This is a genomic window from Haloarcula mannanilytica (assembly GCF_005406125.1).
Taxonomy (GTDB): Archaea; Halobacteriota; Halobacteria; order Halobacteriales; family Haloarculaceae; genus Haloarcula; species Haloarcula mannanilytica.
Genome location: NZ_BIXZ01000001.1, coordinates 1 through 57,671, shown reverse-complemented (window position 1 = coordinate 57,671; position 57,671 = coordinate 1). Strand labels below are relative to the sequence as shown.

Below are 57,671 nucleotides of genomic sequence, written 5' to 3'. Positions count from 1 at the left end.
TTCCCGTTCTCCCGTGCCGCCTGATACGCGGCGTACTGCTGTCGGTACCGCTGTACCTCGTTCGTGAAGTTCTGCTGGTTTCCGCGCGCGGCCTCGAACTCTCGTGCGGCAGTGTCGTCCGTCTCCGAGGATGTGTCACCGGCAACCTCGACGTATTGCTCTAAACGCTCGTCGTAGTCGTCACCGAGGACCGACCGCGCCCGGTCGTACTGTTGGTTCGATAACGCGATACTGCTGTTTTCAAGCTGGGAACCCATCGTCCGAGCCAACCAGGCAGCCGTTTCGTCGCTGTATTCGCCGTCAGACACTGAATCCGGGTTTTCCTGCTGGGTCTCGTTGTCATCCGTTGGCGTCTCTACCTGGAGGTTCATATCCGAACCGCCGTCGTCGGCTTGCATCGCTGTCACCCCGCCCGCACCGGCTGTAAGTCCCACTACTGCCAGGGTGACAAGTACGGCCCACGACTGGCTCTGGAACACACTGGGTTATTCTCCCCGTTTGATAAAATGCGTTCGGTTGGTCCACCTCGTCATCGTTCCAATCATGCAGGGAAACGGCAGGCGGAGCAATCAGCTATTTTTTTACCGTGCCGACATGAGACACCGCTAATGGCAGAAACTCCGGCGTGGAAACTGCTCCTGCCGCGCCAACTCCGCTACCTCCCGGCCGATCTGGCCGGCGTTATCGGCGTGGTGCTGCTGACGAACCTGGCTGCCCTGCTGCCGATCCTCTCCGAGACACCGGTCCGCATCGTCGTCGGACTGGTGTTTGTCCTCTTTATTCCCGGCTATGCGTTCATTGCCGCGCTGTTTCCGGAAGACGGGAGCGGTCCCACTGCCGACGGTGAAGCTGACACGAACTCCGAGGCCGACGGCATCGATGGCATCGAACGGGTGGCGCTCTCGTTCGGCCTCAGCATCGCGCTCGTTCCCCTCGTCGGTCTGGTGTTAAACTTCACGCCGTGGGGCATCCGTCTGCTTCCGATTCTCGTGTCACTCAGCGGACTGACGCTCGTGCTAACTGCCGTCGCCGCCGTTCGACGCTGGGCGTTGCCCCCCGAGGAGCAATTTCACGTCCCGTATCGCACGTGGCTCAGCGCCGGCCGGGAAGAACTGTTCTCGCCGGCTTCACGGACGGACGCCGCCCTGAACGTGCTGTTAGTACTGAGCATCTTGCTTGCAGCCGCCAGCGTTGGGTACGCCGTCACGGTTCCGAAAGACGGCGAGCGGTTCAGCGAGTTCTACCTGCTGACCGAAACCGACGACGGCGAACTCGTCGCGGACAACTATCGGACGGAGTTTCAGCAAGGCGAAAGCGGGTCGCTGATCGTCGGTATCGGGAATCAGGAACACGAGCGGACGGAGTACACGGTCATCGCCGAGTTACAGCGGGTCGAGCGCGTCGGCAACGAAACGCGGGTCCAGGAGCGGACGGAACTGCGGCGCTTCCAGCCGACGCTGGGACATAACGAGACATGGCATGGGCAGCACGAGGTGACGCCCGGAATGACGGGTGAAGGCCTCCGACTCCAGTACCTCCTGTATCGCGGCGCACCGCCCGAGACCGTCAACCAATCGACCGCATACCGGGAAGTCCACCTCTGGGTGAACGTGACCGGCTGACCCGTTTTCCCACAGAGATCCGAGCCGGCCCTCGAAATCGGCCTTGTGACACTCCGTTCGCTGGTGATCGAGTCCGGCGAACAGCTTTTGTTTTCTCGGACCGTTGCCTCCACAGTGTACCCCGAAGGCCACTTCCTCCTCGCAGCCGTGCCGTTGACGGCTTATACGGTGGCGCGGTGGCGTCGGTTTCCCTCCGGTCCGATGGTGCTCCTCCTGCTTGTCGCGACACAGCTCCCGGACGTGATCGACAAGCCACTGGCGTGGACGTTCTCTGTCCTTCCCAGCGGCCGGATGCTCGCTCATTCGCTGGTCGTCTGTCTGCCTGTTCTTTCCGTACTCGTATTGCTGGCCACTCGCCGGGGATACGGGCGCTACGCAGTGGTGTTCTCAGCCGCCTACCTCTCACACATCGCCGGCGACTTCTATCCGATACTGCGTCTCGGGACGGACTACTACTTCTTCCCGAACCTGTTCTGGCCGCTGTTGCCGGCAAACCCTGACCGAGTGGCGTCATTTGCGGCCCACGCACCGGACAGCCTGTCCTCGCTTCTCGTCCCACTCGTCGTCTTTGGACTGGCCGCCAGCTACAGCGTCATAGCGATGTACCGGAGACGCGACCGACACCTGTCGGAAGTGCCACACCAGTAAGCTGGCGGGTCGTCCGGCCGTTGTCACTGGCCAGAATATAGAATCCCGAGGGACTACAGCTCCCCACAGTCAGTGGGTCGAAAATATCGTTCATCGTGCCAGGTCCACAAGCTGGACACCCACCGGCTGCGTCAGGCCGGGGTCACGGATTTGATCGGCGTTTCGCCGCAGTTGACACAGATGTACTCTTCGTCAACCGTGAGTACGACCGGTGAATTACACTCGATACATTTGATCTTCGCCGCGCGAGATGGTTTTGCGTAGTCCCCCATGGATGTACCTTACGTAAGAATGTTGTTCGCAAACTGATGTAAAATTATCCCTTTCAGCAACATCTCACTGTACATACTGTTACTGTACACAGTCCGGGACTACACAAGAGTGGGATACACAATCGCGGGAAAAACAAGCCAACTACTCCAGAAACGATGCGTGTGTCTCAGTCGCGGCGTGCTAGGAATCCAGCACCTAGCAGCGCTAGGACCGTCACGAGTACCGTGAAGCCGGGTCCACTCGAACTCGTGGATTCGACTGAATCCTGCGTTTCGGTCGCGGCTTCATCGGGTTGCTGTGCCCCACCACCTGCGGTCGTAGCGGCTTCCGTCGGCGTGTTTCCGTCTTCAGTTTCGGCAGTGTCAGTGCCGTCGTCCGTGACAGTCTCGTCGTCCGTTCCAGTCGTCGTTTCGCCCTCAGTGTCGTCCTCCGTTGCGTTGTCGTCGCTATCGCCGTTGTCACTGCTTCCGTCACCGCTGTCTCCGTTGTTACTGTCGCCGCTGTTGTTGCTGTCGCCGTTATTACTACTCCCATCATCGTCGTCACCGTTGTCGCCATCATCGCTACCGCCGGTGTTGCTATCGCCGTTATCACCACTCTCATCGTCGCTGTCACTGCTACCATCGGAATCGTCGCCTGAATCGGTCTCGTTTGACTGAGTCAGCCAAATCGTTCCGGTGTCGGAGTTGATCTCGTTGGAGTCTTCGCCGACAGCGATGTGAACGTACGTGTACGTCCCGTTTGGCCAGGAATCGACCGTTTCGACGGACATAGTGGTGTCGGGGCTATCAGACACCGTCGTCGCCGATGCATGCATCACGTTGTCGCCGGTCGTGCCGGGTGATGCCTCGGAGAGGACGAACCCGAACAGGCCGAGCAGTCCCGCTGAAGGCATCGCGCCTATCACTGAAGACTCCCCACCGAAGAAGGAAGCGTCGTTACCGGTCGTCGACACACCGTTGACGCCGTCGAAGGAGTTCTCGACGGTGATCTGGTCCTCGGAGAGATCCTCGTTAACGGGACCAGTCACCCGGACAGTACTCGTCTGCTGTTGCAGTTCGTCACCGTTGAACACCAGCACCGCGTGCGTAGCGGCGTCGTCGTCTAGTTCGGTTTCGACATCGAGCGTCACATTGTCGCCGGCGGTAACGTTGTCAGCGGTTGCTTCGACAGTTGATGGGCTTTCCTGAACGAGCGTCTGTTCGACACCGACGACAGTCACGTTCCCGTCAGCGGAGACGTTGGTATCGGAAACAGACAGGCCCTCTCCATCATCGACAGTGACCAGGATGAAACCGTACGCTCCACCCGAGTCAGGCGTATAGGTGGTTTCGAGCGCACCATTGTCATCAATCGAACCGACGCCTTCCGCATCGTCTAGCAGTTCAACTGAGTTGGCACTGGAGTCGTTCGTGAAGATACTAGACAGTTCGGTTCTGACGCTTCCCTCACTGAATCCAGCGGCCTCTGGTCCCTCAGAGAGCTTCACTGCGAGTAGTTGTGCCTCGTCACCAGCGACCGCCGAAGTCCCAGCGCCGGTGGTCGATTCGAACGCGAGATCGACCGATTCGCCCGCCTCGTGAATCGTGTACTGGTCTCTGTTGAGAGGAACGTCACCGGTCTGGGCGGACTCGATGTTGATGTACGTCTGTGGCGCTGCTATCGTCGTTGGCCCTTCGGAGGTTGTCCGCAGCGGGAGCAGTGACCGCTCCCAAACATCCACGTTGTCCGTTATCGACGCCGTTTGTCCGTCATCGATTGGCGTCGCCGCCACCGATGTTATCGACAGGGGGGCGGCTAACACCAGCATCGCTGTAATCGCACAAATTACAGCGTGTTTTCTTATTGTTGTTTTACACATTACTGAATTTTTTCGGAGGGGTCCGGTTTAATTCTTATGCAGTGACATTGGGCGGTACGCAGTAGCACACGGAACCGATAAAACACGGCTACTCTGTCCGGGGATTTCACGGTTCGAATTTCGACATGTGCTTCAGTTCCAGTCCCAACTAACACTGTTGAGAATTGTAGGAAATAATATACATGTGGGAGTAGACGAACCCCGGCGTAGTCACTTTTAGTGTCATTTATATATAAAGTAAGGCGGCGGCACCAATCCGAATCTGCAGGATGTGGTGCCGCAGTGGAGCAGTTGTTTAATACACCGAAACCGCTGAACGGGCGCTCTCGGCTAGTTACTCGTCCTCGTCGTCGTCAGTATCCGGTCCGCCAGCGTTGTCCGGGGGACCGCCGCCGTTGCCCGGACTGTTGCCAGGCCCGCCACCGTTGTCAGGTCCGCCACCCGGACTCAGTGCCACCGTTCCGGTATCCGAGTTGATGGTCCCGGACTCGGTGCCGACTGCGACGTGGACGTACTGGTACGCACCGTTTGGCCAGGAGTCCAGCGTTTGAACCGTCACGCTAGCATCGGGATCGTCTTCTACAACCGTCGCGGAGGCATGGATAACGTCGCCATCAGTGTCCGATTCGGCGTCGGTAATCACCATGCCGAACAGTCCCTGCACCCCGAGCGGGGGTATCGACTGGTTCTCCGAGAGGTTGATACCTGCGACTCCCGTGTCGTTCCCGACCGTCGCAACGCCACTGACGCCATCGAAGGAGTTCTCGACGGATATCTGGTCCGACGAGAAGTTCTCGTTCAGGTCGCCCGACACGGTCACCGTACTCGACTGCCGCTGGAGTTCGCCCTGTCGGACCAGCATGACTGCATGGACGACAGACTCGTTTTCCATTTCGGTGTCGATATCCAGCGTGACGTTATCGCCGGGGTTGACCGGGTTCTGCGTCCGCGCAGCGGTCGAGGCGTTATCCTGCACCACAGCCTGTTCGACGCCGACGACAGTCACGTCCCCGTCGACGGAGACGTTGCCATCCGAAACCGACAGTCCCGCACCGTCGTCGACAGTCACCAGGACGAAGCCGTACACGCCACCCGACTCGGGGGTGTAGGACGCGTGCAGTTCACCGTCCTCGTTTATTGTTCCGACGCCCTCGGCGTCATCGAGTAGCTCCTCCGACGTGATATCCGAATTGTTTGCGAGGATGTCACCGGGGGAAACGTTGCTGACGTTTGCCCCACCGGTAGTCGGTGCCCGGTCTAGCTTGACGGCAAGCAGTTGTGCCTCATCGCCGGCGAGTGACCGTGTTCCGGCACCGACTCTCGGTTCGAAGGACATGTTGATCGGTTCGTTGCGCTCGTGGATCGTCACGGTGCGTTTATTGAGCGGAAGGTCGCCGGTTGCGGCCGACTCGACGTTGATGAACGTCTGCGGTGCCACTATCGTCGTCGGTCCCTCGGAGGTGGTTCGAAGCGTGAGCGGCGACCGCTCCCACACGCTGATGTTGTCCGACACCGAAATCGATTGGCTCTCAGCAACTGGGGTTGCACCAGCAGTGGACGACACTGCTAACGGACTAGCCAGTACTAACGCAACTGCCATCACGAAGATGACAGCCGGTTTTAGTATTGGAGTTTTTACCATTACTGAAACATTACAGAAGCCTGTGGTATATTTCTTGTGCAGGGATAATATCTAAAGTAGTGTCAGACGGACTCAAACCCGCCATTATATACAAACGGGGTTGGAAATGACGGATACTTTTTAATTGAGGTATTAGTATAAGTATCTGTAGATAAGACGTAACCAACTATTATAATAACAGTTTAGATGGTATGTTATTAGCTGTAGGCAACAGCTAGAACTGTTGTTACTGAAGCTACCTGGTACAAAGCACAGACTGCACAACTTCGTGAGTGGATATAACTCGTGCAAAACGTTAACAACCAACTGGATAGTCGCCACTTGAACTCCAACCGCCCCTATGAAATACTCGGCAGCGTGACACCGGCCCGGTTTTCAGGCCGTTCGTGACAAGGACCGCGCTCATCGGAATCCAGTATCTGTGGGACCAAATACGCTGTAGTTCATTGCGGAGACAGATCTCTAGTTCAGTAGGTCGGAAAATTGCGAGGGAAGACCGCTCCGTGCGAGTCTTCCAGCACCGGTCGGCTATCGTCGGCTCAGCGAGATTCCACCGAGGTCGATGGAGTGCTCGCGACCGTGACGATGGCCGCTCGCTGTTTGCGAGGGACCGTGTCGGTCCAACAGTGCGAGGGAAGGGATTTGAACCCTTGGACCCCTACGGGAGCGGATCTTGAGTCCGCCGCCGTTTCCTGGCTTGGCTACCCTCGCACGCGTAGTGCATTACGGTACACATGGCAGTGCAGTATAAATGTCGTACGGAAGCGACTCGGAGCCAGTGGGTCGATAGCCGACAGAACCGGTGGTTTGACCCCCTGCGAGACAGTAGCGTTGGCATGGACGACCACACGCGAGACCCCACCGTCGAGCCCCCCGACGGGAACCCGTCGGGCTGGCGAGCCGACGGGCAGTGGGAACACGAGACGCTCAGGCGGGCCGTCGTCCACGGTGTCCGCCTCTACAACTCCGGTGAGTTCCACGAGTCACACGACTGCTTCGAGGACGAGTGGTACAACTACGGCCGTGGGAACACGGAGAGCAAATTCCTCCACGGGATGGTACAGGTCGCCGCCGGCGCGTACAAGCACTTCGACTTCGAGGACGACGACGGAATGCGGTCGCTGTTCCGAACGTCGCTGCAGTACTTCCGTGGCGTCCCCAACGACTACTACGGCGTCGACTTGCTTGATGTGCGGACAACGGTCACGAACGCGCTATCGGATCCGACAGCACTGCACGGCTGGCAGATTCGCCTTGACGGCGAGTACCCCACATGTCGCCCGGAGGACATCGAGTTCGCAGAGTCGCTCGAACACTGACCGAATCCGGGCAATTCTAAAGGCTGGGGGCGTTAGGACGCATAGATGCGAATCGAGCAACTGGGAGACCGGGTTCCTGAGGTGGCTGTCGTGGGGAGCATCCACGGCGACGAACCGTGCGGACGGGACGGTATCGAAGCCGTTCTCGCCGATCCGCCCGAAGTCAACACCCCGGTCAAATTCATCATCGCGAACGAAGCCGCGCTCGAAGCGAACCAGCGGTATCTCGATACTGACCTCAACCGGTCGTTCCCCGGCGACGCCGACAGCGAGTCCCACGAGACGCGTCTAGCCGTGGAACTCGCTGCAGAGCTGCAGGACTGTACCGTGCTCTCGCTGCATTCGACGCAGTCCTACGAGGGGCTGTTCGCCCTCGTCGACGACCTCACATCGGAAATGGAGGAACTCTGTAGCGCCCTCTCCGTCGACGCCGTCGTACAGACGAAGGGGGCAAACGAGGGCCGATTGTTCGCGACGGTGGACTCTGTCGTCGAAGTCGAGTGTGGCTATCAGGGGTCGGCTGAAGCGGCCGAAAACGCCGAAAAAGTCATCCGCGAGTTCCTCGCCGCGACCGGCGTGACCGCCGGGCCACCCCTGCAACGGGACGACCCACTGCCGGTGTTTCAGCTCGGCGAACCGATTCCGAAGGCGGCGGCCGACCAGTACGAGGTGTTCGTCCGGAACTTCGAGCAGGTGCCCGAAGGCGACCCTGTTGCAGCGGCCGACGACGAAACGGTCGTCGCGGAGGAGCCGTTCCACCCGATCCTGCTTTCAGCCAACGGCTACGAGGACGTGTTTGGCTTTACTGCGGATCGGATCGGACTGCTGGACTGAGACGTTTTCGTAGTGGTCCCGCCAGATCGAAACAGCCAGCGTCGCTCATTGTAGAACTTACGCTGGAGTGTCCTTTTCAGAAGAAGAGTTGTCACCATTTTGTCAGGATTCCGGTAACTCTCAATTGAGGTGTCTCCCCGAATTGAGAACAGAGAGAATATTCGGAGCCAGAAGACACGTGTTTGCACTCATGTCTCGTTCTGAACACCCAGAAAAAGTTTACAAACGCAGTTAAAACTGGACTAACGCTACAATGCCCTCCAAGCAAGCCGTCAGTAGCCTCGGGAGTCTCGTCGCTGTACTCGGACTCTCCAGGGTCGCAACAGCACAGTCCACAGCCCCGGGTAGTGGCATCGGTCCGGGCCTCGAAATCGTGCTCCGCTTCGGCGTCGGATTCGTCATTTTCGCAATTTTGGGCGCCGCTGCTGCCGGACTCGGCCCGAAGTACACGACCAACGCCGTCCGAGAGATTCAGGACGACCCCGCCGCTGCCATCAGCTGGGGGATTCTGGTCGGGATCCTGCTCCCAATCGGACTGATCCTGCTCACATTCACAATTATCGGCGCGCTGATCTCCATCCCCGGACTGCTCCTCCTCGTCGTGCTCGGTATCGTCGGCAACGGCGTTACAGCTGTCTGGATCGGGAACTCGGTGATCGGCGACGACGGAACCGTCAGCGCCACCGATGGTGTCGCCGGCGGCCTGTTGCTGGCCGTCCTCTTCGCGATTCCGGTCGTGGGTGGCTTCCTCCTCAACCTCATCACGCTCGTCGGCCTCGGCGTCGTCGGACGGGACGTGTACGAGGAGTGGGCTGACTGAGCAATCCGTCGGAACGCAGCTGTACCCGTTCTCCGTCGCTTTCGAACCGTTTCATAGTGCTTATTGCAGCGATTTACCGGTATGCGCCGACCCCGGGGGCGGCGCTATCCGGAGATAATCTAAATAATCACTATCAGTCGGAACCGGGACAGCCGAGTTCGTATTGGTTGTCGTGGATATCCGACGGAACAGAGACAGAGACCGGCTCGCCGTACTCAGTGTAGTGGAGCGTGATCGTCGCAGTCGCAGTCGCGCCACGCTGTGAGATTTTGAGCCGGAGTTCCGACTGGACCGGTCGGTTCGTCTCCGGATCGAGCCACAACCGAGCCGTCGCATTCTCAAGCGACCCAGGGTTTAGATCGACGGTACTGCCCTGGCGACGGTCCATGATCGACTGCAGGGTTTCGGTACTCGGGGATGCGGTGACGAGAACGGTCTGGTTGCCGTCGAGCGTCTCGTTCCCCTTCCAGTACACGTTCGAGCGTTCAAACAGCAGTAGCTGTCGATGAAGCGGCGTCGCAGTCGCCCACGGTTCGGAGCGCGAAACGTTCTCGACACCGTACCCGCCCCACGGGTCCTGACATTCCTGGTACGCTTTGTACCCGTCGACGTAGGAGTCGACTGTTTGGTCCTGGGACCGTGTCGTCGCTTGCATCCGCTTTGTGGAGACGTTTACCGCTCCGCCGCCGTCAACGCGGACGGTCTGTGATCGGTCACCGTCCGACGCGGCCACGTGCATCTCCATCTCGAACCGGTACGATTCGACAGCAGCGACCGAAGTATTCGCCTCCTCAATGGCCACAACGGCCCGCTCGTCACTCGGCGGCGGGCTATCATCCACGAACGTCCCGCAGCCAGCGAGGAGGGCAGCGATGCAGACGGCGAGGACCAGTCGTCGCATACATTGTTCTCGTACGCGTGCCATCTAAAAACATCGCGGGTCCGACCCGGGTTGGCTCAATGCGGACCCAAAACCGTCTTACACACCTGCCTCCATGTCTCCGCCATGACCGTCTCTCGCGAAGTCGAGCTAGAGGGCCACATCATCGACTCCGGGATGATGCAGTCCTGTTTCGGCATCATCATGGACATGGGCGGCTCCTTCTCCGTCGAAGAGTTCGATATCGGCCGTCACAAGGACGAGGAATCCTACGCCCGATTGCTCGTCGAAGCCGACGACATGGACACGCTACAGTCGATCGTCCACGAACTCCACCAGCATGGGGTCAACCCCTCGGACCCGAAAGACGCCACGCTCGTTCCCGCGCCCGACGACCAGGTCGTCCCACATGGCTTTTACTCGACGACGAATCACCCGACGTTCATCCGCCACGACGGCGAGTGGGTCGAGGTCGAAGACATGGAAATGGACTGTGCGGTCGTCGTGGAAGACGGCGACGATCCGACAGCGAAAACGAAGGTACTGAACGCCATCGAGGAGGGTGACATGGTCGTCACCGATGAGACCGGCATCAAGGTCCAGCCACCGGAACGACCTCGCGACTCCGGCGGCGCGTTCGGCTTCATGCAGGGCGGCGTCTCATCGGAACGCCCCTCGGAGTCGACCATCCGCAAGATCGCGAACGCGATCAAGGAGACGAAAAAAGAGGGTGGCAAGGTGATGGCAGTCTGTGGCCCGGCACTCATCCACTCCGGCGCGCGCGAGGACCTCGCGCGCCTCGTCCGCGAGGGGTACGTCGACATGCTCTCGGCCGGCAACGGCTTCGCCGTCCACGACATTGAGCGGGACATCTACGGCACGTCGCTCGGGATGGATACTGAGAGCCTGGACCACCCACGCCACGGCCACAAACACCACATCTACGCCATCAGTGAGGTCATCCGCGAGGGCGGCATCGAAGCCGCCGTCGAGTCCGGGACTATCGAGTCGGGCGTCATGTACGAGTGCGTCGACAACGACCGGCCCTTCGTCCTCGCGGGCTCGATCCGCGACGACGGCCCGCTCCCGGACACCATCACCGACGCCGTCGAGGCCCAGAACGCCATCCGCGAGCAGGCCCACGAGGCCGACATGGTGTTGATGCTCTCGACGCTGTTGCACTCCGTCGCTGTCGGGAACTGCCTCCCCTCGACGACCCGAGTGGTCTGTGTCGACATCAACCCCGCCACCGTCACGCAGCTCCTCGACCGCGGCTCCGCGCAGGCGGTCGGGATGGTCACCGACATTGGGACCTTTGTGCCGATTCTGGCGGAGCAGTTGATGGACGAGGAATAGGACGACCACGAGCGGAGCGAGTGATCGTTTTTTCGCCCACGTTTTTGCCGAGTGGTGTGCGACCCCAGGGACACACCCGACGGGAAAAAGGTGGATTGCGGACGTTCGTGCCGATTCTGGCGGAACAGTTGCTGGGGTACTGGTACTTAGATAGCGACCCACGCCAGCACAATAGCGGCAGCGCCGACGACTGTCGAGGCGACGGCGTGCGTTCGGAGTTCATCAAGCAGGTCGTGGGAGTGGTCGTGGAGTTCACAGACTTCGTCGATCTCGCTTCCGGCCTCGCAATTCGGCAGGAAGTCCATCGCGACGTGGAGAAAGATACCGGCTGCAAACCCGAAGATGAGCGCGTTGAGCAGGGCGGATTCCGGAACCGGGAGCAGTGCCGAGGGGATCGCCGTCAGGCCGACGCCGGCCGCGGGGAGCAACAGTGCGGTCGCGGACTTGCCGTTGCGTCCGAGTCGCCGGGCGGCGGCGTAGCCAGCCGGTCCCTTGTGCGAGATGATGGCGAGTCCAAGCAGGATACCCAGTTCGGGCATCGAGGCGTAGACCAGGCCGATGACCAGCCCGGCCGAGAGCGCGTGGGCGGCGATGGCGAGCGTTGTCATGTCGAAGGCAGTCTCGACGTGAGTCAGCCGGTGGCCGATAGTGTGGGTTCCGTACCCGATGACGATCCCCGCCGCGATGCCGACACCGCCGATGCGTGCCGTGCCCGCCTGACCGCCCAGGCCCATCGCCTGCGGGACGAGGAACATGGCCGCCGACGTGACCATCGCCCCGCTTGCGAGCCCGTAGCCCCAGACCAGTCGGTACGGGTTCGTCTCGTCTGCCCGCGCACCGAGCCACGCACCCAACCCCATCGCCATAAAGGCGACCCAGGAGATGACCAGGACCTTCGGCGCGTCGCCCGTGACCGCGAGGCCCGAGAGGAGCAGCAGACCGACCACGCTCGCAATACCGACCGGTGATACCCGGCCAGTGTTATTAAACATCCGTTCCAGGTTAATATTCATTGGTTACTAACACCTGTCTGTTGCCAATAAACCCATCGGTGGCGGTCACTGTGTCGCAGACCGATAGTCTCCCCAGTCGAGGACCGCGCCGTCCAGCGCCGACGGGTCCACGTCCCGGAGCGCCCACAGCACCATCTCGGCGACCGTTTCGGGGTCGCGGCCGCCGTCGCCGGAGAGGTCCGTCGCGACCCGTCCGGGGTCGACCGCACCGACCGGGAAATCGAGTTCCGCCGCGAACCCGCGGGCGACGGCCTCCGCGGCGGCCTTCGAGACGGCGTAGGAGCCGTATCCGGGCATCCCCTTGCGGGCGACAGCGCCCGTCGGGACGACGATGCGGGCCGCCGATTCGAGGTGTGGCAGGGCTTCGCGAATCGTCGAGAACACGCCGCGAGCGTTCGTCCGGAGGTGGTCGTCAAAGGCGGCGTAGGACTCCTCAGTCAGCGGTGTCTCGCCGGCGGTTCCGTGGTAGACCCCGGCGTTGGCGACGATATACTGTATCGCGCCGTCGCCCTCGCGTGTGGCGGTTTCGACCAGTCGTTCCACATCGAACTCGTCGCGCACGTCGGCCCGAACCGCGGTCACGGAGCCGCCCGCGTCCCGAATGTCGGCCGCGACCGCATCCAGCGCCTCGGTGTCGCGGGCGCAGATGACCGTATGTGCGCCCGCCTCCGCCACCGCGTGGGCTATCTGCTCGCCGATGCCTCTGCTCGCGCCCGTGACGACAGCCGTCGCACTGTCCATCCCTGAGGCCATAGCGGCGGTACCACTGCCAGCCACAAGGTCGTTGTTCCCAACGCTGGCAGCGGGCGAGTCCCCGAGAGCGGTAGCCTCTTGTCGAACGCCCGCTACCGACCGGGCATGGACATCACTATCGCGGAGTCGACAGTTGAGGGGACAGCACAAGCCCCACCCTCGAAGAGCTACACGCACCGGGCGGTGCTGGCCGCGGGCTACGCCGACGGCGCAGTCGTCCGTGATCCGCTCGTGAGCGCGGACACAAAGGCGACGATGCGAGCAGTCGAGGCCTACGGCGGCAGCGTCTCGCTGGCCGAGGACGGTTCGACGGCCGAGGTGACGGGCTTCGACGGCCTGCCGGACACCCCCGATGACATCATCGACTGTGCCAACAGCGGGACGACGATGCGACTGGTCACCGCCACCGCAGCGCTGCAGGACAACCTCACGGTGCTCACTGGTGACGAATCCCTCCGGTCGCGCCCGCAGGGACCGCTGCTCGATGCCATCGACCAACTGGACGGCGACGCCGAGTCGACCCGCCGGAACGGGCAGGCCCCGCTCGTGGTTGGTGGCGGCGTCGACGGCGGTGCAGTCGAAATTCCGGGGGACGTGTCCTCGCAGTACATCACCGCACTGCTGATGGCCGGAGCCGTCTCGCCGGCGGGCATCGACATCGACCTGACGACCGAACTGAAGTCCTCGCCGTACGTCGACATCACGCTGGAAGTGCTGGACGACTTCGGCGTTGAGGCCGAGAAGACCGACGCCGGATTCACTGTCGACGGCGGCCAGTCCTACGCGCCCGAAGGCGGCGACTACAACGTCCCCGGGGACTTCTCGTCGATGAGTTACCTGCTCGCCGCGGGTGCGCTCGCCGCCGAAGACGGCCTGCGCGTCACGTCGGCGTTCCCCAGCGCCCAAGGCGACGCCGCAATCGTCGATATTCTCGACCGGATGGGGGCCGACCTCGACTGGAACGAGGAAAGCGGGGAGATTGCTGTCTCGCAGTCCGCGCTGACGGGTATCGAGGTCGGCGTCGAGGACACGCCGGACCTCCTGCCGACCATCGCCACACTGGGAGCGGCCGCCGACGGCGTCACGCGGATTACCGACGCCGAACACGTCCGGTACAAGGAGACCGACCGCGTGAGCGCGATGGCGGAAGAACTCACCAAGATGGGCGCAGAGGTCGAGGAGAAACAGGACGAACTCATCGTCTACGGCGAAGACAGCGACCTCGTCGGGACGACCGTCGAGGGCCGTGCGGACCACCGCATCATCATGTCGCTGGCCGTCGCGGGTCTGGTCGCCGACGGCGAGACGACGGTGGCCGGCGCGGAACACGTCGACGTGTCCTTCCCGAACTTCTTCGACGTGCTGGAGTCACTCGGCGCTGCTGTCGACCGGTAGGACGGCGGCAACACCGACGCTATCGCCGCCAGTAGCCGGGATTGGGATCAGCCACATCTACAAGGTTCAAATGCCCCCGCCCCCGACACCACTGTAATGAACGGCAACGAGTTCGGTCGTCTGTTCCGCATGACGACCTACGGCGAGTCTCACGGGGAGGCGATGGGCTGTACCGTCTCCGGCGTTCCAGCGGGCGTCGAACTCTCCGAGGAGGAGATACAGAAAGACCTTGACCGGCGCAAACCCGGCCAGTCGATGATTACCACTTCCCGGGGCGAACCCGATAAGGTATCGATCAACTCCGGGATTCAGGACGGCTACACCACAGGGACGCCGATCGGGATGGTCATCCAGAACAAGGATGCCCGCTCGGGCAAGTACGAGCCGTTCATCACGGCTCCGCGACCGTCCCACGGGGACTACACCTACTCTGCGAAGTTCGGGACCCGGAACTGGGGCGGCGGTGGCCGCTCCTCCGCCCGCGAGACAGTGAACTGGGTCGCCGCCGGCGGTGTCGCCAAACAGGTTCTTGAACAGTCCGACTACGATATCCAGATCAAAGCCCACGTCTGCCAGATCGGCGATGTCGAGTCGGGACCGGTCACTTTCGAGGACATGCTCGAACACAGCGAGGAAAACGAGGTCCGCTGTGCCGACCCCGAGGCCGCCGAGGAGATGCGCGAGGTGGCCGACCAGCACCAGACGGAAGGCGACTCCATCGGCGGCGCGATTTACTTCGAGTGTCGCGGCGTCCCGTCGGGTCTCGGCGCGCCGCGGTTCGATAGCTTCCCGTCCCGGCTCGGCCAGGCGATGTACTCCATCCCGGCCGTCAACGACTTCGAGTACGGCATTGGCCGCGAAGCCCGGACGACCAAGGGCAGCGAGTACACCGAGAACTGGGAGTTCGACGAGGACGGCCACCCGACGCCCGTGGGCAACGACCACGGCGGCATTCAGGGCGGTATCACGACCGGCCAACCCATCTACGGGGAAGTCTCTTGGCACGCACCCGTCTCGATACCCAAAACCCAGAAGACGGTCGACTGGGAGACCCGCGAGGAGAAGGAGATTACCGTCACCGGCCGCCACGACCCGGTGCTGCCGCCGCGAGCGGTCCCGGTCGTCGAGGCCATGCTGGCCTGCACGGTTCTGGATTTCATGCTGCTTGGCGGCCGCATCAACCCAGACCGGCTCGACGACCGGCCGGGCGAGTACAATACAGACTACCACCCGTCCAGCCCGCAGAACGACCCCGAGGACGCGGATACCCACGCAAAGACCGTCGACGAGGAGTAAGATGGACGCCGAACAGGAGTCCAGGTCGAACCCGTTCGGGATGGACGAGGCGTGCCAGAACTGTCCCGCGCTGTGTGAGACGCGCGAGAACGTCGTCCACGGTTACGGCGACGTGGGCGCTGAGTTCATCGTCCTCGGCAACTCGCCCGCGGCTGGTTCCGATGCGTCCGGCATCCCCTTCACCGGCGACCAGGAGCGCGAACTGCTCGACATCCTCGCCGCGGTCGACATGTGCGCGGACCCGGACGCAGAGCGACCGCAGCTGGAGAACACTTTCCTGACCTACGTGACCCGCTGTCGCCATCCCGACAGGGTGGCGACCGACGAGGAGGTTATCAACTGCGAGCCGTATCTCAACAGCGAGATACGGATGATTAACCCCGAAATCCTGCTGCCGGTCGGGCAGCGCCCACTCGAGGAACTGGCCTTCGAGTACACGACGATGAGCGAGGACGAACTGGATATCGAGGAGCGACACGCGACGACGATTCGGGGTCGCGGATTCGAAATTCTCCCGATGATTCCACCGGCCGAACAGACCGACGAGGAACGAACGGCGTTCCTGGACCACTTCAGCGAGACGCTCGGACAGGACTACCGACAGACGAAGGGTCGCCGCGGTCGGTAGTCAGGCCTCAGACTGGATTTCGACCTCAGCGGTCTGAAGCACTTCGTCCGGGCGCGGCACCGTTCCGTACTCTCTGGCGGCCTGTAATCTGTTTTCGGCGTCCTGGCGATACGTCGTCGCCTGGTCAGTCTCCCCCTGCTCGCTGGCGAAGGTCATGCCACTGAGCCACTCGGCGGCCTGCCAGAGACAGGTCGCCTTCTTGCGCGCCTGTTCCGCCTGGTCGGCCAGTGTATCGTCCTCGGCTTCACGGACTGCCGTCGTGAACTCCTCGACGCTCGCTTCGAAGTCGGTCGCCGCGTTGTCGAAACTCCCGCGGGCGAGCGTCATCTCCCCATCTTCGACTGTCGAGAGCGCGTCCGAGAGTTGCCGTCGTGCCTCCCGATACCGCGTGTAGCCGACGTGGTACGCTCGCTGGGCCGCCGCCGTCCCGCACAGCGTAGCCTCTCGGTCACAGTTCCGGCAGACGACTTTCGGCTGTGGATCGCCGAGGACTCGATACTCCGACCCACATCCGTCGCATCTGTAGGTCTGGGCTGATTCCATGTAGTTTCTTCTTAGTTATCAAGTATTACTCACATCTTATAACTGTTCGGTCGTTGGGTCGGAACGCAAGCGACTAACCACCGTCGGGCCGAGTGGTGAGTATGACTACGGTAACTGTGCTGGCGGATCCGCCGGTTTCGGGGTTCGTGTTACAGGACCTCGCAGGCGACCTCTTGGATGACGACGAGGCTGCCGAGCTGTACGAAGCGATGCTGCTCGATGTCTGTCGCGCGGTGGAGTCCAGCGGGGCCGAGTTGCTGGTGAACTACCGCCCGTCGGAGCAGGTCCCGGACGGCGTAGATCCCGAAGCCGCGGTTCGGGAACCGGTGATGGACGCCCTCGATTCGCCGAGCAACGCCCGGTTCGAGGTGCAGGTCGGGTCGACGTTCGCCGGCCGCGTCGGCAACACCGTTACCCATCTCCTCGACAGGGAAGACGTAGCGACTGTTGCCGCTGTCGAACCGACTGCCGTGCTGTTGAACCGCCAGCTCATCGACAGCGCAGCGATGAAACTCCGGTCCAGCGGCGTGGTCCTTGGCCCTGCTGACGGCGGTCGCGTCTACTACGCCGGCTTCGGCGACCCGATAGATTTCGAGGACAGCTACGCGATCCCGACCGTCGAAACCCTCGGCGAGCGTGCCGCGGATGCCGGCCTCGACGTGGACTTTCTCCCGTCGAATCCGGTGCTTGAAACACGCGCAGATCTCAAGACCGTGGTTCCGCTTCTCCGTGCTCGGAATCGGGCGGGCCGGGTCGTGCCACAACGGACGACGGCATTCCTTGATGATCTCGGCGTGCGTGTCATCGACGACGGCGCGCCGACCGTGGTCCGAGAGACCGACAGGTCTTAGAAGGCCCACACAGTATGCCCGATTGCGGTGGGGTGGCAGAGCGGCCTATTGCGCCTGCCTTGAAAGCAGGTATCCTCACGGATTCCTGGGTTCAAATCCCAGCCCCACCGTTTTGCTCCGAGCATATTCGCGAGGAGCAACGTGTGTACGCTGGCGATTTGAAGCCGACGAGTCACAGCCTGCACAGCGACGCGAGCAGGACTGTCTCGGCTCGGTTCAAATCCCAGCCCCACCGTATTTTGCCACGAACAACTCGTGAGCGGCAAATACGTCAACTAGGATTTGAGCCCTGCAAGTCGCAGCGCATGAACGCAGTGAGTGCGACCGTCTTGCTCCGGTTCAAATCCTATCCCAACTGTTTTGCTCCGAACAGCAGTGAGTAGTGCAGTCCATGAGACTGTCTGGACGACGCAGCGTAACTGGTGGCCCGTGGCGATTCACTCGCTATCGAACCACGGCTTCTTTTTAATCGAATACCGTTTGATCCGTATGAACGAGACAGCCACCGAGATTCCGTTGATCGATACGAACCTCTTCATCACAGTCTCGGGCCCGCCCGGCTGTGGTGCGACAACACTGTGTAACCGCCTGTCAGAGTCGATGGACTGTCCCTACGTCTCGGGTGGGGACATCTTCCGGGAAATCGCCGAGAACCGGGACATGACGCTCACGCAACTGAGTGCAGCGGCACAGGAGTCAGACGAGATTGATCGGGCGCTTGACCGGCGTCTCCGTGAGATCGCCGAGGAGTGGGGCATGGCGAACAAGCCGTTCATTCTCGAATCCCGCCTCGCCGGACGAATCGCCGGTGACCGTGCTGACCTGCGGATCTACCTCGATGCCCCCGAGGAAGTGCGCAAGGAGCGTGTCGAGAACCGAGCGGAGACCAAGGCCGAGATGGGCGTCCGGGAGGTTGGCGAAGCCGGCCGCTACCAGTCATACTACGAAGTTGATGTCGATGACTTAGCGTTCTACGATCTGCATCTGAACACCGCACGATGGAGCCAGAAAGGCGTCTTCGAACTCGTTCGGGCAGCTATTGAGCAGTACGACGCCGAGGCTGACGAAGGGGCATTCGAAACCGCCCCACTCGAAATCGAACAGTGAACCGCTGATACCGATGGAGCAAATAGCGACGATAGTGTGCCGACTGTGCAAGCCACCGGTCTAGCTAGGTTCGACAGCGGTCACACACGTTCTTGCGGCGGGAGATATCTGGGTTGGACACCCGGAGCTCGACAAGGGGCGGTGTTTGGCTGGTTTGTCGGTTTCAATCATCCGACACCGCCTTTGGCACAGTTGTGTACCGGTGAGTTACGAAATCAATTACAGGTCAAACTGGGTTTTCAGGTCAACCATCAAGATGTACGCTACCATAGAAATGATGATCATCGAAAATACTGTCCAGAGATGGAGATTCACCGAACCTTCACCTGCCCAATGTGGCACGATCGGTCGAGCGACAGGTGCCTGGAGAGGCCAGAGTAAATCCGAAGAGACGTGTGGGTCGGGCCGGAATAACTGCTGATTATCGGCCACCAGGTGTGAGATATGGGCGAACACAAACGCCACTCCGAGCCGGGTCCGTTTCGTCCGGATTGCATATCCGATGACGACAATCGAAAGTGGAATCGCAAACGGCAGCGAGTGCATGAACACCCGACCGGAAGGGATCACATACAGTTCGTGAGCCAGAGGCTTGTCAATTAAATCCGGAAACTGGCTGCCGAAAAACGTTACAGCGACTAACTGGAGCGACGGGAGGTGTCTGTCGCGGAGCAGCGCGTAGACTGCAACGGGAAGGAGGGCGATGATAAAATGCTCAATAGGGAGGACCATTCGCAGTCAGCGTAGTAGTGATGAGATGCTGTGTGAGTAAATCCCTTGTGTGAGTTGACTCACCAGTCTTATTGGATGTATTATATGATCACGTGGTTAAACAAACCAGTGTGCGGACAGCCAGAAAGTCACCGTCTCCGCAGCCACCCACGACATTAGCAGCTATGCCGTGGGTTCGGGAACGTTGTGCTCTCCCGGTAGCGTAAGAATCAACTAGAGCGTGGCTTGAAAGATTGGAGGTCTTTCGGTACCACAAGGAAGCATTGTTCTCTTGAACGACAGCGAGCCGTGGTTCGTGATAGATCAGTCCCGCGAACCAAAGCCACAACACCGGTGCCATTCTACCCTTTATTTCCGTCCCTTCTCCCCGAACTACGGCCCTCCCACAGTTGACCCAGGTCTTGTCTGTCGTCAGTGAGCACTATCCGCTGCCAAGGATCAACTGGACCAACAAGACACTACGGCGAAACACACCAGTATATCCTCATAAACGGCTTCAAAGACCGCAAGAAACGTTCTATTCCCTCTCTTGTTCAGACTATGACGAAACCTTTCGAAACACGAGTTCCCGACAATAATCCCCTAAGCACGCCTGAAACGCGGGAATCCGATCGCAAGATTGTCTACCGACCTGCCTGAATCGGCTGTCGAACACCCCACCTGAGCGAGTCATAATCGGATCCCGTCTGGCGATTAGTAGGTATGGACGAAGCGGCGACTCCCGGAGATCGTCGAAAACACAAATCGGGAGGGAGACGCCTGTTTCAGGCAGATCGTGAATCCACCGGGCGACAGCAGAGTGCCTGTCCACCGGTGAGTTCGTCCTAGTTCAGCCCCGCGCTCGTAGCTGGGAGTGTTCTTGCGGCCCTCAGCGCCGATTATGAAAATCACCGCAACAACGAACACCCAGCGGCAGAGTCCAAAACCGGCAGTAGAGAGCTACTCCCGACGGTTAGGATGGGATCAAACGAGTGAATGTTCACCATGGCGACAGAGACTGGAACACAGCAGACCTAGCTGCGATGCAGCGTCGCGAACGCGCCCGATCTCCCGACTACTGACTATATACCTTATTTATCAGGTAACTTTCCCTGGAGCCAGGACACGGGATAGATCGCCGTACAGCCGGGTGCATCGAGGCGGAACTGCTGAGGTGGGGTTGTCTCGGCATAGGACTTCTCGACGCGTGGTTCGCCATCGGCGGGCGATCGAAGGATATCGAGGAGGTCGTGGCCGTCCGACTGTGACATGACGACCCAGATCGCCTCCTCAACGTCGCAGGCAGCCATCTTGTCGAAATCAGCTGGGGCAGCGCGATGCACGTCGTTGTTGATCCGTTCGGCCTCGACGGCAACGACGACGGATCCATCGGCGTCGAGCCCAGCAACGTCCAGTCGCCGCTGCTCGGACTCGGCGATTGCATCGGCGATATCGTCGGAATCACTCCCCATCGCGGCGGCTGCGGGCACAGTCGCAGTTTCGTTGGCCGAGGGTTCGTAATAAGGGACGACATCAACGACGGGCGACTCGTCGTCTTCGAGGTACTCGGCCTCGAGATAGCGGCGACCCACCTCGACAGCCAGGACGTGTTCGCTCGACTCCTCAAGGTCACCCTTGCCGTGGCCGTACTCCACGCCACGGCGATAGTGTTCGCTGATCTCGTCCCGACCAGCCGGTGTCACGCTGTACAGCCGGTGGGGATGATCTGTATCGTGGGAGAGCAGGCTAGCGTCACGTAGATCCTGAATGGCTTCACTGTCGATATCGACGTACTCCTGGAGCCGGAGCATCGAATCGGACAGCAAGTCGTATTCGAGCGGGACGTATCGGAGTTGCTGGGCGTTGTACACGGCTTGGAGGAACAGTAGTTGCGTGTCCGACCATTCGGAGGCGTCGCGCTCGTCGGGCGTGAGTTTGAGCTGAATCGAACAGATGGGAACGTCATCGCGGTCGACGGCATCAAGAGATGAACAGCAGGAAATCGCACGTTTCATCCCTTCAATACCCGTGTCATACCGGTTTTCACAGCCCGTACAGCACAGCGCATGGACCGTACCGTCATACCGCACTGTCGGGGGGAGCCGGTTCGTCCTCGGCAAGACGCTGTCGAGTCGGTCGGCAGTCGGCGACGCCGCCCCGTCATCGGTTTCGTCCTCGTCGGGTGTACTCGGCGTCCCGAGTGTCAGCCCGGCTTGCTCGCGTGTTCGCTCGGCGACCGAGCGCTCGAGGTCGTCGACGGTCTCGCTCGCAACCGTCTCACCGGGGCTGTCGGGATGGCCTGGCGGCAGGGGAAGTGACTCCACCCGAAACGGACGTGGCTCGGGTTGGCCGAAGTCGGCCGGAAGCCGGGCCAGCCACTCCCCACGCCGGATGGCACGGAGGACGGCACCAATCTCGTCAGCTGACAGGTCCGTGGTCGCTAGCCGTTCAGCCAACCGACGGTCGATGGGGACGTTCCCGATCACATATGTCGAGACGTTGTTCAACAACTCCCGGTAGGCGTTCTCATCAGCGGCCCGGAGTTGCTCCGGGAACTGCATCGCCAGCGTGATCGAACAGCCGAAACTACGGGACTGGGCGAGCAATTCCTGTAGGATATCTGATGATGCCACAGTCGCTGCTTCTTCGAGGTATACATTAACTAAGTTATATGAATCAGCATCGGGCGATCGTTTCGCACGTCGCCGCAGTGCGGTCCAAAGGTTCGAGAGAATAACACGAGTCATTGCCTGTCGGGCGTCGCTTCGCAACCCGCTCGTATCGAAGATAATAACGGTATCTTCGTCGAGATAGTCCTCGAGATCGAAGTGGGGATCACCCTCCTGTGGGACGTGATTGAACACACGAGCGAGGCGGCGATCCATCGGAATCTTCTCGAGGCGGTTCGCGACCCCTTGCATGATCTCGTCGAACGAGCGGGCTCTGTTGGCAACGACGCCGGCGAGCATCCGTTCGAGGTCGTCATCGGAGACGGCCGGAGCGGACTGGCGTTCGTGCATCTGTCGGACCGCCGAATGCAGGTCGCGGTGGGAGAACGCGTCATCGCCGTTGACCGGGTCGAACAGCGCTTTGACGAGATAGCGGATGATGTCGGGCGAGCGGACAGCCTGCTGGAATCGGTCGGGGCCCATGATCCCGGCGAGGATTTCGAGGTAATGATCAGCCGTCTCCTCGACGGCCGTGGTTCGGGCCACGCCCGCATCGAGGTCATCACGGATGTCGAAAAACGAGAACGCTGGGACGACCTTCGAACAGTCGAAGTACAGGACGTTCTCGAGTGTCCCGTAGGTCGCGTAGTGGGCGCGCAAATACGACCGAACCATCCCGTCACCCTTTGGCTCGATGATGATGCTCGCGCCATCGGTTGCCGCGTGATTTCGACAGAGGGCATTCGTGCCACTCGTGGATTTCCCCGAGCCGGTCTTGCCGATCAAGCCGATGTGGAGTGGCTGGAGTGACGGCGGCAGCGATATCGGGTCGGGCTGGACCGTCCCGTCCTGTGATATCGGGTTGCCGATCGTGAATCCTGGTCCTCGATACGTCTGAAGTTGTTCTGGCGGCGGCAGCGGGAGTCCCTGTCGCTCGCCTGGCGTCGTCGCGAGTTGTCGCCGTGCTTCGGCCGGGAGCGCACTCCCATCGAGCAGACAGAGACTCCCGAGTTCGCTCGCGTCGACGACGATACCCGGGCTGGTGGGAGAGGTGAGTGGGAGGTAGGTGTCGAGCGTTTCGTAGTCTGCGGGGTCGAACTCCCGGTTACAGACTTTGGTTCTGAGTGCCTGTGCGTCTGTGTCTCTGTGGACCGTGCCGCTAAGTTCGTAACAGGAGTGACTGACTTCCGAGAAGGCCGTCGCGAGGTCGTCGGCGACGTGTCTGTCGCGCTCGTCGAACAGGAGGCCGCGAATGTTGAGCTCGAACGAGCGTCGTGGGTTTCGTTCGTCGAGTTCCTCCAGGCGAGCGCGGTCAGCGACTGGAATCGGTCTGTCGGGCTGGTCCAGGTCGGACGGCCCAAGCAGTGCGCCGATGAGCTTGCCAACCCAGGTTTCCTTCCCTTCCTCCAGGGCGTGTTTGTACATATCCCGCTCGACTGTCCAGTCCGACTTGGGACGGATGAGCATCTGGAGCAGTGCCGGCCCCTCTGTGGCTGCGAACGCCTCAACGACGGTTGCGAGCGGGGTTCGGACATGATCGCTGTCTTGGTGGAACGTTTCGAGTGGTGTGAGTCGTGTCTGCCAGTCCTGTTTCATGTCCGGTCGGCCCTCGAACTGGACGCCAGTCGCCGGCTGGTCGGGGACGAGTGTCGGCGCCCACTGGACCGTTTGGAACTCGTAGCTGTCCGGAAACACTGTCCGAAGGACGCGTTCCAGGGATTCGTGTAGATCTGGTGTGTCGATCCCGAAATAGTACTGAATCGTCTGAGTATCTTCCTGGGGTGCGACGAGGTAGACTTCGACCGTTGGCGGTGGTGCTTCCAGAAGTCCCCAGAGTTTCGAGTCGATCTCCTGGGACTTGAGCTGATGGAGGCGCTCGAACTGCGCTTCGACCGTGTGTGGATCGAGTGGCGCATCCGTTGGTGTGACGCGGATGTACTGCCGGGTTTCGTCGACCGGAACCGGTAATTCATCGTCTGCTTCCATTGTAATTTACGTGTATATAATCCAGTATAAAGGTGTGGAATTAAGCGAGAGTTGCAGATTGAGTGGTGCTCTGGGACGGTTCCTCGTTGGAGAGAGATTCAGACCGCCCGAAAGCCCCGTTCTCACCGTCGGCCCGGAATTCGCTGTCCTTCCAGTCCCGTCCAGCGAGATCTGTGAGAACCTGACTCAGTGGTCCTGTAGAGAAATCGCAGCTTTCGGACGGCCCCAAGGCACTCGCCTTGCTTATCTGAAGAACCACCCTCTTTGGTTCCACAATGGACAGCTGTTCGTTCCAGAATGCCCCGGTCCGTTCGTCGAGACGAATAGAGCAATATCTCTCTTTTACTCACTGAATATTTTTGCTTCCAGAGATGGCTCTTTCAACCGTGGAAGCGCAATCAAAAACGGCTGCCAACGTTACGGATTTGTTGATTTCCGGACTATCACACCGTCTTCGACCGCGACGACATCCTTCTCGAGGAGATGTTCGATAGCTTCGTCGACACCCTCGGGAGAGAGATCGACTGCGGCTTCCAACTCTGACCAGGAGATTGACTCGTCGAAGGCCTGTAACACTTCGAGTTCCCGGTACACACGTTCGGTGATTTCGGAGACCCGCTCGGCTAACGGTGTCCAGATGTTGTGCCGGTCTGCGAGTTCAAACAGTGCCTCGTTCACATGCGTGACGAACAGCTCCTGTCCCAGCAGGTCGATCTGGTGCTCCAACTCGTCCTCGATAACGTCGAAATCGAGTTCGGTCTGCACGAGCGAGAACATGTCCTCGATGTCGTCTGTTCGCCCGGCGACCGACTTGAACAGGAAGATGTCCTCGGCACTGACCAGCGCGACCGACAGCCCACCGGCGTCGAGATAGGTTTCACTACGCCGGTGCATCCCCTCAGAGAGGACGAGCTTGTCGATCACCTGTCGGTTGAAGATGTCGATGCGACAGCCATCGTCGTTCTCAAGGATCCGCTGTGCTCCGAGGTCGTCGTACTCCTTTCCGGGTTCTTTGACGATGTCGTACCCATTACCCAGCAAGATCGACTGTAGTACTCGGAGATCGTCGCCGTCAGAAACAATGAGATCGATGTCTTTGGTCGTCTCCTTGAGACCGCGGAACGCCATCGCGCCGCCGCCGATCAAATAGACGGTCAAATCGGTTTCGAGCTGCCTGCCGACGCGCCGGAGTTCAGACTCGATGTACTCGCTGTCGAACCGCCGCCTCATACTGTCACCCCGTAGTCGTCGGCGAGGTCACGGAACTCTTTCCATCGCGGGAGGTGTCCCGACCGACTCTCGCCCTCGGTATCGAGGTATTCAAGCAGGTTCGATACTCGTTCGCCGACCTCGTACTTTCGGGCGGCTTCGAGCAACTCGTCGCGGTCGATTGCTGTCTCGCTGATCAAGAGGAGACAGTAGGACTGCGAGCGCGTTCCGTCATCAATCACGAGCATATGACAACACAGTTCCGCCGGCGATACGTCATCAACTGACTCCGAGTACAGGTAATATCGGCGCTGGCGAGCCATCAACGGGAGATCGTACGCTTGGAACAGTTCCGGCCCAGTCAGATGGAACATGTCTTCGTCAATCACGGTGCGTGTCTGGACAAGAAATTCATCCAGCGATTCCCAGAGAAGCGTGAACGACTCCGCATGGCCTTCGGCGCGGTGTCTGTGCCGCAGGTGTGCAAACTCGCGGGCTAGCGTTGACAGCTCCTCGAATTCATCGTTGAGCCTGTATTTTCCGTCCGACTTGTAGATCATCCCGCGGTGCTCCAGCGGGGAGAGCGACCGATGTACCGTACTCCGGTGAACGTCGACTCGCTCCGCGAGTTGGGCGGCAGTCGCCGGCGACTGCAGGTAGTACAGAATACGTAGCGTCGCGCCGCCGAGCAGTTCGGGAAACGGGATGTGAGTATACTGTTGGACGAAACTGTCGAAAAGTTCGATGGCTCGTGCGTCTGAGCGATTGATCCGCTTCTGTTTTCCCTCACGGCTGGTGTGAACCAACCCCTTTGACTCCATCCGATCAACAAGTTCGGACACGTAACTGCGACTCCGGTTTAACTCCTCGGCGAGTCCCGAAACCGTCAACTCACCCTGAAGGGCTTCGAGCGCCCGAAGCTCCGCTTCGGTGTACACTTGTTGTATATTTACGAACTGAATATAAATAACTTCGGTCTTTTGCAACACCAGACTGTCGGCCGCACGGCTCGATCACTGATACGCTACTACAAAAATATGGGAATCCGCTGGATCGTATGTTCAAATCTACTGACTACAGTCCCAACATCGACCGTACCCGGTCTATCAGTCCACCCTGCAGGTCGAAGATTTGTGCCATTTCCTCGTCAGTCAACTCGAAATCAAAGATCGAGAGATTGGATTGCAGATGGGCACGGCTGGCTGCCTTCGGTATCGCAGCGACCTGTTGTTGCTGGACGAGCCAGCGAAGCGCCACCTGTGCTGGTGATTTCCCATACCGGTCACTGATCGTCTCCAATGTAGTGTCGTCGTTGATGCGGCCTTTTGCTAACGGACTGTACGCCGTGAGCATGATGTCGTGATCGATGCAGTATTCGAGTACGTCGGACTGGTCGGTGTAGGGGTTGTACTCGACCTGGTTCGTACAGATCGGTGTCTCAGAGGCTTCGCGTGCATTCGTGAGTTGCTCAACCGAAAAGTTGCTCACGCCGATGTGTCGAACCACTCCATCGCTCTGGAGTTCGTTCATTGCTCTGATCGTCTCCTCAATGGGGACGGATCGACTCGGCCAGTGAATCAAGAGTAAATCGATCGTGTCGAGACCGAGCTTTTCACGACTCGCTCTGGCGACCTGTTTGGTATCCTCGTAGCCCAGGTTGGTTCGCCAGACCTTGGTTGTGATGAACAGCTCGTCTCTGCTGACAGCCGTGTCTGCGAGTGCCTGGCCGATCGCGGCCTGGTTCTCGTAGTACTCGGCCGTATCGATATGACGATACCCCATCTCCAGTGCCTGGGCAACCGCCTCGGTGCAGGTCTGGCCACGCAGGCGGTAAGTCCCTAATCCGAGTGCTGGAACCCGTGTCTGCTCCGTGGTGACGTATTCCATGTGAGGGCTTGGACCGACTGGAAAAAAGCTCCTGTGCTGATGAGCGTGACGAGTCTGTATTCGACACTGGAAATTACATCCCAACTGGCTTTCCGCTGGTCGCCGTAGCCGATGATAGATGCGTGTTGGCTTGAAGCAGTTGAAACGGCCGTTGCTCTACGTAATGGCGCTTCTGTATGTCGTCGCGGGGAGCTTGCATTTTGTCGTGCCGGGCCTGTACGTCCAGATCGTGCCGCCAGTATTGCCCGCACCGCTTGCGCTGGTGTATCTCTCGGGTGTCGCCGAGATTGCTGTCGGACTCGGCCTACTGGTACCACAGACGCGTTCGTACGCCGCATGGGCAACAATCGCGTTGCTTGTCGCGATCTTTCCTGCGAACGTCTATATGGCTGTTTCCATGGTTACTATCGAGGGGGCCCCGGGCGGCGGCGATCCCTCTGTACTGGCCCGCTGGGCCCGATTGCCCCTGCAGGGCGTGTTGATCCTCTGGGCGTACTGGTATACTGACTGAGCGTGTAAACGGCCCCGAATGACGAACTGGACTCTGCTTCGGTGGCCGATGGCTCTGCTGGTTATACCGGCCCGCCCCGCTCGCCTAGGCCGCCCTCCGCGTGCTCACGGGTCACTCCGTTCCCCGTTCGCAGCGAGTCGCTCCCTGCTCGCGGGTCGTTCCTCCCCGCTCACGACGGTCGCGTCTCGCGACGCTCGCGACTGACCATTCCGGGCCTGCGGCGAGCAAGCTCCCCGTTCCGGGCTAAAATGGATGTGCCTTCGACGCCAGCGGGTTAGCTTGTCGGTTGCGCCCCTCGCGGGCTTTCGCGTTCCAGTGTTTGGTGCCGACTGCGCCCTCGCGCCACCTGACGGCGCGAGTGCTCGTCGACAGTCACACTGGACACGGCCCCGCTCTCCGGGCCGGACACGAGCAAGCTAATCCCGCTGGCCGCTCGCTCCGGGCGGCCTGCCGGCGCGTGGGGCTGGTTTTGTCATCGCACGAAAGCGCTCTCGCTCGCGCCCCCCAGGGCGCTCGCGAAGGCGCGAGCGAGAGCGCAGGCGTGGCTGGTCGGTCGGTGTCCGTAGCAAACCGCGATGTGGGCGCATCGCGGCGTCGGCGCGTGAGCGCCTTCAGGAACCTGTGAGTTCCAATGTCAGGTAAGAAGGTCATTCGTGATAAGCGTACGGTCGAACAGAAGCGAAAAGATGAGAAGCGCGGTTGGGTCGTTGAGGAGACACCCGAGCTACGGCGGTCGGTCGAACAGGAGATTCAGGGGAAAGTCGATACGAATCACCCGGACAGTTGCCGGGCAAGCATGACCCTTGAGCAGGAAGAGGAAGCGATGGCGCGGGACATCGAGATTGCACGAACTCGGGCGAGAGTCGGCGAGCAGATCCCAACGCGGGAAGCCGGGTCGCGACATGCAGTGCAGGAAGCGAGACAGCAGGCACGAGAGCGGTTCGACAAGCGCGCAGCGAGCGTGGACGGTTGGCGGGATCCAGACAGGGCGGACCCTCGGACGATGCTATCGCAGGAAGACCTCGCGGCGGTCAACAAGCAGGCGGCGCGGTTGGCGGAGAAACTCGACGGCTGGACGCGAGCGGCAATCAGTTGCCGGCTGGCCGAGCGGCTGGTTGATGGTCGTGACATGACCGACGCAGTCGTCGACGTCTACGACGAACTCGAAACGGCAGCCGGGACGGTGATCCCGATAGCGAAGGTTGGAGAAGTCAATCGTGGCGAGGTGAGTGTCGAAGGTCGGGTAGAACAACTGTGGGATCCATCACATTCGAGTATCGCTCAAGTTGGGCTCATTGAGGACGACAATGAACGGATACGAGTGACTATCTGGAAAGCTTCGGCGGCGCCATGGATCGAAGAAGGCGAGCATGTGCGGATCCACGGGGCCTCGGTGAGCTGGTACGAGGGACGCGCCTCGCTGGCTGTGACTGGCTGGTCGTCCATCCATTTCCCCGAACGCGGTCGGTGGTGGGAATAGCGGGCTGAGCCAGCTCTCTTTTTTATTCCGTGCCGGACCGGCCCAGACCCCACCTCCCCACCCACCGCTCCGTGCTCGCTACGCTGTGCGCGCAGCCACGACCGAATTGATGCTGAATCAGTATCGGACTTGTCGCTCGCTTCGATGATCTCGTCCGCTACGTCCGTTACGTGTTGCTGATGGGGCACCAATGTCTGTACGCTCCGTGCGGCATTGAGTTGACCGACGCGCTTTACAGACACTTCATGAATTTGCTTCCCTCGTGGGCTACGAATCGCGGCCCCGCGACCGTTTTCGAACCCCTGAATTCGGGCTCACTAACCGGGAGAAGATGGCCGGTTAGACGCTCCAAATAGAGCCTGCAGAGTCCTATATTCGCTATCTTGGCCGTAGGAGAATGTAAGGCCAATTAAGCACCTCTACATTCAGTAAGTCTGCGGCGGCCGCTCCAAGATATCGAAGATTTCCTTTGCCCGGTATTCTTTGTTGCGCTGTTTGCCGGTGACCTCTTCTAGGACTCCGTCGGCTTCGAGATCGTCAATAGCACGGTAGGCAGTTGAACGCTCTATATCGAGCATCTCAGCGACCGTTTTTGTTGTCACGTACGGGCGGTCGAAAAGCCTGCACGCCAGGCGATGTTTCGCATATTGGACGCCACCGTATTCATCCTCGTAGCGACGTCGCAGTTCGTCCAATGCCAACGTCCGGTCAACGGACTCTTCAGCTTGCTGTGCCACACCCTCAATGAAAAACGAGAGCCAGGCTTCCCAGTCACCGTGCGCTCGAACCCCGTCCATGCGGTCAACATACGTGGCTTTGTTCCGGTTGAAATACTCGCTGAGGTAGAGGTTGGGCCGTTCGAGCAACCCAGCATCGTATAGTTGGAGCGTGATGAGCAGCCGACCGAGCCGTCCGTTCCCGTCTCCATATGGGTGGATCGTTTCAAACTGGTAGTGGAACAGCGCGATATCCACGAGCGGATGATAGCTTCCGCCAGTTCGATAGTACGTGACGAGTGCATCCATCAGTCCGTCGACCTCACCCGGAACCGGTGGTAAGAAGTCTCCCAGATGGTTGGGGACAGTCTTGTATGCACCAATTGTGTCAGTCTCGATCCGGTCCGCTGGAACGTCCGTGAGTAGCGTTTTGTGAAGATCGTGAAGGAGTGTAACAGAGATCTCACCGCCGCTGTCAAGTGTTTCAATACCCTCTTCGATAGCCTGCTCGTAGTTGAGAACCTCTTGGGTGTCTTTTGTCTCCGACACACTTGTGGTCGCATCAATAGCAGACTCCTCTGTAGCCTCATCGAGATTACGGGTTTCGAGGCTATAGAGCGCGTTGTAGTCGATATCGGCACCTTCGATTTCAGCGGATTCCATCGCTTCTTTCCGGAGGAGAGACGTATAGAGGACGGGTGGGAAGTCGATTTCGAGACTAATACCGCTGAGTTTGCCAAGCCAGAATGTTGCCTCAGCAAGCACGTCGTAAAACTCCGTCTCTAATGTGAGGTCACGCGAAGGCGGAAGTGGGTCTGGCCGATAGTATGACTCTCTCCCATATGAGACGAGTTTTCCGGGCGCAGCATCTTCGATCTCCAGATCTCTCATGCACGTACCCACTCTATGTGAGGGTAGTACATGAATATAGGTACTCTAAATGAAAACATGACACAAATTATGCTCTTTCGTTGTAGTTCAGAATACTATATGCGAATTATGCCTCACTCTTCCCGCGTTCCACACAGAGTTCAAATAGCCCTCAGAACCGTCATTTCTGACTGGCTCGACGTACCGCTCTCACTACTCCCAACTACTGGGAGCGAAACCCAGCCTCACCACGGCGAGTCGATACGCGAAGACAACAAACATAATAAGCACTAATTCGAGCCAGAACGCGATCTCACCGACAACTACTTGAGAGACTTCGAGGATGAAAAACACCAGCAGCAACATCGCAATGTAGTGTGGAGCGAGTTCCAGCAGTTGATCTTTGTCCATGCATTCCATACGAAGAGGGTCTTCTCAAACCCTTTCCTCTACACCGCCAGGGTTAGCCACGCTCGCCATCATACGAGGCCGTATCATGTCCAAATCGCGAAATCTATCGATCCTTCTTTTCTCCTGCTGTACCGAGGTAGAGAGGGGGCTGACAGTACCTGTTCGAGAAGCACATCAGGAGGTAATCCTCCTGCGACAGATTTCGTCAGAGTAGCTCGCCGGAGCCACAAGCGAAGCCAGACTGCTGTCGCTCAGTACTCTATTCCGTAGAACCGCTCCCCAGGTCGTTTTTCTGCCCCTGAAGGGTGCGGGGCCAGCAGCGGCCGCGCGTGATTCAAGATGGCTTCTGATACGAAGACGCGAGTGACATTCGAGACGACGGACACTCGCAATGACGAGATGCACAGGACGATCGAACAGTGGGCGGAGGAGTTGGTCACCGAAGTCGAAGCGGCGAAATCCAGCCAACAGTTCCAGCAGTGGCTGGATGTCCAGAGTCAGTTCCATGACTACTCGTATCGGAACACACTGCTGATCGCACGACAGTGTCCAGAAGCGACGAAAGTCGCAGGCTACCGGACGTGGCAAGAGGAGTTCGACAGACAGGTCCAGGACGGCGAACAGGCTATCTGGATCTGGGCACCAATCATCGCCAGGCAGTGTCCAGACTGCGGCAACTCACCAAACTACCACGAGAACACTGATTGTGAGTACGACGAAACGCCACCTGAAGAGTGGTCGGAGGGACCTGTCGCCTTCAAACCCGTTCCTGTCTTCGATATCTCCCAGACTGAGGGTGAGCCCCTTCCAGAACTGGAAACGGCGGCACGTGGAGACGCCACCGATCTGTTTCCAGCAGTCACTGGAGCTGCGGACACGCTGGGAGTGGAAGTAGCAGTCGTTGATGCCGCGGAGTGGGACCATGGCGCTGCGGAAGGCATCTGTCGATCGGCCGACGACGAAGACGAGGGCGACGCCGAAATCGAAATCAAAGCTCAGGAGAGCACTGCCGCGATGGCTGCAGTCCTGGTCCACGAGTACGCACACACATTGCTTCACAACGGTGTCACCGAGAAACCTGAACGAGAGAAACGCGAAGTCGAAGCCGAAGCGGTCGCCTACGTCGTTGGTCGTCACTTCGGCCTGGACATGAGCGGGTCAGCGCTGTATCTGGCCGCGTGGCAGTCTGACGAACCGGAGAAGATTCTGGACCGTCTTGACCGAATCAGTCGAACCGTAACCGAGGTAATCGAAGCAATTAGAGCGTGCCAAGGCAGGTGACCACTGCCTCACCGAAAAGACGCATCACCGCTTCGAGTCCTAACTTCGATTCGATCATCTCAGCCCCCCATTGTAATTACGTCTAGTGGCATACTGTTACATACCGTTACAATACCTGTTGATTTCGAGAGTTACCACCCGAATGATCTGCCCGATGAGGACACCAACGGACGGCAGATCCTCGAGTTTCTAGCCAGCCACCCCGAACTCGGGTTCCGTGCGAGTGAGCTTGCTGAGGAACTGGACATTCCCCGTGGGAGCGTCGGAACGACGCTTTGCCGACTCGAACAGCGTGGGTTTGTCCGACACAAAGGCAAGTACTGGGCTATCAACGTCGAGGCATACGATGCGCACACGGCCAGCGAAATAGGATTGGAAGCTGTCGCGGACCAGTTCAAGGGAGACTACTACGACCAGAACCCGGATTGGGATTCGGACCTTCCTGATCTCGACGCCGAGCAACCCGACGAATGATGCACCGCCGAGGCACTGTCGTCGTCGCGTCGGATCCGTTCGGGAACACACCACGCCGACCGTATCTCGTCATCAGCGACGAAACCCATCCGTTTGCTGGCGAGCAGTACATCGCTCTGGGAATCTCGACGAAAGAGTACGATGAGTCGATATCGCTCGCGGATTCATTCGTTGAAGGACGACTCGATTGACAGTCGTTCGTTGCTCCGTGGGCAGTCGTCTCGCTCAGAAACAGTAATATCGAACAAGCGGTTGCTCGGATTACAGAAGGTGTGACCGAAACGGCGGTGCGTCGAATGGCAGCCTTTGCTGGCTACCAAGACGAGTAACAGCCACCGCAGAGTTTTTTCACCCCCTGAAGGTTGCGGGGCCAGCCAGACGTAGCCTCGTACTCACAGATGGCTTCGAGAGATATCTACGAACATGGCTTCGACGAATCGAGCGGTCGAACGATTGCAGCAGACACCTGTCCGGAGTGCGGTAGTCGCCTCAATACGGACGGCGGTGAAATCACCTGTCGTGAGTGCGGCGTTGTCCTCGAAAGTTGTCGCCTGGACCGTCGTGGGCCGCGGATATTCGCCGAGGAGGATAGCGAAAAAGCACGAACCGGAGCGCCGCTTACGGACACGAGACACGATCGGGGGCTTTCGACAGAGATCGGCTACAAGCGGGATGCGAAGGGGAACACTCTGTCGGGGAAGAAACAGCGCCAACTCAGTCGTCTCCGACGGGAACACAGCAGGGCACAGTGGCAGTCGAAAGCCGAACGCAACCTCGCGACCGGACTGGCCGAAATCGCACGGATCAGTGGCGATCTGGACCTGTCCAAATCACTGCGGGAACAGGCGAGCTCGCTGTTTCGAACCGCACAGGACAGTGACCTACTGCTGGGTCGCTCAATCGAATCCATTGCGGCGGCGAGCGTGTACGCGACGTGCCGCCTGAATGAAACGACACGAACCCTGGCGGAAGTTGCAGCCGTTGCTCCTGTCGACGTAGATAGCGTTGAGAATGGCTATCGAACACTCAACGCTGAACTCGAACTTCCCGTCCCACCGCAGTCACCGGTTGCGTTCATTCCGTCAATCGCCGGCAAGTTCGACCTGCCTGCCAGAGTGGAACAGCGAGCACGACAGTTCGCTACCCGAGCCCACGAAGCGGGTGTGAGTAGTGGCACTCATCCCGCTGGCTTCGCAGCGGCCTGTCTCGAGGTCGCAGCATCGTCCATGGTTGACCCACCGACGCAACTGGCATTCGCAGACGCGGCAGACGTGTCGGCGGCGACGGTTCGGAGTCATCGTGACCGACTCACGGCGTTCCTCGCCGAAGACGGATGATCGGCGACTGGTTTCGGGGGTTGTTCAGGCACGAGAAGACGGTGTATCGGGAATGCCGGCGGTGTGGAATGACCATCGCGAAGGAGACTGAGACTGACGCGTGTCCCCAGTGTGGGCATACCGGTATTGCCGTCTACGAACTTCCGTGAGCGGTCAGTACAGCAGGACAATGTATCGAATCAATTAGTTCCACGTTTCTGGCATGAGAATCTTACAAGGCTCAGGGCGTCTATCTTGCAGGGTATCTCTTGTCAGAATACAGTGAGTGAATTCTATGTCACCAAGACTGGCACTCTTCTCACCGATGAATAGATCGAGTTAGTGTAAAAACCAACAAAGCGATCAGAAATGCTCCAATAAATGCCTCAATCGCGCTGACGAACTGAAACGCTACCGATGAATCTGCTGGAGCCGAGCCAAGAATCAGGGTAACAAAACTCTGTATACTGAATATGAGATACTCTAATCCGAATTTCCCACTAGTTGGCGGATCTGAAGGTAAAGCCCAGTAGACAACTGAGAATAATGGAATCACCAACATTGATGTACCTATTACATAGCTCGGTCGCTCTCCATATCCGGTGATCAATCCGATAGTACCGTTACTGGCCCACCGAGCGAGTAAAACTCCCTTTTTTCTCCAATCGGGAGTATTCCAAAATCTTGCGAGATACTGTCGGCGTCTTGTACTCATTTGCTTGAAGAAAAACTCTGAGGCAGCCTTGTTATGGCCCACATCTTTCGCCCCGACCTTTGCGCGGTTGTATGTGCTTTCCAAGGCATTCAACATTTCTCTGTCACGTGGCCGTCTCTCAAGCAGGCTGCCTGGACTGTCACCCACAGTCGTGTGGATCCGCCATGATGGTTTGAGATTTTCTTGATGTTCGTTGAAATTAAACTCCTTGAACTTTGTCCGGTTGAATATTACATACTCAAAAAGCTCATCTACAATCTCTACCGGTGCATCGAACGAAACTGCACCCAAAGTTGCAAAGCTAAAATCAAAGATTGGGGTGTCAATTCCTTTCGGGAGAACGATCTCACCACCAGCAATGCGACTGTGCGTTAGATTGATCAATGACTCCGTGGATACGTTCTTGAGGTATATCTCATCACTGAAGACACTATTTTCGAATGACGTGTCATCGGTAAACTCGGCCTCGTTAAATCGCGCTTCACCTCGGAATTTGGCATACCCACTGTCAAACTCTCCACCGAATTTCGTCGCAAAAAACTCAGCTTTCCCACTGAATATCGTACGGTACAAAACAACATCCCCAGCGAACACAGTGTAATTGAATATGCCTGCAGTATCATAAGTCCCGTTCAGGTATGCGACCTCGTCGAATCGGCACTTACTGAAATCAGCTTTGCCAGTGAATGTTGATGCCATAAAGTCAGACCGCCCTTCAAATCGGGAATAATTGAACATCGCAGCAGCGGCAAACTCAGCTGAATTAAAACGTACGTCACCCAGAAAGGTACAGAATTTAAAATCAGCCTCGGAGCGAAATTCCGCTCGCATAAAGTCGAAGTCTCCTTTGAAATCAACATAGTGTGCATTGTATTCACTCTTGGATTGCGAGCTATTATCCCCTACAGTCTCGAATTTCGCGCCCTTGAATTTAACATTCTGTTCAAAGACAGTCTCCGAGAATGAGGTTTCTTGCTGAAAAGTACTAAACCGGAAATCGATCGGATGGTTGTCAGGGGCCTGAAGCGTCTTATTCGATAGATCTAACTGACTAAATCGGCTGCCAACAAAACATTTGGTTTGCTCTCCTTGCTTCGATATTGTTTCGGCAACCTGCTTCGAGATCTCGTTGGTGGTGATGTCCTGCTTTGGGTGAGCCTCTGGATCCATGTGGAAGAGGCAATACTCCGCATCTGTGGTATAACAATCATGTGGACATTTATCGGGAATCCTGTCTTGGTTGTGGGACCGCCAAGTTTCCAGTACTTCTGACCGCGTTATATCGAGTTCGTTGTCGGTATCTTCAATGGCCTGCCCGATGGGCAACTGCGCAACTGTGTCGGCATCAACCGTTTCATCACTACCTGTGAATTTTTCGAATGTAGCCACGGTACTGGTTCGCGTCTGTGATTTGCGCAAAAATGTCTCGACATCCCACGACATAACCACGAACTCGGTAAGTCGTTGATTCCAAGCATCTGAAGAGAAAAACTCACACCCCTCACTCATTGATGGTTGCATCTCTAGAAGCAGTATCTATTAAGTTATCCCTGTCGAACTTGTCATATCATGACCGAAGATGGTCGTCGATTCAGCGGGGAGGTGCGATTTCGTAACGAACGGGGTGCATACGGATTCATCGAACGGGATGGACCAGGAGCGGATGTCTTCGTACACGTTCGGAATGTCATTCGTGGTGATTTAATCGAAGGTGCATCAGTTGAATTCGACATAGAATCCAGTGAGCGTGGACCCCGGGCAGAAGATGTTATAGTCGTTGACTAAGTGGGCGCCCTGTCAGTATATCCGCTCCCTGTATTGGCCCTATATTCGTTGTGACAATGTTGTTAGCGGCTCCCAAGTTTACTGAGAGTCTTCTCTTGTTCGACCCACCAATAAATGTGTGTTTAGAATGCTGACTTGACCAATAACCCGTAGTTCGCTTAATATATCAAGCTAGGACAGCACCACTCCAAAATATCCTACGCAGGCAATAACTCTGCTCGTGGTTCTCTGTAGTGTTTGTTGTGCGCCCTGAGACGTGCGGGCGCATTGCGGTGCGCCGCGGAATCGATTATGCATCCACTCGCAGCACTCACGTTTTCGTCACGAGTCGCAAAGCGCGCACAGTACGAACGGTTTGACATCAGACCTGTTGCTTCTGGATTCCGTGTTCGCAACGAGAGCCACGCGAACCCAGCAGAACACGAATACTGCGTCAAGATGGACGGGAAAGTCCCGATAGCGTGTACCTGTCCAGCCGACGAGCGATTCGACGGCGCGTGCAAACACCGGGTCGCAATCGCTATTCATCGCCCGGATCGTGACTTGGCATCGAACCCGTCTGAGAACCATACACGAATTCGCGGTGACGGTGGGCCGTCAGTTGACCTGGGTACTGAAGACGTATCGTCACCGGCGGAGCCACAGCAACACGCAGCAGAAGCAGACAGTGACGCCTGCGAAGACTGTCTTCCGGACCTACCCTGCTGGGAATGCTATCGGCTGGGTCGGCAGACGTTTGACGAGTAGCAGTACAGTTTGTATGACACACTGAATATGCGATATTTTGGTGATTATAGAGTATCTAACAATGTGTATAACTTCATAGTATCAGTAGTGTATGTGGGGCAAACGTAAGTGGGTAAGGATGGCTCCGGGGTTTCCAAGACAAGTTGGAGTCGCGATTGCAGTGAGCTTTTTGTTAGTAAAGATAGCAACGGAAACTGCGACACCAGTCGCGTACGTCGGCGCCGGATTCGTTGCTGGCGTCCTTCTGATCGGACCCGCCGCACCACTCGGTGGTGCTGCTGGACTCATCCTCCATGACCTGTTCCACGGCGCGCTCGGGTACTGGACGCTGACATCTGCGGTCTGGATACTGGCCTTTGCCGGGTTAGTCACATGGCTCGTTGGATTGCCTCGCCCAGGGAACGACACCGGTCCCGAATCGATAGCTCGACTCGGTCCAGCCGACACCGGGAGCGTTACCGTCGCTGGCATCAATGCGACGGCGCTTGCGGCGTGGCTAGTGCTGATCTTGGGCGGGGAGCGATTCTACACGGCCATACTGGGATTCCTCCCGGGTGTCGCAGTTGTCATTGTAACCAGCGTCTTTGTGGTGGTTGCTGGGTGGATTGCACGGCATTTCGACCGCATGCCTGACCGAACCGCTACGGCAGATAGCTCGGTGTCTGGACCGGGAACACAGGAACGCAACGGCTCTGCTGGACCGACGCTCGCAATGACTGTCGGCCTGCTCGCGATCGGCAGTGTGTGGTTGGGAGGTGCGGCAGCGCTTGATCTGTTAGTTCACGATCTGGGACTGTTTGCGACGGTGAGCGAATTCCGCACATTCGTCACCGGGTTCCTCGGCACTGGATCGCCGGTGGCAGTTGTCGGGACGACTGTGCTCGTCGGACTCTATCGATACGGTGAACTGGCAGTGCTTCTCTCGGCACCGGTCGCGGTGATCGTTTTGGTGGGCTGGCAGCAGTACCACCAGCTGATACTTGCGTCCACGATTCGTCGAAGCAGCCTGAACAGTGGGGGGACGACGAGTGACTGACCGCCCGGACGAATCGGCTGCTGTTGGTCCGACCAGACGACAGTTCCTTACAGCTCTCGTGGGGTCAACGCTTGGGGCTGCGGGATACGGGTATGGACTCGATGCCATGACATCGTCGAGTTCCGCGACAGCGACACAATCCAGCGCCGATCCGGCGTCGCAGTATCACATCGATGTGATGACTGCCATTGCACGGGCAGTGTATCCATCGGCTGTCTCCGTGGAGAAGTCCTTCATTGAAAGTCGTGTGTTCGGTCGGATTGAACCAAAACCGGGACATTTTGAGGGCCTCATCACCACTATTGAAGCCGTTGACAGTTACGCTCAGGCCCGGTTCGGTGGGGAAATCACTGAGCTACCCCCAGGCCGACGACGACAGGTCTTGCAATCGATGGGTGTGACAACAGTGCATCCGACCGCTGATGGGACGACTGCAGAGCGGGTTCGGTTTTACCTCATAAACGATTTGCTGTACGTCCTGTTTACGTCCCCGAAGAGCAGCGAACTGACGGGAATCGATAATCCACCGGGCCATCCCGGTGGTCGGGAGGCATACCAGCGATCGCCACGGGAGGATGAACAATGACGAGCACAGACGACCGAACACCGACTGAGGCAGATGTCTGTATCGTCGGAGCGGGCCCAGCTGGGGCCTTCACTGCTTACTCTCTGGCACGCAGCGGACACGATGTCGTTGTACTCGAGGCTGGCGAACGGCTGACACCCGAGGACCATCACCGACGCATGGAAATGTGGCTGCGGCCGAACTTCGAGCGGAACGCGTTCTGGCTCGACGAGTCGCGGGATGCGTACACCTCTACTGGAGACATCGATGCACGCCTGAACAAGACACGTGTGAAGGCAGTAGGTGGCACCTCCCTTCACTGGGATGCGAACACGCCTCGGCTCCACGAGGAGGACTTCGAGATGAATACCCGGTACGGTGTGGCTCAGGACTGGCCGATCAGCTACGACGACCTCAGACCATACTACGTGCAGGCCGAGCGGGAGATGGGTGTCTCGGGGGCAGACGACAATCCACACGGACCGCCGCGGGAAGAACCGTATCCAATGAAAGCGTTCGAACCGAGCTACTCGGACTCGCTGTTCGCCGAAGCGTGTGAAGAACTCGGTATTTCGATGGCCTCCCAGCCCAAGGCGATTAACTCCGAAGCGTATGACGACCGCTCCGAGTGTGTCGGATACGGTGTCTGTAATGCCTGTCCGTCGGGCGCGAAATATAGCGCCGAAGTCCACGTTCGGAAAGCGGAGATCGAGAGTGCGCGAATCGTCGATCAAGCACAGGTACTGTCCGTAGAACATGACCGGGCGGGAGACACCGTCGAATCAGTCGTCTACGCGACTCCCGACGGACAGGAATATCGACAGGAGGCAGATCAGTTCGTCATCGCGTGTGGTGGCATCGAAACGCCACGATTGCTGTTGTTGTCGGATTCGGATGTGTACCCCAATGGATTGGCCAACTCCAGCGACGCTGTCGGTCGGTACCTGATGGACCACCCCAGTGTCACGACGAGAGGAGTACTCCCAGTCCCAACGCGACAGAGCAATATCGGATGGGTCTCCAGTCGGAGTGATCAGTTCTACGCCTACGAAGCACCCGGTCCTGGAAGCTATCATCTCACGTTCAGTAATACCGCGAAATCAACGTCAGGGGGTGCGCAGTATCGACTACCACCGACATCCCCGTCGAATATTCTCGAAACGGTAGGGAACCCAACTCCGGATGCATTAGCTGAACTGGCGACGGATCCGCTCAACGAGACGGAACTCGGTGACGCGCTCAACCGACCGACCGCAGCAGGTCCGCCGTACCCACTTTCGATCCGGGGCGCGGGTGAGATGCTCCCTCGACCCGACAATCGCGTCACGTTGGATCGGTCACGGACAGATAGCTACGGTCGGCCAGTTCCGTCAATTACCCTCTCCGATGGGGATCACGCCCGGGAGACGATGGAGCACTGTCTCGAAGTTCAGGAATCGATCATGTCGGAACTCGGAGCCGAAATTACCGATGTGTCGACGCTGGAGGGGAGAAGCATGAGTACACACCATATGGGAACTACGCGGATGGGGACCGACCCGGATGAAAGTGTGGTAAATGAAGAGTGTCGGACACATGACCTCTCGAACCTCTGGATCGCTTCCTCGAGCGTATTCCCCACCGGTGGTGCGAACAATCCGACGCTTACAATTGCCGCCCTGGCGCTGAAAACAGCCGATCATATCGATGATAGGTTGTGACGCGTTCCAACACTTCGATACCTAATTGATAGCTCCTCAGTTTCAATTTCGATACTTACGTCCGAACGGTTATTGACCCCTTTAGGCTTGAATGACATAATGATCAATTCGTTCTCCGATTCTATTCGAATCCTCCATGTCGACGACGATCCAGATTTCACCGAGCTGACTTGCGAGTTTCTCGAACAGGAGAACGATCGGTTTGTCGTTGAAACGGCGCCCAGTGCACGTGCTGGACTGGACCGACTGCATACTGCGGAATTCGACTGTGTCGTGTCTGACTACGATATGCCCAGACAAAACGGCATCGAGTTTCTCGAAGCCGTCCGTGCAGAGAAGCCCGAGTTGCCGTTTATCTTGTTCACTGGAAAGGGCTCAGAGGAGGTAGCCAGCGATGCGATCTCCGCAGGCGTGACTGATTACCTCCAGAAGGAGCATGGCACCGAGCAGTACACCGTACTGGCTAACCGGATTACCAATGCTGTCGAGCACTTTCGGTCACAACAGGTAGTCGAACGGAGTGAAACTCGGCTGCGGGAGATTATCGATTCGCTTCCGCATCACCTGTTTGCCGTTGATAAAGACGGACAGTTGATACTTGCGAACGAAGTCCTCGCAGAGTTTCACGACAGTTCAGTGGGAGCTATCGAAGGGGAAGAGCTAGCGTCCGTACTTGGTGACCGAGTAGCCAACCGACTCCGGACAGATATTTCCGACGTACTGGCGTCGGACACCTCGAAGTGGGCTTCCACGATTGAACTCGCCGACTCCTCCGGTGAGACACATCTTTTCGAACTCCAATTGCTCCCGTACGACGGGCCAGGTGCAGATACGCAGGCTGTCCTCGGTATCGCCGCTGAGATCACTGAACGGAGAGAGCGAGAGACCGAATTCGAACAGACGCGTGAACGAATGCAACTCGCGCTCGAACAGACCGACTCCGTTATCTTCGAGATTGATTGCGATTCCGATACGGTCATTCGTCACGGAGCCTATCGCGAATTTTTCGATCTCGAACCGGACGAAACGCCGACGTGGAGAGGGCATCTGGAGCAGGCGGTCCACCCAGACGACCGAGCTCGATTTCACCAGTTCTATCGCCAACTGACCAATGGAGACCGTGAGTCCGGCGAACTCGAATACCGAACGAATCCCGACATGGGGCGCGTCCGCTGGATTCGAGATAGTGCCTTCATCCAGGCCGATTCACACACTGACTCGCAGCAGATCATCGGGATTGCCCGCGACGTTACCGAGTATAAAGAACGCAAACTGGAACTACGGCAGAAAGAGCGACAGTATCAGGCGATTTTCGACGACCCAAACATCCTCGTTGGCCTGGTCGACACGGACGGAACGGTTGTTGACATCAACGAGACGGCGATGGAGTACGTAGATGCGACACGTGCAGACGTAATCGGGAAGCCGTTTTGGGAGTCGCCGTGGTTCGATCACTCAGCGGCTCTTCGAGGCCGCGTCAAGACGTGGATCGACCGCGCTGCGAGCGGCGAGTACGTCGAGTTCGAAGCTGATCTCAGAAAGTCAACTGGTGAGCAGTATACAGTCGAGGGAGTGTTCAGGCCGGTCACGAACGAGGAGGGTGAGGTGGTCTCAGTCATCGTCTCCGACCGGGATATCACCGAACGCAAGCAGCGCGAACGAGAGCTTGAGCAGTACGAGGCGTATCTGCAAGAATCAAACGATATCATCACTGTGCTGGACGAATCTGGTACCGTGCAGTATCAGAGCCCGTCCGTGACGCGCATTCTGGGGTACGAGCGCGATGAACTCCTCGGGGTGAACGGGTTCGAACTCGTCCATCCTGACGATATCGACGATCTTTTCGAGAAGTTTACAGATCTCGTTTCCAGGCCAGACGAAACCATCACAGCCGAAGCTCGCTTCCGAACTGCCGACGGCGAGTGGCGATGGCTCGAAGTCCGTGGAAAGAACCAACTCGACCATCCTGTGATCAATGGAATCGTCACCAACAACCGAGACATCACGGATAGGAAGGACTACGAACGCGAGCTCGAACGGACGAACGCGTTGCTATCGACGCTCTTCAAGACGCTTCCTGTTGGCGTTATCGCCGAAGACGAATCGCGGAACGTCCTGACTGTCAATGAACGCCTGTTTGAGCTATTCGAAATCTCGGAAACGCCCGACGAGGTAATCGGCAGGGACTGCGAAGCCATGGCCGGAGATGTCAGCACTATGTTCGACAGGCCAGATGAGTTCACTGAGCGGATCCGGACGCTGGTCGATACGCGCGAATCAACGTGGGACGAGCAATTGCACCTTACAGACGGTCGTACCTTTAAGCGGCGATACGAGCCGATCGAACTACCAGATGGCGATGGACATCTATGGGTGTACAGCGATAACACCGCCCAGAAGACACGAGAGAAACGCCTTGAAGCCCTCAACGAGACGGCACAAGAGCTGATAACCGCCGAGACGGCCCAAGAAGTCGCCGAAATCGGAGCCCATGCCGCCTCCGATATTTTACAGATGAACGCAAATGCCGTCCATCTGTACGACGACAAGCGGTCGGCACTCGTCCCTGTTGCGGTCACAGACGCCGGTCGAGAGCTTGTCGGCGACCCGCCGGCGTTCACGGACGGCGATAGCATTGCATGGCGTGTCTACGAAACGGGAGAGCCACTCGCACTCGATGACGTCCACGCGGATCCGGATATCTACAACCCGGACTCACCGGCCCAGAGCGAACTCCATCTGCCGATCGGAGAACGCGGTCTCCTCATCGCCTGTTCGAACACGACAGCGGCCTTCGATGAAGCAGACATCGTCATGGGCGAGATTTTGGCGCGGACCATCGCGACGGCACTCGAACAGGTCGAACAGACAGACCGATTGCGCGAACGCGAGCGGGAACTGACGCGCCAGAATAACCGCCTCGAAGAGTTCGCTGGTGTCATCTCACACGACTTGCGGAACCCATTACGAGTGGCCGAAGGCCGCCTGGAACTGCTACAGGAAGAGTGTGAGAACGAGCATCTGCGCGCTCTCGATCGGGCACTCAATCGGATGGATACCCTGATTGATGATCTGCTGACCCTCGCACGCGAAGGTGAAGAAATTCAAGACCTCGAATCGGTCGAGGTAGCCGCACTCGCCCAGCGATGCTGGCACACCGTCGAAACGGCTGATGCAGCGCTTGAGACACACACTACCCGAAAGATTCGTGCTGATTCCAGCCGCCTGCAGCAACTGTTCGAGAATCTCATCCGAAACGCTGTGGAACACGGCGGCCGTGATGTGACTGTAACGGTCGGAGACATGGAAGACGGCTTTTACGTATCGGACGACGGGCCCGGAATCCCGCCGAACGAACAAGAAGACATCTTCGAGGTGGGCTATTCTACCATACAGGACGGAACTGGATTTGGGTTGGCCATCGTTAAGGAAATCGCCGACGCACATGAGTGGGAACTCTCGATTACGGATAGTGATGCGGGCGGACTACGTGTCGAGATTACTGGCGTTCACCGCTCGTAGTTCGTTTTTGAGACAGGCGTAAGAACCGAGAGCCCGTCAACACCCCTCCTGGAGCGGGTGACCGTCGCAATCGAACGCTTCGTCACTGTCGTCACCTCCGAAGTCATTACTCCGCGGACTCTGTTCGAATCGACTCGATGTAGGGATCGAATAAGTCCGTTCTCGACAGCGTTGCAAGGATGTTGTCTGGTTCGACTGCCAACTCGTAGACCGAACGCCCCTTCCCAGTCGGCGATTTCGTTCGTGCTTTCGTCAGCAATCCGTCCTCGGCGAGCGTCCCGAGCGTTGCGATAACCTCCTGTCGTTCAACGCCGCCGAACGGTTCCCGTTCAATCTCATCGAGGTGTGCCTTCGCCGTCCGGGAGACATCGTATGAATGCGCCGGCGTCTCATCGGCCATCGTCAACTCCACAACTGAGAGTAAGACGAACTGTTCGAATGGATCAGCCGATTCAACTAACTCCTTCATACATTTCGATGTTAGTGTCATATCATGAAAGTACTGGAAGCCGATGCCGACGACTGTGAGGGGTGTTATCACCGAAGATGGCTGGTGTTTATTGATTAGATCTAGATTTTTGTCTTACTATATAATATAGTTAAATTTATACTTGTATAGTATTATACTACAGAATAGTCGCTGAGGAAAGGGAGGTTCCCTGGGGGGAACCACTGCTTCAGTGACGACTATCGAAGCATGACGGGGGTCATATCGAACGCCGATGATTCGGCGAACGGACGCAGTCGCATCGCACTGCTGAAACAGTACAGCCTACAGGCATCCGTCGGGATGGTGGCACTGGCGCTATTGTGTGTTGAGCCGGCCGCTGCCCAGGATATTGGCGAAGAGTTCTGTCAAACGGAGATGGCGGTGACGATCAAGAACATCTTCATGCTGATCCAGTTCGGGGGGCCACTGGTCGGCGGCACGCTTGCACTCGGTGCCGCAGTCGCGACGCCGATGGTACGCCAGTCCGATATGAAAATGGAGCTCAAACAGATCCGAACGCAGGGACTGGTGTGGGGAGTTATCGTCGCACCGCTGGCGACGACGATCATCCAGTTCCTCCTAACGTCGGTCGTCTCGGGTGGGACCAGTTGCAGTTTCTGACCAGATGTCTCGAACGCTAATGTTCGGGTTCGTCTGTTTCAACGTGGTCCTCGCTACCGTTACTCCGGTCGTAGCGGGTCATCCACCGGAGGAACCGGACCACGGCGTGAACGGGTCGTCGTTCTGGGATCTCTGGAGCGGCGACGAGGAGCGCCAGATCGCGGATAGCGACAACGTGTCGGCGCCCAGAGCGCTCAGGATCACAACTGACGTTCCACTCGATAAACCACCGGCAGCTGCCGAGACGTGGAATAGACGCGATATAGCGGAGATGCCTGCGACGGATCGCTCAACAGCGATACACCCGACTGGCGCAACGCGTACCGATGGCACGTATCTCAAGGACGTCGGTGTCGCAATCGCGGGGATCACGCCGTCGACAAAGGCGCTGTTGTCGGAGCGACAACAGCCACTGTACGTCCCGCCCAACGGGACAGTCTTCGGGACGGTTGACTATCGTGTTGCCATCCCGGACGAGACGGACACCCCGACGCGACGAACGGAGTGGAACGTGACCGGCCACGAGGTCCAGTCCGTGACACTCCTGATGGACGGAGAACCGGTCAAGAACACGACGACAGACAACGTCGTCCGGATCGCGTACCGTAACCAGTCGAAAAACGCCACGGGCAGCCAGTCGCTGACGCTTCGAGCGACGGCCACTGTCCAGTTGATGGAGACCGTCTACAGAGAGAAAACCGTCTGTCGGCCGGTCAATGGGAACCGAACGTGTCGTGACTGGTGGACGAAGCACGTAGAGACCCACAACGAGACAGTCACCGTCGAACAGACGCGACAGGTAAGCGTCTACAATCCAGAACTGTCGGGCTATCGGACGACGTATCCCAACGGCGACACGGGAGTCGTTGTCTTCCGAAGCCATCCCTGGTACGGGCTCCACCTGCCAGCAGGTGGAATCCGCGGCAGTTGGCGGTTCTACGTCGCGCGTGATCAGCAATGGGACACGCTCGTCGAAACGGATGAGGAAACGACGACAACACGACACTCGCCAGTCCATCCAGTCCAGGTGCATGCCTACCCGATTCGAACCGAGACGACACAGGACGCCTACCGTGATATTACGGTCCTCGATTCGTACGGACGCGAGTTCCAGGCACCTGACCTCAGCTCGTCGGTCGCACTGGACTCCATCCAGGGAACCTACGTGGGTAGCTTTGGAATCGCCGCCAGAGCGCCGTCGAGAGACCGCGATCAGTCAGTTCGAGCCACGGGGCTCGTTCGAGGGTCACAGACTCGGTTGTCATCTGACTCAACGGCGACCATCCCGGTGAACAAGAGCGAAATCAACCTCACCATCCAGAACACGACCGCGAATACCGTCACCGTTGAAGTGACACTCAAGGACGCCAAGACAGGTGTGCCCATCGCAACGGTGTCGCGTGACGGGTACATCCAACTGGACGGACAGCGCATCAACACGACGGCAAACGGGACTGTCCAGACGACGATCCCGCGACAGGGTGACGCCATTACCGCGACGTACAAGCCGGACGACTGGTGGCGGACCGTTCCCGGGTATGTAAGTGATTCAGAGACTGTCCACGTGGGGGGAACGGTCCTGCGGTACGTCCACCTGCTGTTCACGCTCGGAGTTCAGGTCGGTACACTCCTGCTGGCCGGGTTTCTGATCGACCGGATCACCGGGTGGGGGTTCTGGCCGCCGTGGAGGAATCTGTGATGAGACAGGTGTTATCGTCACGAAAGACTGTTGGAGAGTCGGACAGGCAAGGACCGATCCGAGTGGCCGATTTCGGCCGGGAGACGGTACAATGCAGTCCTTAGGGGATGTTCTCGTCGATTCATTTGAGCGGTTCCTCGAGAAGTTGGCAGAGTCGGTGTTCGAATTCGTCGGTGACAACGTCGAGGCGCTAATCGACCTCATCGTCACGACACCGCGCCCGGATGCAGTGTTCAGTGCACCGACGAACGGTGGTTGGCCGTCACTGTACACGTACTACTGGGAGACAATGGTGCCGCTGTCACTCCTGTTGTGGGGACTCTCGCTGGGCGTGGTCATCTTCCTGGAATCGACGAGCCACCTGTTCAGCGGCTATCACCGGACGAAGCTCAAAAAGCGGGCGTTCGCGGGCTTGCTTGGCATCCTGTCGTGGTGGTGGCTGGCTGCGATATCGTTGCGGTTCGTCGACGGACTGGTCGAGTTTCTCGTGCCAAGCCTCGATAGTATCGGCCTGTTCGAGACAGTGTCGTTCGGTGCGATGGGTGTCGCGGGGATAACACTCGCTGCGTCGCTCGATCTGGCGATATTCCTCGTCCTCGCACTTATCTATCTCGTCCGGCAGATGGCGCTGTACCTGTATGTCTTGCTGATGCCGCTAGTGATTGTGTTCTGGATCCCCAGCGTCGGCCCGTTCGCACCGGTCGAACGGCTGATGTCGCGGCTCGCGGGCTTTTATGTCCCGTTTCTGTTCATGGCAGTGCCGGTCGCAGTGCTATTTCGCCTGGGCGAGGTGCTAGGTGAGTCGGTCACGCTCTCTATCGGTGGCTTCGGGCAGTGGCTATTGGCCATCGTGGCGCCACTAATCGCGGTTATCGTCCCGTTCGTGCTGTTCTGGCAGGCCGGAGCGCTGTTCTTCATGGCCGACCGTGCGGCCCAGCATAGCTCACGCCATCATATGCGTGATCGGAAGGAGACTGTGGAAAATACGGGCCAGCGAGGGAGACTGAGCGTGAAGAATCTCCGTCGCGGACTCGCCGGCCAGTCGGCGATCAGAGCCAGCGGGCAGGAAGTGCTGGGGTCCGGCTCGTCCAAGGCACACGCTGTGGGACGGAAGGCGTCACGGACGAGGCGAACGATTCGCTCCAGGCTTGACACTTCGACGACCGATAGCTCGGGACCAGGCGAGGGCCCCGATCACGTCCCATCTGCTGAGTCGAGAGACAACACGAATCAAGACGACGATGACACGCAAGCGAACTCCAACGAAACTGAATCGACCGATTCGGAGCCGTCGGACGAGCGCGAGTCTGACGCCGAATCGAACGAGTCCGAGGACGCTGACAGTGACTCGGACGACGATCCACCGCGGTACATCTACTGACAATGGTTGAGAGAACTCCTTCGAAACGAATCCCAAAGTCGCTCGGTACGGAAACGAAACTCCTGGGGTCGTACACTCTGGGTGATGCCGGCGTTGCGCTGTTCCCAGCAGTTGCTATCATCTTGCTCGTTCAGTTGGTCGTTCCGTCATCGACACGGGTAGCCGGGTACACGATCCAAACAGTATTACTCTCGGTTGCTGCTGTCGCGGTGTGCATGGGCGCGGTGTTCGTGTACGTGACACCGGCGTACACGTCGAGTCTTGACTGGCTGGTGACGATGGTCCGCTTTCACACGACCACGACAGAGGAACCGCATTCAGAGGCGCTGGAACACCACCAGCTTGAGCGTGTGTATCCGACTCATGACGCGATTGAGCGCCAGGACGGGGCCGTCATCGGTCTCGTTCGGGTGTCGCCACCGTCGATGGCACTGGCAACGGACGAGGAATGGGGAGCGATGGCCGAGAGTTTTCAGGACTTCCTGAACACGACGGTGACGTTCCCGATACAGATCTACTCAACAACCCAGCCATTCCCCGTCGAGACGTATCTCGATCACTATCGGGAGCGACTGGACGACCCGGATGTGAAAGCGAATCCGAAGTTGCGGACGCTCATCGAGCAGTATATCGAGTGGTACGAGCGGGACCTAGAGGCGCGCCAGATGACGATTCGCGATCACTACGTGGTCGTCACGGTCAGGCCAGAAGAGATCCAGTTCGAGCAAGAAAGTATACTGGCGACACTCAGTGACGTGCCTCTCCTTGGTGTGTTCATTCGGGCGGTCACTGCGCCACCGCTTGCGGTCCAGCGCCGAGAGCTGTTCACAGAACTCGACGAGCGCCTCTCGCGCGTGCAGTCCGGTCTCCGTGATCTGGAGGGATGCGAGGCGAGAGTCGTCGATGCGAGTGACGCAACACAGCTCATCGGCGAGTTTTGGGCTGGCCAGACGCTAGAGTATGGGGACTTCGAGCAGACACTTCGGACACGCCCACTTGTGGGGGACCAGCCATGAGCTGGCCGTGGCTTCCCTTCGTCAATAGTGAGGAGACGGACCCAGACGGAGACTTGCAGGGTGAGGGGGATTCCGCCGTCGAGATAGTCGAGATGGAGAGTGACCGATCGCTGGACACACCGGAAGCGATCCACCAGTCACTGGTCGCGCCGTCGGAACTCGAACGAACGCCAACAGCGCTCCGAACTGGTGAGCGGTGGGCGCGCACACACTGGGTTGGTCAGTTCCCGGATGCTCCGAAAGACGGCCTCTTCGAGAAGCTGTACTCGACAGCAGACACACGGACGACGGATATCTCGCTGCATATCACGCCCAGAGACACGGAGGCGACGCTGGATTCCCTGGAGAACAAGATTGAGGACCTGGAGGCGGAGATGGAGTATCTCTCGGAGAAACGCCGGGCCGGAGCACGCGGCGTCAGCAAGGACCTGCAGGACTACCAAGAGTTGTACGACGTGTTGCGAAACACGTCGATGGAGGCGTTCGACGTCTCAATGTATCTCACCGAACACGGCGAGACACGTGAGGACGTGACGGGTGACGCGGTTGCGAATGCAGCCCGGCGGTCGCCAGCGAACCTGACTCCCGTGACCCCGCGGTGGGCGCAACTGGACGCGCTGGTGTCGGCCAGCCCGGTCGGCGTGGACAAAATGAATCTCGAACAGGACACACAGACGCCGATGCTTGGCGGCGCGCTGGGAGCAATGTTCCCGTTCGTCTCGGGCGCCCTGGCCGAACACGGCATCGAGTACGGGACGTATGCGCTCAACGAGAGCCCGTTGTTGCTTGACCGTTTTGCCAGGGAAACGGGCTACTGTACGATGGTCATCGGGAAGCTCGGTGCGGGGAAGTCGTTCTCAACGAAACTGCAACTCCTTCGTCGGGCGATGCACGATCAGGACACCATCTTGGTGATGCTGGACCCGCTCGAAGGATTCGCAACGCTCAACGAAGCATTGGGCGGTGAGCGCGTGACAGTTGGTGGCTCACGAGCGTTCAACCCGCTGGAGATCCAACCCACACCCGCGTCGGTGTTAGATTCGGTCCCGGATCTTGATCCGTGGTCCGAGCAAATCGCGTGGGTGCTCACGTTCTTCGAGACGTTTTTCGAGCACGTGGCAGGGAATCCGCTAGACGATCGGAAACAGACCTTGCGCCGGTGTATCCAAGAAGCGTACGAACAGCAGGGAATCACTCGCGACCCGACGACACACGACAACCCGTCGCCGACCGTCCGTGACGTGATCGACGTGCTTGAACAACTGCTGGAAGCGCCCGACGAGTTCGGCTATGTCACGGACGGTGAGCAAGAGAACGTCAAATCTGACGCGGAGTCGCTACTGATCGACTTGCGGCCGTCTTTCAGGGACGGCGGCGACCTAGCGAATCTGTCGGAACCAACGGAGTTCGATATCTCGAACGACGTTGTGTATCTCGACTTGCATCAGGAGGAAGGGACGCGTGGCCGGTCAGAGACGAGTCTGATGATGCAGGTGTTGTTCAACGCGGTGTACGAACGCGCCAAGCAGACGGACAAGCGGGTCGTGTTCGCCATCGACGAAGCCCATTACCTACTGAACGACACGACATCGCTGGAGTTCCTCGAAACGGCCGTGCGTCACAGCCGTCACTACGACATCTCGTTGCAGTTCATCACGCAGACGGGTGGCGAGTTTGCGTTGACACCCGAAGCCCGGACAATCGCGAACCTCTGTTCGATGACCGTCATCCACCGCGTTGACGAGGCGGCCGAGCAGCTGGCCGACTGGTTCGGTCTCAGTGACCGGGAGGTGGACTGGGTGAGGTCGGCGAAAGCCGGGAACGGGAACGACGGATACTCTGAAGCACTGCTTGGGGTTGACGAAGAGGGCTGGTTCCCGATCCGGGTTCGAGCAAGTGAGTACGAGGTAGATATCATCGGGGAGTGATCGGTGACGAGTGGTGCATACTCGTACTCACCAATTAACTGGACCTGGACAAGCAGGTCGATGGCTCGCCAGATCGAGTAGAGGAGACACGCGAACGCGAAATAGAAGAATTGGAGCCCGAAATGCTTCGACGTGGTGGTAGCAATTAATCGCTTGACTGTTAGGCGATTTGGCGGAAGACAGTAGATAGGATTCTCGTGTCGGTGCCACGACGAAGTACTGACCACGGTTCGTTCAACTATCGTTCGTCCCAAGTAAGGCTCTCAACGGTCGGAAATTCAGTTTTCGCGGTTTGCGGCGGATGGTAGTATCGTGACTTGATATCATAGTATCCGAACTCCGGTGGGATACGAGTGCAAGCCTCTGCCAGATTTGCGTCGGCCGTGTGAATGATAACACGAATTCGGGAATTCTGCTCGAATAGTCGAACCGCTAATGCGACTAACGCTGCGTCTGTCCAGTTGTTCGTCTCTGGGTACTTGCTCTGCTGATTGAGAAACTCATCCGCGACGAACCGCGCTTTCTTGACCTGACCAGCGCTTGAATCGAAGCCGTCAGATCGATTTCCAGGGAGTGGTGTCGCCACTCGAAGCCACCCGTCTTCGATAGCCGTATCGAGATACGGGTTCACTGATGAATCAGCGGTTCCAGTATCTGCCAGTTCGTGATAGACCGCTGCTGGCACCCAGATCTCTGTCCCAGCTTCCTCAACGGCACGCTGAAGCGATTGTAAGTGCCGACTGGGATGTTTCCCCAGATTCCGAAACATCACCGTGTCCGCGATATTTGCAGTATATCTCTTCGCCATTACGGTTACTCGTCAAAGAGTTCGTCAAGTGGATTGCTCTCTTCGTCGTCGAAATCACCCGGTGTGTATGTTGTCGGTACCGAATTGTCGCCACCGAGGTCAAGAATCGAATAGAATGCCTCGACTAGATCGTATGTGGTCCCAGTGGAGAGGCCTGTAAGCTCGGCCATTTGTCGGATCGTGACCTCTCCCTCGCTGTGTGCATTTACGAGATCGTATGCGAGTGCGAACGTGACGAGACCATGGTCGTTGAGACTGCGCTGGATAACTGGATACTCATCTTCATGCGCGATGATTTCGACGAGTTCAGGTGTAATCGAGACCTCCGTGTTACGAACTGTCAGCGTCAGTTCGAACTCCTCGGCTGCGTAAACGGCAGTCCCGGCGTCGTCTCCAACCCTGCTGATCAAGCCAGCCTGTTCCAACTTGTGGAGATAGTCGTAGACAGTCTTCTTTGAGACCGTTGTCGTTTCCACGAGTTCCGGACCGGTCGTCGTTTCTGCCCGTCTGATCGACGTGTAGAGAGCAGCAAGATCCGTATTGTCAAGTAACTCCGTGAACGTCGGGAGATTCGTGATCGAACTCGGGGTTTCCCCCGCGTTTCGCACGTGTTCCGTGTCGTAGCTCATGTTGTGTAGAGTTACGAAACTGTAAACTATAAGCGTTTGCCATGGGCACGAGTACAATGCCGATCAACACCGGTCTCCGATGCGGCAAAGAACATCGGGATGCGGTATGTCCGTCGGGGCCGACAGTCGTCTCGGCAGACGGGCAACAGTCAGCCTGCCCTGAAGTCTGGAACGGTGACACCGAGTGGCGCGATTTACCGCCCACCCGGGCGGGTTCGAGGCCGAGTTCATGGACAAGCCCCTCCCTCCACAAGCGAACCCGTGGAGGTGAGCGAAGTAGGGTGGGGGCGTTGACTTGTCTTCGGGTCTTTCAGCGATACGAGCAACGCGTTCTCAAGACAGTACGAGACGAGTTGATCAGTAATCGGTGCACGAATCACTGACGACCATCGACGTCCAGCTTTGACTCTTGCCGATCGCATCGGCTAACTCACCGACGGCGTATGATCGGTCCCGCAATCAATCGATGACCTGTAGCGCCGTTTTCCTCATCGATTCCAACTATACCGATATACAAATAAATAACATCGGTGAGAATGAAATTCAAATTCACAGCGGCTCAATGAGGCCATTGAATGGCGGTGAAGTATTCAGGAGCCCAGCGAGGCGATTCGATCTGCAGATCCAGACCAATCGGGGACCCAGTCGAACAAGTCGTGGTAGTCCCCAAGTCACTCAATATTGTGCTCTGTCGCGTCATTTTGGATGTCATAGACAAGTGAAGTCGATAACGGAGCAGATAGCCTGGTTGCTGTACGATCATCAGAAAAAAGAATAATTATTCCACGAAACTATTTGCTTCTCCAATACGTAATCTAAAGTATGACTGAGACGTGGGATGACGTCAACGAGCACGTCAAAGCGGAGTGGAAAGATGAGACCACGCCATTCGAGCGGGTGTACGAAATCATCGAACAGACCCACGAGGGGCAGTCGGCAGCCGAGATTGCCGACCGTGCGCTAGTGAGCGAGCCGACAGCCCGTCGCCACTGCAAATCTCTCGTAAATACGGGGTTCGCTGAGACGGACCAAGACGGGCAGACGACGCTGTACCGGCGCAACAGCGACCGAATTCTGATGTCGCGGATCCGGGAACTCCGCGAGGAAGCGGACCGGTCGGAGTTGCTAGAAGGGATCAAGGAGATGAAAGTCGAGATCCGCAGGTATGAGGACCGCTACGATGTGGTGTCTCCTGAGCAACTCGCCCAGCAACTCGATGCCGACGAAACGGCGGGCTGGGACGACCTCACGGCGTGGAAAACCACCCGACAGAATCTCGCTGTCGCACAAGCAGCGCTCGCCTATGACGAAGCGAGTCACCAACTCGCTGTATGACCGACGACGACCGTGCCGGTGAGTTCGGTCCAATCTATCTCCCGGCGCTGCAGCGTATTCGTGATCTCTGGTTCGAACTCGAACCGTTAGTCAAGTCAACGTCGTACGATGACATTGTCGCACCCACGGAACTCCAAATCGAATTCAATGATGGACTTGGAGCGCGTCGGAGTTGTTATTAAAGGAGTGGCTGGAAGCAATTGTCGAGTTCACAATGAGGATCAAACGGAGATGCAGCGGCGGTAAAGAGATAGCAGTTAACGTAGATGGACGGAATACACTGATGTCTGCACCAGGTAAAACGGACTTTTCTGGCTTGAAGAACCACAGCGAGATTGATGAAGTATAGCTCTTTGGCCGCTTAGCTAAAGTAGTGAATTACTCCGGATTATACCTGTAATCCGGAATCTTACGACTGACGGAGAGAAGGTTCGCAAGGAATGAAACGGCTACTTGGGGTGGATCCTAGTGCGGCTTCAGCCGTGAAACGCTAGATACACGGGCTATAGCGTCTCTCGATTAATTCTAGCAGATCAGAGCTGAAGCGACACTAGTCCAGTGTGCGAGCGTTGTCCACAATGCGAAGAATCCGTACCTGAGCTAGTTCTAATGACGGTTACGTAACAAGCGAAACACGCCGCACAAGGTAGCGATCGTGGCAAAAGCACGTCAGTTGTTAGTGGCGTTGTTCAACGTGCTCAGTAAGATCGAACCGTACGACCCACCGGAGGTGAGCGCCTGAGAGACACTTGCGTCTCTCTTTAGGCGGGCTATCGCACGATGAGTGACTGGTGTGTCGGATGAAGACCCTCCCACGGCGGACGTGGCAGTGGCTGATTCAACTGCTTGCTGTGGGTTTCTCACCAGTGTATGAGGCCATCTTCTGGTGCCCTGAAAATCTAAGTCGATTAGCGTAGTTTGTTCAGATAGCGGGATTCGCAGTGATATCATAGAACTCTTCTCATACCGTGATGAGAGTGTTTCCTCGTTCGTATTTGATGATAACGATGACATGACGAAGAAACAGAGCAAGGACACCATCGTTATGAATTATAGCTACAGGTTCAAACTCACCAACAATCCTCCACAAATGCACAAAAGATAATGAAGTACAGGTTATTTATTTGTATCCCAAATGTTCGAGCTTTTTTTCCAGCGACTGATCAGACGAATCGATTGACTGGTTAACATCAAATTCAGGAGAATATTCTCGTTTATCATGAGCTACCGTTTCGCACCATGGAACAAGGCGAACAGATTCTGCAAGAGTGGATTCAGGATGACCCCAGACATCTCGCTCTCCAAAGGCTTGACCATGATCAGCAGAAATGACTAGGGGGTCTGCATCAATATTCGATCTCACTAGTTCAACATCTTTAAGAACGTATCGAAGATTATCTAGGTGAGCATTCCAAAGGTCGTTGGATGTGTAATTCTCTTGTTCATGCAATTCACGGACATTCATTTTACTTTTTTCCATGCCTGGCTTTTTAACATCGACAGCCTCAATTTCATCATTCGCAATAAATGGCGGATGTGGTTGCATATAATGCACAATCATGCGGCATGGATTTAATTGCCTGTGCAAAGCGATTGCTCTGTCCGTTACCTCCCTAGCAGGTATCGTCCCTAATTCGCTATCCCAACCATCACGCCAAACTTCTTCTAAATGTCTAAAGTCATGAGAAGATAATCGCTCCGAAGAATTCGGATTCGCCGTCACATGTACTGTCTCTTGCATTTCATCACTATATTCCTCCGTAAAGGTGGTCTCCATCCACTCAGCAGAAGAAGTACCTGGTGTAGGGTGACTGTCAATCTCGCCTATCATATTGAATTCGTCTGACAAAGATTGTAACATGTCCACACGAGTGCAATCTAGCAAGATAAGCACATCCCAATCCCGATCGTAAATATTAGTACCCCGTCTTTTATTTATTTCATGATGAATTGGCTTCCGTAGTTCATGTAAACCAGCAGAGAACGTCATGGGTAGCCCGCGCAACCCGTGTTCATCCAAATTCGATTTAAGCACTTTTACGAATTTTCCATAAATTCCAGCCATCACCCTTCTATTTACACTGATAATTTTTAGCTCTTTACCTTCTTGAAGGGATCGTGTTAAGTTACCTCCCGGGGTCGAATCGCCACCTGCTTGAGGTAGGAAAAAGTGATTGATTGTGCTAGAACACGGATCGAGTTCTTGCACACTTCAGCATGAATATCGGCGGAACTAAATCGAGATAGTGTTAGCCAGCGGTCAATGGTGAGTTCAAATGCCATTATAGTCCAAGCGCCCATGTAGATATTCATAGGAAGAGGGCCATGCCAAGGCTTGTCAACAAGCCCAGGCCGGCCAGATTCGTAACTGTTGCGCCATTTCCAGGCAGTTTTGCGGATAAAAGAGAGATTTTGGCAGATTTGAGTGTTATTGAAATCACCTTCTAATTAACTAATGTATTCATTATATCATTTAGATAGCACTCCAGTAAACAACATATTATTTAATTGTCGAAGCGCATTATCCAATAGCACAAATGAATAGGACCGACAAAAAAGTCCTCATAATCTGTTTCTGGGGGGTTGCAATTCCCACATTAGTAACAAACCACTTTGCGCCCTCCGCTAGTTTTCGTGATGTATTTTTCTTCGCAGACCAATATGTATCCACTCATATAATTGCTACTGGACAGATTCCACACGTTCTTGATGAAAATATACTCCAGTTCTGGGGTAAAGTTGGTACAAGGCAACGCCAACCGATACTCCCTATTTATTCTGCAGTAGGACATGTTATTAGTGGGCTTCCAGTATATCTTTTAAGAAGCCACCTCCCGCTCTATCCAATTGCGTTTCTTATATTCTATCTGATCAGTCGTGAGTTCCTGCAATCAAAAACTGCAATAGCAATAGCAATTGCAGGGGGTGCAATAGCTCCATATCTTGGATTTAATTCAGCAGGACTGCGGACTGCAAAATTGATAGTCTATTTTTTGATTGTTTATATTCTAACACGCCAGATAAGATCGAACAAGAGGTTCGAAAGGAATTCTACCCTGATACTTCCAATTCTAATATTTCACCTACTATACAACAAGCCAAGACTGTTCTTTCTATCTTCATTACTCATACTTTTCACAAGTCTGTGTTACTTGATTGCGCAAAAACACAAACTGCTAGCTAGTATTGGAATATCAACTGCTGGTCTTTGGATTATTTTATCAGTGCCGTTCCAAACATATAAAAATTACCTCACACTTCTTATAGTACAGACTATAGCCTCAGGAATAGAAGTTGTTGGGACAGAGGCGGAGCCAGTAGAAGTAATGGAT

The 57,671-nt window shown here is 57.5% G+C and carries 48 protein-coding genes, 2 tRNA genes and 1 pseudogene (1 of these 51 running past the window's edge); 31 read left to right on the top strand and 20 right to left on the bottom strand.

Features of this window, described 5'->3' with window-relative positions; all coding sequences use genetic code 11:
- Positions 1–398, bottom strand: partial view of a hypothetical protein gene (locus Harman_RS00280; protein WP_137683102.1) — the 5' end (the start) only. It extends 1,678 nt beyond the left edge of the window; the window shows 398 of its 2,076 coding nt (coding positions 1–398); it begins with the start codon at positions 396–398; its stop codon lies off the left edge, out of view.
- 210 nt (positions 399–608) lie between these two features.
- Between Harman_RS00280 and Harman_RS00275 the strand changes: the two genes are divergently transcribed.
- Both Harman_RS00275 and Harman_RS00270 read left to right on the top strand, forming a co-directional pair.
- Positions 609–1,622 (top strand): DUF1616 domain-containing protein, encoded by a 1,014-nt coding sequence (locus tag Harman_RS00275; RefSeq protein WP_137681832.1) that lies wholly within the window; start codon positions 609–611, stop codon positions 1,620–1,622.
- A 45-nt stretch (positions 1,623–1,667) separates the two neighbouring features.
- Positions 1,668–2,270 (top strand): metal-dependent hydrolase, encoded by a 603-nt coding sequence (locus Harman_RS00270; RefSeq protein WP_235007127.1) that lies wholly within the window; start codon positions 1,668–1,670, stop codon positions 2,268–2,270.
- A gap of 439 nt (positions 2,271–2,709) precedes the next feature.
- Here the strand turns inward: Harman_RS00270 and Harman_RS00265 are convergent, their stop codons facing one another.
- The 3 genes from Harman_RS00265 to Harman_RS00255 form a co-directional block, all read right to left on the bottom strand.
- Positions 2,710–4,353, bottom strand: a complete 1,644-nt coding sequence (locus Harman_RS00265; RefSeq protein WP_235007167.1) for a PGF-CTERM sorting domain-containing protein — start codon at positions 4,351–4,353, stop codon at positions 2,710–2,712.
- Positions 4,354–4,738: 385 nt separating this feature from the next.
- Complete coding sequence (locus tag Harman_RS00260; RefSeq protein WP_137681830.1) at positions 4,739–6,004, bottom strand: PGF-CTERM sorting domain-containing protein; 1,266 nt, start codon at positions 6,002–6,004, stop codon at positions 4,739–4,741.
- A gap of 669 nt (positions 6,005–6,673) precedes the next feature.
- A tRNA-Leu gene (locus tag Harman_RS00255) sits at positions 6,674–6,757 on the bottom strand.
- Positions 6,758–6,882: 125 nt separating this feature from the next.
- Between Harman_RS00255 and Harman_RS00250 the strand changes: the two genes are divergently transcribed.
- From Harman_RS00250 to Harman_RS00240, 3 genes are all read left to right on the top strand, one after another.
- Entirely contained in the window at positions 6,883–7,365 is a 483-nt protein-coding gene (locus tag Harman_RS00250; RefSeq protein WP_137681829.1) for a DUF309 domain-containing protein, read from the top strand.
- A 45-nt stretch (positions 7,366–7,410) separates the two neighbouring features.
- Positions 7,411–8,199 (top strand): succinylglutamate desuccinylase/aspartoacylase domain-containing protein, encoded by a 789-nt coding sequence (locus Harman_RS00245; RefSeq protein ID WP_137681828.1) that lies wholly within the window; start codon positions 7,411–7,413, stop codon positions 8,197–8,199.
- Positions 8,200–8,452: 253 nt separating this feature from the next.
- Positions 8,453–9,019, top strand: coding sequence for a hypothetical protein (locus tag Harman_RS00240; RefSeq protein ID WP_137681827.1), 567 nt, complete (start codon positions 8,453–8,455; stop codon positions 9,017–9,019).
- A gap of 133 nt (positions 9,020–9,152) precedes the next feature.
- On the opposite strand, the gene Harman_RS00235 is transcribed toward Harman_RS00240, so the two are convergent.
- Entirely contained in the window at positions 9,153–9,920 is a 768-nt protein-coding gene (locus tag Harman_RS00235) for a hypothetical protein (protein ID WP_200830801.1), read from the bottom strand.
- A 105-nt stretch (positions 9,921–10,025) separates the two neighbouring features.
- On the opposite strand from Harman_RS00235, the gene Harman_RS00230 reads away from it, so the two are divergent.
- A complete protein-coding gene (locus Harman_RS00230) occupies positions 10,026–11,255 on the top strand; it encodes an ornithine cyclodeaminase (RefSeq protein ID WP_137681826.1) in 1,230 nt (409 codons plus the stop codon).
- Positions 11,256–11,401: 146 nt separating this feature from the next.
- On the opposite strand, the gene Harman_RS00225 is transcribed toward Harman_RS00230, so the two are convergent.
- Together Harman_RS00225 and Harman_RS00220 are read right to left on the bottom strand one after the other, a co-directional pair.
- Positions 11,402–12,268, bottom strand: coding sequence for a ZIP family metal transporter (locus tag Harman_RS00225; RefSeq protein WP_137681825.1), 867 nt, complete (start codon positions 12,266–12,268; stop codon positions 11,402–11,404).
- A gap of 45 nt (positions 12,269–12,313) precedes the next feature.
- The gene (locus Harman_RS00220) at positions 12,314–13,021 is read right to left on the bottom strand and encodes an SDR family NAD(P)-dependent oxidoreductase (RefSeq protein WP_200830800.1); all 708 of its coding nucleotides are present in this window, start codon (positions 13,019–13,021) and stop codon (positions 12,314–12,316) included.
- A 105-nt stretch (positions 13,022–13,126) separates the two neighbouring features.
- On the opposite strand from Harman_RS00220, the gene aroA reads away from it, so the two are divergent.
- The 3 genes from aroA to Harman_RS00205 all read left to right on the top strand — a co-directional run bounded on the left by aroA (position 13,127) and on the right by Harman_RS00205 (position 16,340).
- Entirely contained in the window at positions 13,127–14,416 is a 1,290-nt protein-coding gene (gene aroA, locus Harman_RS00215; protein WP_137681823.1) for a 3-phosphoshikimate 1-carboxyvinyltransferase, read from the top strand.
- A 96-nt stretch (positions 14,417–14,512) separates the two neighbouring features.
- Positions 14,513–15,712, top strand: a complete 1,200-nt coding sequence (gene aroC / locus Harman_RS00210) for a chorismate synthase (RefSeq protein WP_137681822.1) — start codon at positions 14,513–14,515, stop codon at positions 15,710–15,712.
- A 1-nt stretch (position 15,713) separates the two neighbouring features.
- Positions 15,714–16,340 carry a uracil-DNA glycosylase gene (locus Harman_RS00205; RefSeq protein WP_137681821.1) on the top strand — a complete coding sequence of 209 codons (627 nt, stop codon included), beginning with the start codon at positions 15,714–15,716 and terminating at the stop codon, positions 16,338–16,340.
- Here Harman_RS00205 and Harman_RS00200 read toward each other — a convergent pair whose 3' ends face one another.
- Positions 16,341–16,883, bottom strand: a complete 543-nt coding sequence (locus tag Harman_RS00200) for a hypothetical protein (RefSeq protein WP_137681820.1) — start codon at positions 16,881–16,883, stop codon at positions 16,341–16,343.
- Between the two features lie 101 nt (positions 16,884–16,984).
- On the opposite strand from Harman_RS00200, the gene Harman_RS00195 reads away from it, so the two are divergent.
- From Harman_RS00195 to cmk, 3 genes are all read left to right on the top strand, one after another.
- Entirely contained in the window at positions 16,985–17,734 is a 750-nt protein-coding gene (locus tag Harman_RS00195; protein WP_137681819.1) for a hypothetical protein, read from the top strand.
- A gap of 26 nt (positions 17,735–17,760) precedes the next feature.
- Positions 17,761–17,844 (top strand) — tRNA-Ser (locus Harman_RS00190).
- 379 nt (positions 17,845–18,223) lie between these two features.
- Entirely contained in the window at positions 18,224–18,841 is a 618-nt protein-coding gene (gene cmk / locus Harman_RS00185) for a (d)CMP kinase (protein WP_137681818.1), read from the top strand.
- Positions 18,842–19,060: 219 nt separating this feature from the next.
- Here the strand turns inward: cmk and Harman_RS00180 are convergent, their stop codons facing one another.
- The 5 genes from Harman_RS00180 to Harman_RS00160 all read right to left on the bottom strand — a co-directional run bounded on the left by Harman_RS00180 (position 19,061) and on the right by Harman_RS00160 (position 27,303).
- The gene (locus Harman_RS00180; protein ID WP_137681817.1) at positions 19,061–19,573 is read right to left on the bottom strand and encodes a metal-dependent hydrolase; all 513 of its coding nucleotides are present in this window, start codon (positions 19,571–19,573) and stop codon (positions 19,061–19,063) included.
- Between the two features lie 1,070 nt (positions 19,574–20,643).
- Entirely contained in the window at positions 20,644–24,207 is a 3,564-nt protein-coding gene (locus Harman_RS00175) for a type IV secretory system conjugative DNA transfer family protein (protein WP_137681816.1), read from the bottom strand.
- A 417-nt stretch (positions 24,208–24,624) separates the two neighbouring features.
- A complete protein-coding gene (locus Harman_RS00170; protein WP_137681815.1) occupies positions 24,625–25,437 on the bottom strand; it encodes a DUF6036 family nucleotidyltransferase in 813 nt (270 codons plus the stop codon).
- Entirely contained in the window at positions 25,434–26,354 is a 921-nt protein-coding gene (locus tag Harman_RS00165; RefSeq protein ID WP_137681814.1) for a MarR family transcriptional regulator, read from the bottom strand. The genes Harman_RS00170 and Harman_RS00165 overlap by 4 nt, the downstream gene beginning before the upstream one ends.
- Positions 26,355–26,490: 136 nt before the next feature.
- Positions 26,491–27,303: an aldo/keto reductase gene (locus tag Harman_RS00160; protein ID WP_137681813.1), complete on the bottom strand. Its 813-nt coding sequence runs from the start codon at positions 27,301–27,303 to the stop codon at positions 26,491–26,493.
- A gap of 118 nt (positions 27,304–27,421) precedes the next feature.
- Here Harman_RS00160 and Harman_RS00155 point away from each other — a divergent pair, with 118 nt between their 5' ends.
- Entirely contained in the window at positions 27,422–27,814 is a 393-nt protein-coding gene (locus Harman_RS00155; protein ID WP_137681812.1) for a DoxX family protein, read from the top strand.
- Between the two features lie 631 nt (positions 27,815–28,445).
- Positions 28,446–29,294, top strand: a complete 849-nt coding sequence (locus tag Harman_RS00145) for an SOSS complex subunit B family protein (protein ID WP_137681811.1) — start codon at positions 28,446–28,448, stop codon at positions 29,292–29,294.
- 425 nt (positions 29,295–29,719) lie between these two features.
- Here Harman_RS00145 and Harman_RS00140 read toward each other — a convergent pair whose 3' ends face one another.
- Both Harman_RS00140 and Harman_RS00135 read right to left on the bottom strand, forming a co-directional pair.
- On the bottom strand, positions 29,720–30,901 hold the full coding sequence (locus Harman_RS00140) for a Fic family protein (RefSeq protein WP_137681810.1): 1,182 nt from the start codon (positions 30,899–30,901) through the stop codon (positions 29,720–29,722).
- Positions 30,902–31,093: 192 nt separating this feature from the next.
- Positions 31,094–31,291, bottom strand: coding sequence for a hypothetical protein (locus Harman_RS00135; protein ID WP_137681809.1), 198 nt, complete (start codon positions 31,289–31,291; stop codon positions 31,094–31,096).
- 339 nt (positions 31,292–31,630) lie between these two features.
- Between Harman_RS00135 and Harman_RS00130 the strand changes: the two genes are divergently transcribed.
- From Harman_RS00130 to Harman_RS00115, 4 genes are all read left to right on the top strand, one after another.
- Positions 31,631–32,572 (top strand): ArdC-like ssDNA-binding domain-containing protein, encoded by a 942-nt coding sequence (locus Harman_RS00130; protein ID WP_137681808.1) that lies wholly within the window; start codon positions 31,631–31,633, stop codon positions 32,570–32,572.
- Positions 32,573–32,683: 111 nt separating this feature from the next.
- On the top strand, positions 32,684–33,046 hold the full coding sequence (locus tag Harman_RS22120) for a MarR family transcriptional regulator (protein WP_137681807.1): 363 nt from the start codon (positions 32,684–32,686) through the stop codon (positions 33,044–33,046).
- On the top strand, positions 33,043–33,237 hold the full coding sequence (locus Harman_RS21710) for a hypothetical protein (protein WP_235007126.1): 195 nt from the start codon (positions 33,043–33,045) through the stop codon (positions 33,235–33,237). The genes Harman_RS22120 and Harman_RS21710 overlap by 4 nt, the downstream gene beginning before the upstream one ends.
- A 207-nt stretch (positions 33,238–33,444) precedes the next feature.
- Positions 33,445–34,383, top strand: coding sequence for a transcription initiation factor IIB (locus tag Harman_RS00115; RefSeq protein ID WP_137681806.1), 939 nt, complete (start codon positions 33,445–33,447; stop codon positions 34,381–34,383).
- Between the two features lie 298 nt (positions 34,384–34,681).
- Here Harman_RS00115 and Harman_RS00110 read toward each other — a convergent pair whose 3' ends face one another.
- On the bottom strand, positions 34,682–36,466 hold the full coding sequence (locus tag Harman_RS00110; protein WP_160140673.1) for a pentapeptide repeat-containing protein: 1,785 nt from the start codon (positions 36,464–36,466) through the stop codon (positions 34,682–34,684).
- A 180-nt stretch (positions 36,467–36,646) separates the two neighbouring features.
- Between Harman_RS00110 and Harman_RS00105 the strand changes: the two genes are divergently transcribed.
- The 5 genes from Harman_RS00105 (at position 36,647) to Harman_RS21705 (ending at position 44,432) form a co-directional block, all read left to right on the top strand.
- Positions 36,647–36,862, top strand: coding sequence for a cold-shock protein (locus tag Harman_RS00105; protein WP_137681804.1), 216 nt, complete (start codon positions 36,647–36,649; stop codon positions 36,860–36,862).
- Positions 36,863–37,153: 291 nt separating this feature from the next.
- Positions 37,154–37,609, top strand: coding sequence for an SWIM zinc finger family protein (locus Harman_RS00100; RefSeq protein ID WP_137681803.1), 456 nt, complete (start codon positions 37,154–37,156; stop codon positions 37,607–37,609).
- A gap of 160 nt (positions 37,610–37,769) precedes the next feature.
- Positions 37,770–38,645, top strand: coding sequence for a hypothetical protein (locus Harman_RS00095; RefSeq protein ID WP_235007125.1), 876 nt, complete (start codon positions 37,770–37,772; stop codon positions 38,643–38,645).
- A gap of 582 nt (positions 38,646–39,227) precedes the next feature.
- Positions 39,228–40,910, top strand: a complete 1,683-nt coding sequence (locus tag Harman_RS00085) for a GMC family oxidoreductase (protein WP_137681801.1) — start codon at positions 39,228–39,230, stop codon at positions 40,908–40,910.
- A 99-nt stretch (positions 40,911–41,009) separates the two neighbouring features.
- Positions 41,010–44,432 (top strand): PAS domain S-box protein, encoded by a 3,423-nt coding sequence (locus tag Harman_RS21705; RefSeq protein ID WP_137681800.1) that lies wholly within the window; start codon positions 41,010–41,012, stop codon positions 44,430–44,432.
- A gap of 106 nt (positions 44,433–44,538) precedes the next feature.
- On the opposite strand, the gene Harman_RS00075 is transcribed toward Harman_RS21705, so the two are convergent.
- Complete coding sequence (locus Harman_RS00075; protein WP_137681799.1) at positions 44,539–44,901, bottom strand: hypothetical protein; 363 nt, start codon at positions 44,899–44,901, stop codon at positions 44,539–44,541.
- A gap of 228 nt (positions 44,902–45,129) precedes the next feature.
- On the opposite strand from Harman_RS00075, the gene Harman_RS00070 reads away from it, so the two are divergent.
- From Harman_RS00070 to Harman_RS00050, 5 genes are all read left to right on the top strand, one after another.
- Positions 45,130–45,543: a hypothetical protein gene (locus Harman_RS00070; RefSeq protein WP_137681798.1), complete on the top strand. Its 414-nt coding sequence runs from the start codon at positions 45,130–45,132 to the stop codon at positions 45,541–45,543.
- 4 nt (positions 45,544–45,547) lie between these two features.
- Positions 45,548–47,242, top strand: coding sequence for a hypothetical protein (locus Harman_RS00065; RefSeq protein ID WP_137681797.1), 1,695 nt, complete (start codon positions 45,548–45,550; stop codon positions 47,240–47,242).
- A gap of 91 nt (positions 47,243–47,333) precedes the next feature.
- Positions 47,334–48,623 (top strand): type IV secretion system protein, encoded by a 1,290-nt coding sequence (locus tag Harman_RS00060; RefSeq protein WP_137681796.1) that lies wholly within the window; start codon positions 47,334–47,336, stop codon positions 48,621–48,623.
- A gap of 215 nt (positions 48,624–48,838) precedes the next feature.
- Complete coding sequence (locus Harman_RS00055; RefSeq protein WP_235007124.1) at positions 48,839–49,639, top strand: hypothetical protein; 801 nt, start codon at positions 48,839–48,841, stop codon at positions 49,637–49,639.
- The gene (locus Harman_RS00050; RefSeq protein WP_137681794.1) at positions 49,636–51,567 is read left to right on the top strand and encodes a VirB4 family type IV secretion system protein; all 1,932 of its coding nucleotides are present in this window, start codon (positions 49,636–49,638) and stop codon (positions 51,565–51,567) included. The genes Harman_RS00055 and Harman_RS00050 overlap by 4 nt, the downstream gene beginning before the upstream one ends.
- 238 nt (positions 51,568–51,805) lie before the next feature.
- On the opposite strand, the gene Harman_RS00040 is transcribed toward Harman_RS00050, so the two are convergent.
- On the bottom strand, positions 51,806–52,375 hold the full coding sequence (locus Harman_RS00040) for a hypothetical protein (RefSeq protein WP_137681793.1): 570 nt from the start codon (positions 52,373–52,375) through the stop codon (positions 51,806–51,808).
- 5 nt (positions 52,376–52,380) lie between these two features.
- The gene (locus Harman_RS00035; protein WP_137681792.1) at positions 52,381–53,004 is read right to left on the bottom strand and encodes a MarR family transcriptional regulator; all 624 of its coding nucleotides are present in this window, start codon (positions 53,002–53,004) and stop codon (positions 52,381–52,383) included.
- Positions 53,005–53,082: 78 nt separating this feature from the next.
- Between Harman_RS00035 and Harman_RS22055 the strand changes: the two are divergent.
- Both Harman_RS22055 and Harman_RS00020 read left to right on the top strand, forming a co-directional pair.
- Positions 53,083–53,275: pseudogene (locus Harman_RS22055) on the top strand (zinc ribbon domain-containing protein); the annotation flags it as partial.
- A gap of 551 nt (positions 53,276–53,826) precedes the next feature.
- Entirely contained in the window at positions 53,827–54,339 is a 513-nt protein-coding gene (locus Harman_RS00020; protein ID WP_137681791.1) for a winged helix-turn-helix domain-containing protein, read from the top strand.
- Between the two features lie 1,120 nt (positions 54,340–55,459).
- Here the strand turns inward: Harman_RS00020 and Harman_RS00010 are convergent.
- Positions 55,460–56,548, bottom strand: coding sequence for an LTA synthase family protein (locus tag Harman_RS00010; RefSeq protein ID WP_137681789.1), 1,089 nt, complete (start codon positions 56,546–56,548; stop codon positions 55,460–55,462).
- 328 nt (positions 56,549–56,876) lie between these two features.
- Here Harman_RS00010 and Harman_RS00005 point away from each other — a divergent pair.
- A partial coding sequence (locus tag Harman_RS00005; RefSeq protein WP_137681788.1) for a hypothetical protein occupies positions 56,877–57,671 on the top strand: 795 nt, incomplete at its 3' end.

Excerpts from the sequence above, each read along its gene's own strand:
- Harman_RS00275 (WP_137681832.1), top strand. The coding sequence starts at position 609 with ATGGCAGAAACTCCGGCGTGGAAACTGCTCCTGCCGCGCCAACTCCGC.
- Harman_RS00265 (WP_235007167.1), bottom strand. The coding sequence starts at position 4,353 with ATGCTGGTGTTAGCCGCCCCCCTGTCGATAACATCGGTGGCGGCGACG.
- Harman_RS00260 (WP_137681830.1), bottom strand. The coding sequence starts at position 6,004 with ATGGCAGTTGCGTTAGTACTGGCTAGTCCGTTAGCAGTGTCGTCCACT.
- Harman_RS00250 (WP_137681829.1), top strand. The coding sequence starts at position 6,883 with ATGGACGACCACACGCGAGACCCCACCGTCGAGCCCCCCGACGGGAAC.
- Harman_RS00245 (WP_137681828.1), top strand. The coding sequence starts at position 7,411 with ATGCGAATCGAGCAACTGGGAGACCGGGTTCCTGAGGTGGCTGTCGTG.
- Harman_RS00240 (WP_137681827.1), top strand. The coding sequence starts at position 8,453 with ATGCCCTCCAAGCAAGCCGTCAGTAGCCTCGGGAGTCTCGTCGCTGTA.
- Harman_RS00235 (WP_200830801.1), bottom strand. The coding sequence starts at position 9,920 with ATGCGACGACTGGTCCTCGCCGTCTGCATCGCTGCCCTCCTCGCTGGC.
- Harman_RS00230 (WP_137681826.1), top strand. The coding sequence starts at position 10,026 with ATGACCGTCTCTCGCGAAGTCGAGCTAGAGGGCCACATCATCGACTCC.
- Harman_RS00225 (WP_137681825.1), bottom strand. The coding sequence starts at position 12,268 with ATGAATATTAACCTGGAACGGATGTTTAATAACACTGGCCGGGTATCA.
- Harman_RS00220 (WP_200830800.1), bottom strand. The coding sequence starts at position 13,021 with ATGGCCTCAGGGATGGACAGTGCGACGGCTGTCGTCACGGGCGCGAGC.
- aroA (WP_137681823.1), top strand. The coding sequence starts at position 13,127 with ATGGACATCACTATCGCGGAGTCGACAGTTGAGGGGACAGCACAAGCC.
- aroC (WP_137681822.1), top strand. The coding sequence starts at position 14,513 with ATGAACGGCAACGAGTTCGGTCGTCTGTTCCGCATGACGACCTACGGC.
- Harman_RS00205 (WP_137681821.1), top strand. The coding sequence starts at position 15,714 with ATGGACGCCGAACAGGAGTCCAGGTCGAACCCGTTCGGGATGGACGAG.
- Harman_RS00200 (WP_137681820.1), bottom strand. The coding sequence starts at position 16,883 with ATGGAATCAGCCCAGACCTACAGATGCGACGGATGTGGGTCGGAGTAT.
- Harman_RS00195 (WP_137681819.1), top strand. The coding sequence starts at position 16,985 with ATGACTACGGTAACTGTGCTGGCGGATCCGCCGGTTTCGGGGTTCGTG.
- cmk (WP_137681818.1), top strand. The coding sequence starts at position 18,224 with ATGAACGAGACAGCCACCGAGATTCCGTTGATCGATACGAACCTCTTC.
- Harman_RS00180 (WP_137681817.1), bottom strand. The coding sequence starts at position 19,573 with ATGGTCCTCCCTATTGAGCATTTTATCATCGCCCTCCTTCCCGTTGCA.
- Harman_RS00175 (WP_137681816.1), bottom strand. The coding sequence starts at position 24,207 with ATGGAAGCAGACGATGAATTACCGGTTCCGGTCGACGAAACCCGGCAG.
- Harman_RS00170 (WP_137681815.1), bottom strand. The coding sequence starts at position 25,437 with ATGAGGCGGCGGTTCGACAGCGAGTACATCGAGTCTGAACTCCGGCGC.
- Harman_RS00160 (WP_137681813.1), bottom strand. The coding sequence starts at position 27,303 with ATGGAATACGTCACCACGGAGCAGACACGGGTTCCAGCACTCGGATTA.
- Harman_RS00155 (WP_137681812.1), top strand. The coding sequence starts at position 27,422 with ATGCGTGTTGGCTTGAAGCAGTTGAAACGGCCGTTGCTCTACGTAATG.
- Harman_RS00145 (WP_137681811.1), top strand. The coding sequence starts at position 28,446 with ATGTCAGGTAAGAAGGTCATTCGTGATAAGCGTACGGTCGAACAGAAG.
- Harman_RS00140 (WP_137681810.1), bottom strand. The coding sequence starts at position 30,901 with ATGAGAGATCTGGAGATCGAAGATGCTGCGCCCGGAAAACTCGTCTCA.
- Harman_RS00135 (WP_137681809.1), bottom strand. The coding sequence starts at position 31,291 with ATGGACAAAGATCAACTGCTGGAACTCGCTCCACACTACATTGCGATG.
- Harman_RS00130 (WP_137681808.1), top strand. The coding sequence starts at position 31,631 with ATGGCTTCTGATACGAAGACGCGAGTGACATTCGAGACGACGGACACT.
- Harman_RS21710 (WP_235007126.1), top strand. The coding sequence starts at position 33,043 with ATGATGCACCGCCGAGGCACTGTCGTCGTCGCGTCGGATCCGTTCGGG.
- Harman_RS00115 (WP_137681806.1), top strand. The coding sequence starts at position 33,445 with ATGGCTTCGAGAGATATCTACGAACATGGCTTCGACGAATCGAGCGGT.
- Harman_RS00105 (WP_137681804.1), top strand. The coding sequence starts at position 36,647 with ATGACCGAAGATGGTCGTCGATTCAGCGGGGAGGTGCGATTTCGTAAC.
- Harman_RS00100 (WP_137681803.1), top strand. The coding sequence starts at position 37,154 with ATGCATCCACTCGCAGCACTCACGTTTTCGTCACGAGTCGCAAAGCGC.
- Harman_RS00085 (WP_137681801.1), top strand. The coding sequence starts at position 39,228 with ATGACGAGCACAGACGACCGAACACCGACTGAGGCAGATGTCTGTATC.
- Harman_RS21705 (WP_137681800.1), top strand. The coding sequence starts at position 41,010 with ATGATCAATTCGTTCTCCGATTCTATTCGAATCCTCCATGTCGACGAC.
- Harman_RS00075 (WP_137681799.1), bottom strand. The coding sequence starts at position 44,901 with ATGAAGGAGTTAGTTGAATCGGCTGATCCATTCGAACAGTTCGTCTTA.
- Harman_RS00070 (WP_137681798.1), top strand. The coding sequence starts at position 45,130 with ATGACGGGGGTCATATCGAACGCCGATGATTCGGCGAACGGACGCAGT.
- Harman_RS00065 (WP_137681797.1), top strand. The coding sequence starts at position 45,548 with ATGTCTCGAACGCTAATGTTCGGGTTCGTCTGTTTCAACGTGGTCCTC.
- Harman_RS00060 (WP_137681796.1), top strand. The coding sequence starts at position 47,334 with ATGCAGTCCTTAGGGGATGTTCTCGTCGATTCATTTGAGCGGTTCCTC.
- Harman_RS00055 (WP_235007124.1), top strand. The coding sequence starts at position 48,839 with ATGGGCGCGGTGTTCGTGTACGTGACACCGGCGTACACGTCGAGTCTT.
- Harman_RS00050 (WP_137681794.1), top strand. The coding sequence starts at position 49,636 with ATGAGCTGGCCGTGGCTTCCCTTCGTCAATAGTGAGGAGACGGACCCA.
- Harman_RS00040 (WP_137681793.1), bottom strand. The coding sequence starts at position 52,375 with ATGGCGAAGAGATATACTGCAAATATCGCGGACACGGTGATGTTTCGG.
- Harman_RS00035 (WP_137681792.1), bottom strand. The coding sequence starts at position 53,004 with ATGAGCTACGACACGGAACACGTGCGAAACGCGGGGGAAACCCCGAGT.
- Harman_RS00020 (WP_137681791.1), top strand. The coding sequence starts at position 53,827 with ATGACTGAGACGTGGGATGACGTCAACGAGCACGTCAAAGCGGAGTGG.